General features: G+C 65.1%; 59 protein-coding genes and 1 tRNA gene (1 of these 60 running past the window's edge). 32 read left to right on the forward strand and 28 right to left on the reverse strand.

All coding sequences use genetic code 11. The features are described from left to right. Positions 1-1,184, forward strand: a 1,184-nt coding sequence (locus AC0QDI_RS00005; RefSeq protein WP_474664003.1) for a BGTF surface domain-containing protein, incomplete at its 5' end; no start/stop codon positions are given. Positions 1,185-1,646: 462 nt separating this feature from the next. Here AC0QDI_RS00005 and AC0QDI_RS00010 read toward each other — a convergent pair. Both AC0QDI_RS00010 and AC0QDI_RS00015 read right to left on the reverse strand, forming a co-directional pair. Next, on the reverse strand, positions 1,647-2,972 hold the full coding sequence (locus tag AC0QDI_RS00010) for an FAD-dependent oxidoreductase (RefSeq protein WP_474664005.1): 1,326 nt from the start codon (positions 2,970-2,972) through the stop codon (positions 1,647-1,649). Positions 2,973-3,029: 57 nt separating this feature from the next. Then, positions 3,030-4,346 (reverse strand): DUF389 domain-containing protein, encoded by a 1,317-nt coding sequence (locus tag AC0QDI_RS00015; protein ID WP_474664007.1) that lies wholly within the window; start codon positions 4,344-4,346, stop codon positions 3,030-3,032. Positions 4,347-4,570: 224 nt separating this feature from the next. On the opposite strand from AC0QDI_RS00015, the gene AC0QDI_RS00020 reads away from it, so the two are divergent. The 7 genes from AC0QDI_RS00020 (at position 4,571) to AC0QDI_RS00050 (ending at position 10,012) form a co-directional block, all read left to right on the forward strand. After that, complete coding sequence (locus AC0QDI_RS00020) at positions 4,571-4,846, forward strand: ArsR/SmtB family transcription factor (RefSeq protein ID WP_474664009.1); 276 nt, start codon at positions 4,571-4,573, stop codon at positions 4,844-4,846. Positions 4,847-4,901: 55 nt separating this feature from the next. Beyond that, on the forward strand, positions 4,902-5,213 hold the full coding sequence (locus AC0QDI_RS00025; protein WP_474664011.1) for a DUF8036 family membrane protein: 312 nt from the start codon (positions 4,902-4,904) through the stop codon (positions 5,211-5,213). 434 nt (positions 5,214-5,647) lie between these two features. After that, positions 5,648-7,621 (forward strand): DUF7282 domain-containing protein, encoded by a 1,974-nt coding sequence (locus AC0QDI_RS00030; RefSeq protein WP_474665630.1) that lies wholly within the window; start codon positions 5,648-5,650, stop codon positions 7,619-7,621. Between the two features lie 95 nt (positions 7,622-7,716). Next, positions 7,717-8,004, forward strand: a complete 288-nt coding sequence (locus AC0QDI_RS00035) for a DUF357 domain-containing protein (RefSeq protein ID WP_474664013.1) — start codon at positions 7,717-7,719, stop codon at positions 8,002-8,004. 216 nt (positions 8,005-8,220) lie between these two features. Next, the gene (locus AC0QDI_RS00040; protein WP_474664015.1) at positions 8,221-9,204 is read left to right on the forward strand and encodes a transcription initiation factor IIB; all 984 of its coding nucleotides are present in this window, start codon (positions 8,221-8,223) and stop codon (positions 9,202-9,204) included. A gap of 127 nt (positions 9,205-9,331) precedes the next feature. After that, a complete protein-coding gene (locus tag AC0QDI_RS00045; RefSeq protein WP_098726156.1) occupies positions 9,332-9,511 on the forward strand; it encodes a DUF7836 family putative zinc-binding protein in 180 nt (59 codons plus the stop codon). Between the two features lie 261 nt (positions 9,512-9,772). Next, positions 9,773-10,012, forward strand: coding sequence for a UPF0058 family protein (locus AC0QDI_RS00050; RefSeq protein ID WP_474664017.1), 240 nt, complete (start codon positions 9,773-9,775; stop codon positions 10,010-10,012). Between the two features lie 149 nt (positions 10,013-10,161). Here AC0QDI_RS00050 and AC0QDI_RS00055 read toward each other — a convergent pair whose 3' ends face one another. Next, complete coding sequence (locus AC0QDI_RS00055; protein WP_474664019.1) at positions 10,162-10,632, reverse strand: DUF555 domain-containing protein; 471 nt, start codon at positions 10,630-10,632, stop codon at positions 10,162-10,164. Between the two features lie 145 nt (positions 10,633-10,777). On the opposite strand from AC0QDI_RS00055, the gene AC0QDI_RS00060 reads away from it, so the two are divergent. Next, the gene (locus AC0QDI_RS00060) at positions 10,778-11,707 is read left to right on the forward strand and encodes a DNA-3-methyladenine glycosylase family protein (RefSeq protein ID WP_474664021.1); all 930 of its coding nucleotides are present in this window, start codon (positions 10,778-10,780) and stop codon (positions 11,705-11,707) included. A 72-nt stretch (positions 11,708-11,779) separates the two neighbouring features. Here the strand turns inward: AC0QDI_RS00060 and AC0QDI_RS00065 are convergent, their stop codons facing one another. The 4 genes from AC0QDI_RS00065 to AC0QDI_RS00080 form a co-directional block, all read right to left on the reverse strand. Further along, positions 11,780-12,028, reverse strand: coding sequence for a hypothetical protein (locus AC0QDI_RS00065; protein WP_474664023.1), 249 nt, complete (start codon positions 12,026-12,028; stop codon positions 11,780-11,782). Further along, positions 12,028-13,143, reverse strand: a complete 1,116-nt coding sequence (locus AC0QDI_RS00070) for an MBL fold metallo-hydrolase (protein ID WP_474664025.1) — start codon at positions 13,141-13,143, stop codon at positions 12,028-12,030. Before AC0QDI_RS00070 ends, AC0QDI_RS00065 begins: the two co-directional genes overlap by 1 nt. A gap of 12 nt (positions 13,144-13,155) precedes the next feature. Continuing rightward, a complete protein-coding gene (locus tag AC0QDI_RS00075; RefSeq protein WP_474664027.1) occupies positions 13,156-13,434 on the reverse strand; it encodes an acylphosphatase in 279 nt (92 codons plus the stop codon). Positions 13,435-13,525: 91 nt separating this feature from the next. Beyond that, positions 13,526-14,215 carry a cob(I)yrinic acid a,c-diamide adenosyltransferase gene (locus AC0QDI_RS00080; RefSeq protein WP_474664029.1) on the reverse strand — a complete coding sequence of 230 codons (690 nt, stop codon included), beginning with the start codon at positions 14,213-14,215 and terminating at the stop codon, positions 13,526-13,528. A 114-nt stretch (positions 14,216-14,329) separates the two neighbouring features. Here AC0QDI_RS00080 and AC0QDI_RS00085 point away from each other — a divergent pair, with 114 nt between their 5' ends. Further along, positions 14,330-14,689 (forward strand): helix-turn-helix domain-containing protein, encoded by a 360-nt coding sequence (locus AC0QDI_RS00085; RefSeq protein ID WP_474664031.1) that lies wholly within the window; start codon positions 14,330-14,332, stop codon positions 14,687-14,689. A 78-nt stretch (positions 14,690-14,767) separates the two neighbouring features. On the opposite strand, the gene AC0QDI_RS00090 is transcribed toward AC0QDI_RS00085, so the two are convergent. The 4 genes from AC0QDI_RS00090 to msrA all read right to left on the reverse strand — a co-directional run bounded on the left by AC0QDI_RS00090 (position 14,768) and on the right by msrA (position 18,376). Continuing rightward, the gene (locus AC0QDI_RS00090) at positions 14,768-15,988 is read right to left on the reverse strand and encodes an FAD-dependent oxidoreductase (RefSeq protein WP_474664033.1); all 1,221 of its coding nucleotides are present in this window, start codon (positions 15,986-15,988) and stop codon (positions 14,768-14,770) included. 150 nt (positions 15,989-16,138) lie between these two features. Then, positions 16,139-16,564 carry a CBS domain-containing protein gene (locus AC0QDI_RS00095; protein ID WP_474664035.1) on the reverse strand — a complete coding sequence of 142 codons (426 nt, stop codon included), beginning with the start codon at positions 16,562-16,564 and terminating at the stop codon, positions 16,139-16,141. Positions 16,565-16,704: 140 nt separating this feature from the next. Next, positions 16,705-17,724 carry a hypothetical protein gene (locus tag AC0QDI_RS00100; protein ID WP_474664037.1) on the reverse strand — a complete coding sequence of 340 codons (1,020 nt, stop codon included), beginning with the start codon at positions 17,722-17,724 and terminating at the stop codon, positions 16,705-16,707. A 112-nt stretch (positions 17,725-17,836) separates the two neighbouring features. Further along, a complete protein-coding gene (gene msrA / locus AC0QDI_RS00105) occupies positions 17,837-18,376 on the reverse strand; it encodes a peptide-methionine (S)-S-oxide reductase MsrA (protein WP_474664039.1) in 540 nt (179 codons plus the stop codon). A 114-nt stretch (positions 18,377-18,490) separates the two neighbouring features. Here msrA and AC0QDI_RS00110 point away from each other — a divergent pair, with 114 nt between their 5' ends. Beyond that, positions 18,491-19,261 (forward strand): enoyl-CoA hydratase/isomerase family protein, encoded by a 771-nt coding sequence (locus AC0QDI_RS00110; protein WP_474664041.1) that lies wholly within the window; start codon positions 18,491-18,493, stop codon positions 19,259-19,261. An 83-nt stretch (positions 19,262-19,344) separates the two neighbouring features. Here AC0QDI_RS00110 and AC0QDI_RS00115 read toward each other — a convergent pair whose 3' ends face one another. After that, the gene (locus AC0QDI_RS00115) at positions 19,345-20,022 is read right to left on the reverse strand and encodes a 2,5-diamino-6-(ribosylamino)-4(3H)-pyrimidinone 5'-phosphate reductase (RefSeq protein WP_474664043.1); all 678 of its coding nucleotides are present in this window, start codon (positions 20,020-20,022) and stop codon (positions 19,345-19,347) included. A gap of 174 nt (positions 20,023-20,196) precedes the next feature. Between AC0QDI_RS00115 and AC0QDI_RS00120 the strand changes: the two genes are divergently transcribed. The 4 genes from AC0QDI_RS00120 to AC0QDI_RS00135 all read left to right on the forward strand — a co-directional run bounded on the left by AC0QDI_RS00120 (position 20,197) and on the right by AC0QDI_RS00135 (position 25,206). Then, a complete protein-coding gene (locus AC0QDI_RS00120) occupies positions 20,197-20,886 on the forward strand; it encodes a metallophosphoesterase (protein ID WP_474664045.1) in 690 nt (229 codons plus the stop codon). 21 nt (positions 20,887-20,907) lie between these two features. Next, a complete protein-coding gene (gene ppk1, locus AC0QDI_RS00125) occupies positions 20,908-23,457 on the forward strand; it encodes a polyphosphate kinase 1 (protein WP_474664047.1) in 2,550 nt (849 codons plus the stop codon). A 265-nt stretch (positions 23,458-23,722) separates the two neighbouring features. Continuing rightward, positions 23,723-23,950, forward strand: coding sequence for a DUF7511 domain-containing protein (locus tag AC0QDI_RS00130; protein ID WP_474664049.1), 228 nt, complete (start codon positions 23,723-23,725; stop codon positions 23,948-23,950). 260 nt (positions 23,951-24,210) lie between these two features. After that, positions 24,211-25,206, forward strand: a complete 996-nt coding sequence (locus AC0QDI_RS00135) for a PhoU domain-containing protein (RefSeq protein ID WP_474664051.1) — start codon at positions 24,211-24,213, stop codon at positions 25,204-25,206. A gap of 58 nt (positions 25,207-25,264) precedes the next feature. On the opposite strand, the gene AC0QDI_RS00140 is transcribed toward AC0QDI_RS00135, so the two are convergent. After that, positions 25,265-25,639 carry a 30S ribosomal protein S8e gene (locus AC0QDI_RS00140; RefSeq protein WP_474664053.1) on the reverse strand — a complete coding sequence of 125 codons (375 nt, stop codon included), beginning with the start codon at positions 25,637-25,639 and terminating at the stop codon, positions 25,265-25,267. A gap of 244 nt (positions 25,640-25,883) precedes the next feature. Here AC0QDI_RS00140 and AC0QDI_RS00145 point away from each other — a divergent pair, with 244 nt between their 5' ends. After that, positions 25,884-26,168 carry an AbrB/MazE/SpoVT family DNA-binding domain-containing protein gene (locus AC0QDI_RS00145; RefSeq protein ID WP_474664055.1) on the forward strand — a complete coding sequence of 95 codons (285 nt, stop codon included), beginning with the start codon at positions 25,884-25,886 and terminating at the stop codon, positions 26,166-26,168. Then, entirely contained in the window at positions 26,161-26,628 is a 468-nt protein-coding gene (locus tag AC0QDI_RS00150) for a hypothetical protein (RefSeq protein ID WP_474664057.1), read from the forward strand. The genes AC0QDI_RS00145 and AC0QDI_RS00150 overlap by 8 nt, the downstream gene beginning before the upstream one ends. Positions 26,629-26,723: 95 nt before the next feature. On the opposite strand, the gene AC0QDI_RS00155 is transcribed toward AC0QDI_RS00150, so the two are convergent. Both AC0QDI_RS00155 and AC0QDI_RS00160 read right to left on the reverse strand, forming a co-directional pair. After that, a complete protein-coding gene (locus AC0QDI_RS00155) occupies positions 26,724-28,259 on the reverse strand; it encodes an outer membrane protein assembly factor BamB family protein (RefSeq protein ID WP_474664059.1) in 1,536 nt (511 codons plus the stop codon). A 4-nt stretch (positions 28,260-28,263) separates the two neighbouring features. Then, positions 28,264-30,519, reverse strand: a complete 2,256-nt coding sequence (locus AC0QDI_RS00160) for an NADP-dependent malic enzyme (protein ID WP_474664061.1) — start codon at positions 30,517-30,519, stop codon at positions 28,264-28,266. A 150-nt stretch (positions 30,520-30,669) separates the two neighbouring features. Here AC0QDI_RS00160 and AC0QDI_RS00165 point away from each other — a divergent pair, with 150 nt between their 5' ends. Further along, the gene (locus AC0QDI_RS00165; protein WP_474664063.1) at positions 30,670-31,134 is read left to right on the forward strand and encodes a phosphopantetheine adenylyltransferase; all 465 of its coding nucleotides are present in this window, start codon (positions 30,670-30,672) and stop codon (positions 31,132-31,134) included. A gap of 240 nt (positions 31,135-31,374) precedes the next feature. On the opposite strand, the gene AC0QDI_RS00170 is transcribed toward AC0QDI_RS00165, so the two are convergent. Next, the gene (locus AC0QDI_RS00170) at positions 31,375-31,683 is read right to left on the reverse strand and encodes a transcription initiation factor IIB family protein (protein WP_474664065.1); all 309 of its coding nucleotides are present in this window, start codon (positions 31,681-31,683) and stop codon (positions 31,375-31,377) included. Between the two features lie 246 nt (positions 31,684-31,929). Between AC0QDI_RS00170 and AC0QDI_RS00175 the strand changes: the two genes are divergently transcribed. The 5 genes from AC0QDI_RS00175 (at position 31,930) to AC0QDI_RS00195 (ending at position 35,804) form a co-directional block, all read left to right on the forward strand. Further along, complete coding sequence (locus tag AC0QDI_RS00175) at positions 31,930-32,103, forward strand: hypothetical protein (RefSeq protein WP_176548193.1); 174 nt, start codon at positions 31,930-31,932, stop codon at positions 32,101-32,103. 46 nt (positions 32,104-32,149) lie between these two features. After that, positions 32,150-32,234, forward strand: a tRNA-Leu gene (locus tag AC0QDI_RS00180). A 202-nt stretch (positions 32,235-32,436) separates the two neighbouring features. Next, positions 32,437-33,744 carry an MFS transporter gene (locus tag AC0QDI_RS00185; RefSeq protein ID WP_474664067.1) on the forward strand — a complete coding sequence of 436 codons (1,308 nt, stop codon included), beginning with the start codon at positions 32,437-32,439 and terminating at the stop codon, positions 33,742-33,744. Positions 33,745-34,222: 478 nt separating this feature from the next. After that, on the forward strand, positions 34,223-35,035 hold the full coding sequence (gene dacZ, locus AC0QDI_RS00190) for a diadenylate cyclase DacZ (protein WP_098726178.1): 813 nt from the start codon (positions 34,223-34,225) through the stop codon (positions 35,033-35,035). 1 nt (position 35,036) lies between these two features. After that, complete coding sequence (locus AC0QDI_RS00195; protein ID WP_474664069.1) at positions 35,037-35,804, forward strand: mechanosensitive ion channel family protein; 768 nt, start codon at positions 35,037-35,039, stop codon at positions 35,802-35,804. 43 nt (positions 35,805-35,847) lie between these two features. Here AC0QDI_RS00195 and AC0QDI_RS00200 read toward each other — a convergent pair whose 3' ends face one another. Beyond that, entirely contained in the window at positions 35,848-36,669 is an 822-nt protein-coding gene (locus AC0QDI_RS00200) for a nucleoside phosphorylase (protein WP_474664071.1), read from the reverse strand. A gap of 62 nt (positions 36,670-36,731) precedes the next feature. On the opposite strand from AC0QDI_RS00200, the gene AC0QDI_RS00205 reads away from it, so the two are divergent. Both AC0QDI_RS00205 and AC0QDI_RS00210 read left to right on the forward strand, forming a co-directional pair. After that, on the forward strand, positions 36,732-37,163 hold the full coding sequence (locus AC0QDI_RS00205) for a DUF488 family protein, N3 subclade (RefSeq protein WP_474664073.1): 432 nt from the start codon (positions 36,732-36,734) through the stop codon (positions 37,161-37,163). A 27-nt stretch (positions 37,164-37,190) separates the two neighbouring features. After that, on the forward strand, positions 37,191-37,784 hold the full coding sequence (locus AC0QDI_RS00210) for a flavin reductase family protein (RefSeq protein ID WP_474664075.1): 594 nt from the start codon (positions 37,191-37,193) through the stop codon (positions 37,782-37,784). Positions 37,785-37,801: 17 nt separating this feature from the next. Here AC0QDI_RS00210 and cdd read toward each other — a convergent pair whose 3' ends face one another. From cdd to AC0QDI_RS00245, 7 genes are all read right to left on the reverse strand, one after another. Beyond that, positions 37,802-38,200: a cytidine deaminase gene (gene cdd / locus AC0QDI_RS00215; protein WP_474664077.1), complete on the reverse strand. Its 399-nt coding sequence runs from the start codon at positions 38,198-38,200 to the stop codon at positions 37,802-37,804. Between the two features lie 71 nt (positions 38,201-38,271). After that, complete coding sequence (locus AC0QDI_RS00220) at positions 38,272-39,336, reverse strand: ABC transporter permease (RefSeq protein WP_474664079.1); 1,065 nt, start codon at positions 39,334-39,336, stop codon at positions 38,272-38,274. Next, entirely contained in the window at positions 39,329-40,564 is a 1,236-nt protein-coding gene (locus AC0QDI_RS00225; protein WP_474664081.1) for an ABC transporter permease, read from the reverse strand. The genes AC0QDI_RS00220 and AC0QDI_RS00225 overlap by 8 nt, the downstream gene beginning before the upstream one ends. Further along, positions 40,561-42,204, reverse strand: coding sequence for an ABC transporter ATP-binding protein (locus AC0QDI_RS00230; RefSeq protein ID WP_474664083.1), 1,644 nt, complete (start codon positions 42,202-42,204; stop codon positions 40,561-40,563). Before AC0QDI_RS00230 ends, AC0QDI_RS00225 begins: the two co-directional genes overlap by 4 nt. Before the next feature lie 4 nt (positions 42,205-42,208). After that, positions 42,209-43,261 carry a BMP family lipoprotein gene (locus tag AC0QDI_RS00235; RefSeq protein ID WP_474664085.1) on the reverse strand — a complete coding sequence of 351 codons (1,053 nt, stop codon included), beginning with the start codon at positions 43,259-43,261 and terminating at the stop codon, positions 42,209-42,211. A gap of 129 nt (positions 43,262-43,390) precedes the next feature. Continuing rightward, positions 43,391-44,800: a phosphohexomutase domain-containing protein gene (locus AC0QDI_RS00240; RefSeq protein WP_474664087.1), complete on the reverse strand. Its 1,410-nt coding sequence runs from the start codon at positions 44,798-44,800 to the stop codon at positions 43,391-43,393. Between the two features lie 265 nt (positions 44,801-45,065). Next, the gene (locus AC0QDI_RS00245; RefSeq protein WP_474664089.1) at positions 45,066-45,704 is read right to left on the reverse strand and encodes a MaoC family dehydratase; all 639 of its coding nucleotides are present in this window, start codon (positions 45,702-45,704) and stop codon (positions 45,066-45,068) included. 265 nt (positions 45,705-45,969) lie between these two features. Between AC0QDI_RS00245 and AC0QDI_RS00250 the strand changes: the two genes are divergently transcribed. From AC0QDI_RS00250 to AC0QDI_RS00270, 5 genes are all read left to right on the forward strand, one after another. Continuing rightward, positions 45,970-46,299 carry an AbrB/MazE/SpoVT family DNA-binding domain-containing protein gene (locus AC0QDI_RS00250; RefSeq protein ID WP_474664091.1) on the forward strand — a complete coding sequence of 110 codons (330 nt, stop codon included), beginning with the start codon at positions 45,970-45,972 and terminating at the stop codon, positions 46,297-46,299. After that, on the forward strand, positions 46,296-46,781 hold the full coding sequence (locus AC0QDI_RS00255) for a hypothetical protein (RefSeq protein ID WP_474664093.1): 486 nt from the start codon (positions 46,296-46,298) through the stop codon (positions 46,779-46,781). The genes AC0QDI_RS00250 and AC0QDI_RS00255 overlap by 4 nt, the downstream gene beginning before the upstream one ends. Positions 46,782-46,824: 43 nt before the next feature. Continuing rightward, on the forward strand, positions 46,825-47,373 hold the full coding sequence (locus tag AC0QDI_RS00260) for a poly(R)-hydroxyalkanoic acid synthase subunit (protein ID WP_474664095.1): 549 nt from the start codon (positions 46,825-46,827) through the stop codon (positions 47,371-47,373). Next, positions 47,370-48,974, forward strand: a complete 1,605-nt coding sequence (gene phaC / locus AC0QDI_RS00265; protein ID WP_474664097.1) for a class III poly(R)-hydroxyalkanoic acid synthase subunit PhaC — start codon at positions 47,370-47,372, stop codon at positions 48,972-48,974. The genes AC0QDI_RS00260 and phaC overlap by 4 nt, the downstream gene beginning before the upstream one ends. A 266-nt stretch (positions 48,975-49,240) precedes the next feature. Further along, entirely contained in the window at positions 49,241-49,984 is a 744-nt protein-coding gene (locus tag AC0QDI_RS00270; RefSeq protein ID WP_474664098.1) for a beta-ketoacyl-ACP reductase, read from the forward strand. Positions 49,985-50,042: 58 nt separating this feature from the next. On the opposite strand, the gene AC0QDI_RS00275 is transcribed toward AC0QDI_RS00270, so the two are convergent. The 4 genes from AC0QDI_RS00275 to AC0QDI_RS00290 form a co-directional block, all read right to left on the reverse strand. Next, complete coding sequence (locus AC0QDI_RS00275) at positions 50,043-51,269, reverse strand: ABC transporter permease (RefSeq protein ID WP_474664104.1); 1,227 nt, start codon at positions 51,267-51,269, stop codon at positions 50,043-50,045. A 2-nt stretch (positions 51,270-51,271) separates the two neighbouring features. Next, positions 51,272-52,588, reverse strand: a complete 1,317-nt coding sequence (locus AC0QDI_RS00280) for an ABC transporter permease (protein WP_474664106.1) — start codon at positions 52,586-52,588, stop codon at positions 51,272-51,274. A gap of 14 nt (positions 52,589-52,602) precedes the next feature. Next, entirely contained in the window at positions 52,603-53,388 is a 786-nt protein-coding gene (locus AC0QDI_RS00285; RefSeq protein ID WP_474664108.1) for an ABC transporter ATP-binding protein, read from the reverse strand. Positions 53,389-53,608: 220 nt separating this feature from the next. Beyond that, positions 53,609-54,166 (reverse strand): metal-dependent hydrolase, encoded by a 558-nt coding sequence (locus tag AC0QDI_RS00290; RefSeq protein WP_474664110.1) that lies wholly within the window; start codon positions 54,164-54,166, stop codon positions 53,609-53,611. 180 nt (positions 54,167-54,346) lie between these two features. Here AC0QDI_RS00290 and AC0QDI_RS00295 point away from each other — a divergent pair, with 180 nt between their 5' ends. Both AC0QDI_RS00295 and AC0QDI_RS00300 read left to right on the forward strand, forming a co-directional pair. Continuing rightward, entirely contained in the window at positions 54,347-54,628 is a 282-nt protein-coding gene (locus AC0QDI_RS00295; RefSeq protein WP_474664112.1) for a DUF8044 family membrane protein, read from the forward strand. Between the two features lie 58 nt (positions 54,629-54,686). Beyond that, a protein-coding gene (locus AC0QDI_RS00300; protein WP_474664114.1) for a DUF4350 domain-containing protein crosses the window boundary here: on the forward strand, positions 54,687-54,947 show its 5' end (the start). It continues 861 nt past the right edge of the window; the window shows 261 of its 1,122 coding nt (coding positions 1-261); its start codon is at positions 54,687-54,689; its stop codon lies off the right edge, out of view.

Consider the following 54,947-nt stretch of genomic DNA (forward strand, 5'->3'; position numbering starts at 1 on the left):
CCCAGCGTGACTACGTCGCAAACGGCGACTACCTGATCACGCAGGTCGACGCAACTGGTGTTTACGGCTACCTGCAGGACAGTAACGGTGAACTGGACACCAGCGAAGGCCTCTCGCTCAACTACACGCGGCAGAACACTGGTCCGTTCGACAATCCGGAAGGATTCAACCTCTCCGATGTTGGTGCCAGTAACTACACGATCTACGAAGACGCTGATTCCGGATCGTTCTACGTGATCTTCGACACCTCAGACGTCAGCCAGTTTGACGGTGGCGAAGCGTGGAACGCCGAATTCAAGATCGACAGCGGGAACGACTTCATCGACAACGACGAAGACCCAGAGACCATCGACACTGACTTCGACGTTGAAGCCCCCGCACTCGAACTGGTCGGCAACTACAACGACGACGACCGACTGCAGGTCTCGAACAGCGCAGAATCCGAGATCACTGCAGAAACGAACGTCGCGCCCGGCACGACCGGCAGCTACTACATCCGCTTCCAGACGGAAGTCTACGAGGCAGAGGGCACCGTTGGAGACGACGGCATGATCTCCGAATCGTTCGACTTCAGCGACCGTAGCGAAGGTGACGAACTCAAAACAGTTCGTGTTCGAACCACTCTCGCCGAGGACGCACCCAGTGGTATCATCGTCCCTGCTGAAGCCGAACCACAGCCTGACATCTCCGTCGAGGGAGAACTCTCTTCCTCTGAGGTTATGGTTGGCGACGACGCCACGCTCGACGTGACCGTCTCCAACGACGGCGACGCCGCAGGTACTGTCGACTTCCACATCGACGTCGACGGCGAGACCGTCCAGCAGGAATCGATCACTGTCGAAGCTGGTGACACGTTCGAAGCCAGCTACGACGAATTCGACACCAGCTCCGCAGGCAACATCAGCTGGGAAGCCCACGCTGGTAACGCCACGGACTCCGGTACGCTGACCGTCAGCGATTCCGACGGCTCCGACGGTTCCGACGGTAGTGACGGATCTGACGGCTCCGACGGTTCCGACGGTAGTGACGGATCCGACGGTTCCGACGGTGACGACGGCTCCGACGGTAGTGACGGATCCGACGGTTCCGACGGTGACGACGATGGCACGCCCGGCTTCGGTGTCGGCGTCGCTCTCGTCGCACTCCTCGGCGCTGCCATGCTGGCACTCCGCCGCCAGAACTAAACTGTCGAACTACCGGCCTCCGCCGGCCCTAATTTCCGCGGTTTCTTTTATCGGACGCTACACCGACCAGCGACAGCCACTGGTGCGGACCTCCTCGAGCCAACTCTGACACCGCTCGGACACGCACTCGTATCAATGCGAAGCGTAGCTCTGCGGGGGGACGAGACACTGGACTCGAGTCACGAACCGGTGCCGACGATGCGTTCGATGAGGCGCAGTTCCGACTCCTCTCGACGCGAGTCCGTCTGAGGTAGCGCTGATCGCTGCTCGAACTGACGCGATCGAGCGCTCGAGCGGACGAACCCGAAGACGAGCGATCGCTCCGTCTCGGCGTGCAATGGTATCGGGTGAGAGGACTCGAGAACGCAGTTCGTCTGGAGCGAATCGAATGCCCCGTTCGGCCGAACGAGAGCCAAAATCAGGTGTGACAGAACCGAGAGCCGTTCTCCCGCTCGAGAAACCTCAGTCGTCCGCGGCCGCCGGCTCCACTTCCTCGACGCTCGAGTCGGCTCGCTCGAGGTCTTCCAGATACTCGTCGGCGTCCAGCGCGGCCTTCGACCCCATCCCGGCCGCGGTCACGGCCTGCTGGTAGTGGTAGTCGACGACGTCGCCGGCGCCGAAAATGCCCTCGACGTGGGTCGCGGTCTGCCCGCCGCCCTCGCCGCCTTTGGTCTTGAGGTAGCCCTCGTCGTCCATCTCGACGCCGGTGTCTGCGAGGTAGTCGGTGTTGGGGGTGTGGCCGATGGCGAAGAAGACCGCGCCGACGTCGAACTCGAACTCGTCGGTCTCAGGATCCTCGAGGCGGTCGGTGGGATGGCCCTTGTCGTTTTCGACGAGCGTGACGTGGTCGACGCCGCCTTCCCGCGAGCCGTGGATCTCGGTCAGTTCGGTGTTTTTCATGATCTCGATCTCGCCGTCGTCGACCTTCTCGTGGACCCGGTCGATCCAGTAGTCCTCCGCGCGGAACTCCTCGCGGCGGTGGGCGATGTAGACGGTGTCGGCGAACTTCGTGAGGAAGGTGGCCTCCTCCATGGCGGCGTCGCCGCCGCCGACGACGAGCATGTCCTCCCCGCGGAAGAACGCGCCGTCACAGGTCGCACACGTCGAGAGCCCGTAGCCCATCAGTTCGTCCTCGCCGGGGACGCCGAGGGTGCGGGCGCTGGCACCCGACGCGGCGATAACGGCGTCGGCGGTGTAGACGTCGCCGTCCGCGAGTTCGACTCGGAAGGGGCGACTCGAGTCGTCGATCGACTCGATGATGCCGTTTTTCAGTTCGGCACCGAACTGCGTGGCCTGCTCTTTCATGTTGTTGACCAGCTCCGGGCCGCCGATGCCGTCGGGGAAGCCGGGGTAGTTGGCGACGTCGGTGGTCAGGGTGAGCTGGCCGCCGGGCTCGTCGCCCTCGATGACTAGCGGCTCGTTGTTCGAGCGGCCGGCGTAGATCGCGGCGGTCAGCCCGGCGATTCCGGTCCCGGCGATGATCATCGTGCGGTGCTCGACGATTTCGCCGTTGCTCTCGTCGGCTATCCCGAGCTTCTCATCGAGTTCGCCGGTCTCGTTGAGCGCGCTGGTGTCGTCCCAGCCGCCGATGAGTTCGTCGTCGATGAACACTTCGGGGGCGGTCTTGCGGCCGTCAGCGCGCTCGACCATCTCCTCGAACAGATCGTCGTCGTTGGAAACGTTGTACGTCTCGTACTCGACGCCCTTGCTGTCGAAGAGGTCTTTAGCCTTCTCGCAGTACGGGCAGTCCGTTTTGGTATAGATCTCGACGCGTGGCTGGTCGCTCATGTCTCATGGTTCGAATAGAGTGCCTAAACCGCTTGCGCTCTCAGCAATCGCTCCCGCTTACTGTGACGGGTCCGCGGCGTCGTCCGCCGTCGTTGCACCCTCGACGAACTCGACGGAGACCGTCATCTCGCGGTCGGTTCTGTCCTCGAGCGCCGCCTGAAGCGATTCCGCGAGGGTGGGATAGGGTTGGTCCGCGGGCCGCTGGACGACGACCGTGACGCGCGTCTCGTCGCTAACGAGGCCGCCGTCGTTGAACTCGGTCCGTACCTCGACCAGTTCGAGTCCGTCGTACTCGTCGTCGCTCAAGACGGTTCTGACCTCGTCGTTCACCTCGTTGTCGAAGGCGACGTGGTGGCCGAGGACGATCCCGGCACCCGCGATAACGACCAGGAGGAGGACCACCACGACTGCGAGGGTACCGACGCGGTCCCGGGAGACGTTTCCGCGGAGCGTTCCCGCCGTCCAGTTCAGCGGTCGGTAGCCGAGGTAGACGAACACGGCGAACCCCGACAGCAGGATCGACGCGGCGTTGACAGTGACCAGAACGAAGGCCCCGAGGGAGACGGTCGCATGGCCCCACGCTAGCCCGATGCCGACCGCGGCGGCGGCCGGGATCAGCGCCACGGCGATCATCACGCCGACCAGCGAGACGGGGATCGCCGTCGCGAGGCCGAACGCGCCCGCTGCCCCCGCACAGAACCCGACGATGAGGGCGAGTAGGCCCGGCGAGATCCGGTTTTGAACCTGCGTGATGGCGGTGATGTCGATCGTCGAGGGAACGGCTCCGCTGAAGCGCACGAGCCAGGCGAACGCGAATGCGCTGACGATCGCGAGGACGAGTCCGATCGCCAGCGACGACAGTCCGCCGCGGACCATCTCACGGTCGTCGAGGACGAGCCCGACGGTGCCGGTGAGGGCCGCACTGACCTGCGGGGCGATGACCATCGACCCGACGACGATCGCGGGCGAGTCGAGCAACAGGCCCGCCGTCGCGACGATCGCGCTCAGGATCGTCATCGCGTAGTAGGTGAGACGGCTGGGGGTCATGTTCAACGCTCGCGTTCGAATCTCTTCGCGAGCGATGCTGTCGTCCGCCTCTTCCCCGTTAACGTACCGGTCCTCGAGTTGCTCTATTTTGGGGGTCCGAGCCGTCTCGATCGAGGAGACGACGATGAAGTCGTCGTCGATGCCGACCTCGCGCAACGACGTGAGCACGTGGTCGACGGCCTGGGTCGGGAGCGGAAACGTGACCAGATCGCCGTCCGACCGGCCACTGCTCTCGGCGGTCAACACGTAATCGATGTCTTCGCTTTCGAGTACCCGGAGCGCTTCGTCCCGCGTACCGTCCGGGACGAACACCTGGAGTAGTCGCACTCTCGAGGGAGACGTGCTATCGCGTGATACCTATGCGGCCGTTAATAAGCCGTGAAGTCCACGCTTCGCAGAGTATCGATTGCCGATCGGGGTCGAACCGACCGTCGCGTCGACGCGAGCTATCGGTACGCGTCGCATGAATTTCCGGTAGCGTGGTAGTCCGGTCGCGGCTATGCGTCCCCGGACGTGATAGTTTAAGAGAGTGCGGTGAGAGAGGCCGCATAATGGAGGCGGCTCTGTGGTACGTGCTGACCGGAACTCGCGGCGGCACGAACCGCGTACGCATCCTCAACGCGCTCGACGAACAACCGCGAAACGCGAATCAACTCGCAGAGTCGCTCGAGCTGGATTACAAGACGATCCGCCATCATCTCGACGTGCTCCTCGAGAACGACATCCTGACCAAAAGCGGGGAGGAGTACGGCGCGATTTACCTCCCGACGGACCGCACGCGCCGTCACTGGGAGACCGTCGAACAGATAATCGAGAAGGTGGAGTAACTATGGACGAATTTGGGAAAGAGTATATCGCACGCCGTTTCGAACGGAGGCATAGATGAGCACCTGGATCGTCGTTGCGAAGGCCGCAACTGCCCTCAACGTCGTGTTGTTGCTCGGACTCGGCTACATCTGGGGCCGCAACTACCTCACGTTCAAATCGAAGCATACGCTCGGCCTGCTCGTCTTCGCCGTCTTCTTGCTCCTCGAGAACGGGCTCGTGCTCTACTACTACCTGATCGATCCAACCCTCTCGGCGTGGTGGCACGACGAATCGCTGGTTCCGATGATCGTCTGGCAGACCCAGATGGCTATCAACGTCGCTCAGACGGCCGGCCTGTCCTTCCTGCTGTGGATCACGCTCGACTGAGGGCGCCGGTCCCGGACGGTCTGCTGTCAGTCAGTTCCGGCGCGACCGCAGGCCGGTTGCGGTCGCGACGGTAGATCGGGACAGCAAACCGTATTCACGCATCCGTTCTCGGCTCCCGTCCCTGTGATCGTTCGGCGACGAATCCCCGCGTCTCGATTTCGGTCAATTTCCCCTTCCGCGACTGGGAACGCTGGGAGTCACTGCTCGTCGTGACACGCTGAGAGACCGCTGTTCTGACGGCGGCGATCGATCGTCGACCCGTTACACCGATCGTCGAACGAACGGTTTCGGGTCGAATTTGGGCCCGAGTTCGGTCGAACTCCCACGGGAGTGCGGTCCGAGTTCGGAAAATCCTTTTTTAAGTATCTCGGGCAGTGTGGGCCATGCGCCAATACAGCGCAGTACTGATGGGAACCATCGTTTTGGTCAGCGCGATGCTGGCCGGGACGGCGGGTGCAGCCGGCGCGGCGAACGCGTCGGCAGCGACGGCACAGGAACACGACCACGCGGCAGTGAGTTTCGATACGCAGACGTCGGGCGGGTCGACCGTCGTCGTCGACGAAGTGACGCTCCCCGAGGGCGGCTTCGTGACGATCCACGATAGCTCGCTCGGCGACGGCGAGACGCTCGGTAGCGTCGTCGGCTCGAGCGCGTATCTCGAGGCCGGCACGCACGAAGACGTTACCGTCGAACTCGAGAAGCCGCTCTCCGAGGACGACACGCTGTTCGCGATGCCACACGTGGACAGCGACGACGATCGAGTGTACTCGTTCGTCTCGAGCAACGCCGAGGCTGACGGGCCCTACACTGCCGACGGAGACGTCGTGATGGAAAGCGCCGAAGTCACCGTCTCGGCCGACCTCGAAATGAGCGAGCAGCCGACGACCGGCGACAGCGTCGTCGTCGACCGCGTCGAACTCGCCGAGGGTGGTTTCGTGACGGTCCACGACAGCACCATCGCGGACGGTGCGGTCTTCGAGAGCATCCGCGGCACGAGCGCGTACCTCGAGGCCGGCGTTCACGAGAACGTCCGCGTTACCCTCGATGACCCGCTTGCGGACAACGAGACGGTGTACCCGATGGCACACCGTGACACGAACGACAACGAGACGTACGACTTCCCCGCGAGCGAGGGAGCCGATGACGGTCCGTACGCCAACGCCGACGGTGACCCGGTGATGGCCCCCACTGACGTGACGGTGAGCGAGGAGGCAACGGTTTCCTTCGACGCGCAGTCGTCCGGTGGCAGCTCCGTCGTCGTGGACGAGGTCTTCGTCCCCGAGGGCGGCTTCGTCACGATGCACGACAGCACGCTCGCGGACGGCGCGGTCTTCGAGAGCATCCGCGGTACGAGCGAGTCCCTCGAGGCGGGGCTCCACCGCGACGTCGTCGTCCACCTCGACGACGAACTCGCAGCGGACGACACGCTGTTCGGAATGGCACACCAGGATACGAACGACAACGACAAGTACGACTTCCCCGCGACTGAGGGCGAAGAAGACGGCCCGTACACCGCTGCTGGCGACATCGTGATGGACGGCGGCGAGGTGACGGTATCGGCCGCCGTCTCCGCCTCGGCGCAGGTGTCCGACGGCTACACCGTGACGATCGACCGCGTCGACCTCGCGGAGGGCGGCTTCGTGACCGTTCACGACGCGAGCCTCTTCGCAGGAGACGTCTTCGGTAGCGTCGTCGGCACGAGCGCGTATCTCGAAGCCGGCACGCACGAGAACGTCGAGATCACGCTCGACGAGTGCTTGACGGCCAGCCAGACGGTCGTTCCGATGGCGCATCAGGATACGAACGACAACAGCAAGTACGATTTCCCCGCCAGCGAAGGGGAAGAAGACGGCCCGTACACCGCGAACGGTGACGCCGTTGTGGACGCGGCCAAGCTGACCGTTCCGGCGACCGTCGACGCGAGCGACCAGCAAAGCGACGGTGAGACGATCACCGTCGACTCCGTGACGCTCCACGACGGCGGGTTCGTGACGATTCACGACAGCACCATCGCGGACGGTGCGGTCTTCGAGAGCATCCGCGGCACGAGCGCCTACCTCGGCCCCGGCACGCACGAGAACGTCGAAATTACCCTCGACGAGCCGATGACGGCTGACGACGACGTTTTTGCCATGGCGCATCTGGACACGAACGACGACGAGACGTACGACTTCCTCGAGAGCGAGGGTGCAGCCGACGGCCCCTACGCGGCTGCTACCGGGCCAGTCATGTCCGCAGCGAGCGTGACGGTCGACGGTGAGGACGCGGGCGGAGCGGACGACGAGCAGTCGATGGACGGGGAAACGGATGGCAACGAGACGGACGACGACAGCGTTCCCGGCTTCGGTATCGCCGCGGCGCTCGTCGCCCTGCTCGCCGCAGCGGGAATCGCTCGACGCACCGACTGAAACGGACCCGAGCGATTCGATCGGCGACCGGCCACCGTTTTGATCGCGATCGATCGAGACGACGCACTTACGGGCTCGAGCGACGAGGATCGACCATGGCTGCCGATCTCGAGGAGAAAACGGACCGCTACGGCGAGTTGCTCGCGGAGGCGCTCGAGGCCGCGTCGATCGCGCCGCCCGAGGGAACCCCGATGGCGGAAGCGGCCGCCGACTGCGAGGAGATGGCGTCCTCGTATCTCGAGGACGGGAACCACTTCCGGGAGCAGGGGGATCTCGTCAACGCGCTGGCGTCGTTTTCCTACGGGCACGCGTGGCTCGATGCGGGGGCCCGCGTCGGCCTGTTCGACGTGCCGACGGAGGGCCACCTCTTCACCGTCGAGTAGCGGAATCCGCCCGACGCCCGGGACCTGAATCGTGGCCCTGCTATTTCAAACGATTAATCACTATGTAACCGGAACATATATAACAGTAATTACGATCAGTTTATAAAGTAGGCGAAACCTTTATATGCTTTACGGCCTTACCCTATGTTAGCTGAGGCGACCGGGTTTCTTCTGGTTACCCCACCCGGGAGCCTTGAGTAACCCACCCGATACACCATGACAGATACGAACATTCGAACCTATACGAACGAACGGGAGCCCGAAACCGACGAGGAGGAAACCACGGCGGTATCGGACGAGCAGGAACACTGCCCGGAGTGTGGCGGCAGACTCGTCTCGGACGACGAGCACGCCGAGACCGTCTGTACGGACTGCGGCCTCGTCGTCGAGGAAGACGAGATCGACCGCGGCCCCGAATGGCGCGCGTTCGATGCCAGCGAGAAAGACGAGAAGTCCCGCGTCGGCGCGCCGACGACGAACATGATGCACGATCAGGGACTCTCGACGAACATCGGCTGGCAGGACAAGGACGCCTACGGCCGCGCGCTCTCGAGCCGCCAGCGCCAGAAGATGCAGCGCCTGCGCACCTGGAACGAGCGATTCCGCACCCGAGACTCCAAGGAGCGAAACCTGAAGCAGGCCCTGGGCGAGATCGACCGGATGGCGAGCGCGCTCGGCCTGCCGGAGAACGTCCGCGAAACCGCCAGCGTCATCTACCGCCGCGCGCTCGAGGAGGACCTGCTTCCGGGGCGCTCGATCGAGGGCGTCGCGACGGCGTCGCTGTACGCGTCCGCCCGCCAGGCCGGCACGCCGCGGAGCCTCGACGAGATCTCGGCCGTCTCCCGCGTCGAGAAGATGGAACTGACCCGCACCTACCGCTACATCATTCGGGAACTCGGCCTCGAGGTCAAGCCGGCCGATCCCGAACACTACGTCCCCCGGTTCGTCAGCGATCTCGATCTCTCCGACGAGACCGAGCGGATGGCCCGGGAGCTGCTCGAGTCGGCTCGGCAGGAGGGCGTCCACAGCGGCAAGTCGCCGGTCGGTCTCGCGGCCGCCTCGGTGTACGCCGCCGCCCTGTTGACCAACGAGAAGGTCACCCAGAACGAGGTCAGCGAGGTCGCCAGCATCTCCGAAGTCACCATCCGGAACCGCTACAAGGAACTGCTCGAGGCGTCGGACACGGCCGCACCCGCGTAAACCCGAAACCGACGACCGAACCGCCGGTTAACGGCTGTCATCTGTCGCGTCGTACCGACGCGGGTGGTGCGTTCGATCGATCGAGACTGCGACAACGTTTTTGATCCCTCGTGTGAACATGTGTAGCATGGATAAAACGACCGTCCAGCTGTTGTGTCCCGAATGTACGAAAGACTGGCAGGTTTCTCCGGACGAACTCCCGACGCCAGCCGAAATGTTTCACTGTCCGAACTGTCACGCCTCTCATCGTACTGCCGAATTCATGCGGACGGATCGCGATCTCCAGACGTTGAAACAGCTCGGATAGCGCGGTCGAACTGCATTTTCGCTTCTGGGGGCCGGATGTAGGCACCCGCTACCGTTCGTCTGTAGCCTCTCAGAAACTATATCGAAAGACGCTGTTACGACCGTAAACAACCGCATACCCTGCGCCAGTCATCCGGTCCTCTCACGTAGGCTCCGCATTCGAATCGTCTCCGTCGATGACACACCAGTCGGCCGACACGGGTCGCGTGTTAACGCAACTCAAGATAATAATATAACCCTGCAGTGGGTAGGAGAGGATGGTATGAAGAAGCAGGAGCTCATTCACCTTCACGGCCTTCTCGCGGAGGTATCCAATCAGTGTGCAGAGTGGGATAACTGTGAAATCGATCTCGGCGAGTACGAAGCCAAGGGGATTCGACCGACATCGATCCACAAATCGAAAACAGATCATAAAGCCGCCGTTTTTGCGCTCGCTGGGGGAATCACGATGAACATGCAGGAAGGTGAGCAGGAAGAAGCCGTCGCCGCAACTGCGGACTGAGATTCTCGTCGTATCCTTCGACCATCGATACCGTCGACTGGCAAGACTCGACGCAGCGATCGCTGCTCGAGGCGTTCCTCACCGGTGACGTGGGAAGCTGTCGATGACCGATTCGGTACTAAACGGGGACCGAGCGGCGGGTGTACTCGTTACTCGACCAGGTCCTCGAACTCGGGGAGGATCTCGTCGTCCGCGTCGTCCTCGGTGGTGTCGTCCTCGTCGGCGTCGCCGGCCGAATCCGCGGCCGTCGACTCGTCGTCGGCCGGTTCGTCCGCGTCCTCGTCGTCTTCCAGAACCTCGATGTGCAAGACCTCGAGCGGGATGTTCTCGAGGAGCTGGCCGATTTCCTTTCGTGCGATCCGAGAGGCGTGCTCCTCGCGCTCGACGTTGAAGACGGTCATCTCCAACTCGAGCGCGACGAGCGCTTCGTCGGCCGCGATAAACGCGGGGGGGAGCTCCTCTCCCGACGGCGAGGTGCGCTCGCCCATGTTGATCTCGACGTAGTTCAGGTCAGGGTTCAACATCTCACCCGTCTTCGAGATGGCGATACGAATCGCCTCGTCCGCCGTTTCGACGTCGAAGACCGGCACGGCAGCTTCGACCACAACCCTGCAATCCATACGCACACATTGCATCGCCTCCAGTAAGAAGGTTCGCCCCACGACGGGACTATCGCCGCGCGGCTGGCGGGCGCGGATCTCCGACCGGGACGGCCCGAGCGTCGTTCGAAAGGCAAAGGGCCCGCGGGACCCAAGTCGCGATCGAATGGAAACGGGGACGATCCCACTCGACGAACTCGCCGGCGGACTCGATCTGTACCGGACCCTCGAGAGCGGCCAGAGCTACCTCTGGCGGCGCGACGACGGTGAGATGTACACCGACGCGCCGGCACCCGGCGCGTGGTACTCGACGGTCGTCGGCAGTTCCGATTCCGCACCCGGCAACGCGGACGCCGCCACCGGCTCCGCCGGTGACGTGATCCGCGTCCGGGTCCGCGACGGCGCCCTCGAGTGGCAGTCGACGACCGACGCCGAACCGGCCGTGCGCCGGTTATTGCGCCTGGACGACGACCTCGAGGCGATCGTCGCGGCCGGACCGGACGATCCGCTGCTCCGCGAGGCGTACGAGGCCCACCGCGGAATGCGACTCGTCGCGGATCCGCCCTTCGGCTGTCTGATCTCGTTTATCTGCTCGGCCCAGATGCGCGTCGGACGGATTCACACGATGGTCTCGACGCTGGCCCGCGAGTACGGCGACGAGATCGATTTCGACGGCGAGACGTATCACGCGTTTCCGACGCCGGAACAGCTCGCGACCGCGACCGAAGCCGAACTTCGAGAGCTCGGGCTGGGATACCGCGCTCCCTACGTCGTCCGGACCGCCGAGATGGTCGCGACCGGCGATGGGCACCCGGCCGAGGCGCGGGACCTTCCGTACGAGGACGCGCGGGAGTACCTGACGCGGTTCGTCGGCGTCGGCGACAAGGTGGCCGACTGCGTGCTCCTCTTCTCGCTGGACTTCGACGAGGCGGTCCCGCTCGACACCTGGCTCAAGTCGGCGGTCGAGGAGTACTATCCCGACTGCGACCGCGGGACCTACGTCGAGACCTCGCGGGCCCTTCGCGAACGGCTCGGGGGCGAGTACGCGGGGTACGCCCAGACCTACGTCTTTCATCATCTCCGAACCGGCGCGTGAGCGGGTCCTCATCGCCGAACGAGGTACTCGGCGCAATCGTTTGAGAGTGAGCGCCGAGCACGGGGTCGCCGACTACTCCTCGTAGTCCTCGCGGCCGGTCACGGCCCAGTAGGCCTGCGAAACGAGCGTGATCGCGAAGATGACGACGAGCCCTCCGGCGACCCAGACCGCGACCCGTTCGTCGAGCAGGTAGTACGTCAGCGCGCTCGCACCGACGACGAACAGCACCGCACCGACGAGCAACTCGAGCAACTCCCGAACCGACGCACGGCTACTCGAGACGGCGAGATACTCCTCCTCGAAGCGGTCGATGATACCCATTAGCAGAACTCCTCGAGCGTGGTCTGGTCTCGTTTCAGCGGCCGCGCCCGATACCCGTGTTCGGTCGCGAGGTGATCGGCGAACGCCTCGTCGAAGCCGTGATTGGTGTAGACGACCTCGGGGTCGATCGCTCGAACCGTCGCGACGAGTTCGTCGAAGTCGCAATGGTCGGTCAGCGGGAAGGTGACGTCGTAGTTCCCCCGGTACAGGAAGGAGTCGTCGACGGCCCACCCGGAGAAGCCGGCTTTCACTCCGCCTTCGCGGTCGACGGCCGTCTCGACCCAGTCGGATCGAGCGTGGTTCGAGGGGAGGATCACGATCTCGTCGGTCAGCCCGCGCAGCGAGTCGTAGCGCTCGCCCGGGAACTCGAGGTCACCGTCTGTCGCCGTTTCGATGGCCCGATTCACGTCGCGAATCGACTCGGAAACCAGAATCTCGCGGCCGTCGTCGCCGGTCGCCTCGCGGGCGATCCACTGCAGTTTCTGGGAGCGACCGAGCGAGTAGCCGAACAGGAAGCACGGCCGGTCGTCGGTATCGCGGAGCCAATCTGCAATCTCGGCCTCGAGACGTTCCTGCGGCGGGAACCGGTACGTCGGCAGCCCGTAGGTGGTCTCCATGACGAGCGCGTCCGCGTCGACCGCGTACGGGTCGAACCCCTCGAGGTAGCACCGGTCTCGCGTCGAGAAGTCGCCGGTGTAGCAGTAGCGCTGCGGGGCGTCGGCCGCGTTCCGGTGGCTGCCTCCGTCCGCTCCGGCGGCGGCCTCGAGGTCGATAATCGCTGCGCGGGAGCCGACGACGTGGCCGGCCGGGACGAGTTCGATACCGGGCGCGCGCTCGGCGAACGCAAAGCGGGAGCCGGTTCTGGCCTCGGCGATCGCCGCCGTTTCGACCGAACAGACGATCGTCTCCGGCGCCGTCCGGAACGTGTGATCGGCGTGGGCGTGGCTCACCACGTTGACTCCCCCGACGGCGCTGCGGGCGTCGGCGACGACGCGCGCCTCGCCGTCCTCGCTCTCGAAGTGAATGCCGTCTCGATGCCGTACGGTCACTGGATTGGCTTGGGGCTCGAGAACCGTCCCGTTGTCGCTTCGTCGCCCGGTTCCCTCGACGGTCATCTCTCGGACACCTCAGTAGCGAATCTCGAACCCGTCTTCCCCCTGAGGGTCCTCGTAGTCGGCCTCGACGCGCTCGACATCGGCCGCGGGACTACCCTCGTGACACCACTCGATCATCGATTCGACCGCGGCTTCGGAGCCCTCGAAGACCGCCTCGACGCGACCGTCCTCGAGGTTTCGAACCCAGCCGTCGACGCCCTCGTCGCGGGCCGTATCGCGGGTGTTCGCCCGGTAGTAAACGCCCTGTACCTTCCCCGAGACGAAGACGTGTGCGCGGGTTCGGTCCGTCATATGCGAGGCATCGACCGCAACCGCCAAAAATCCGAGTCCGCTCGAGTCGCGGGCGACCGTCACGGCAGCACTCGACGACTGCCGATTCCGTTCAGAACTCTGTGCCGCGTCGCGCCCGCTGCCCGTCGTCGATCGGGTGTTTCTCCTTTCGGACGTTCGTGATCAGGTCGGCGCGATCCGCCAGATACGACGGCTCGGAGTGGCTGCCCGACAGCACGAGTTCGAGGCCGTCCGGCTTCGCGTCGATGAGCTCGTGTACGTCCGATTCGGAGAGCAGCCCGCGATCCGCGGCGTAGAGGATTTCGTCGAGGATCAGCATGTGGACGCCCGCTTCCGGCTCCGCGTCGAGATCGATCGGTTCGTCGCGGTCGGCCGCTCCCGCCGCCTCGAGTAGCTCGCGGGCGCGCTCGAGGCCGGCCTGCGCTTCGGCAGCGTGGTCCGCCTCGTCGCTGCCGTCAGCCATCCCGTGCCAGCCGTAGTGGCCGAGGTTCTCGTAGCTCAGCCCGGGAAGTGCGGCGATCGCGTTGTACTCGCCGCGCACCGCGTCGACGCTCGAGGCCCCGCCCTTCATGAACTGGAGCATGTGAACGCGGTAGCCGTGGCCCGCGGCGCGCACTCCCATGCCGAGCGTCGCGGTCGTCTTCCCCTTCCCGTCGCCCCACCAGACCTGGACGAGGCCGAACTCCTCGGGTGCGGCCGGCTCGATCCGCTCGGCTTCCGGCGTCCGTCCCTGTCCCGGCGTGTTGTCGATCGGTGAGTCCGATCTTCGGTCGTCGCTCATACGCGATCGGTCGAACCGAGCGTACATGTAGTTGGTCCACTCGGCGCGTGTCGATAGCGTGACACCCCTAATCAAACGTGTCTTGAGGGCTCGCTCCTAACCTGCGGTCAGCCAATGTCTCTCGAGTTCTCGTCGTCCGACGATGCCCCCGCCTTCGAGCGCGTGATCGCCGCGCTCGACGACGGGTCCTGTCGGGAGATCATCGCGGTGCTCGAGGAGCCGATGACCGTCCCCGACATCGCCGAGGCGACGGACCGTCCGCTCTCGACGACGTATCGCAAACTCGACGCCCTGACCGAGGCCGGACTGGTCACGGAGACCGTCGGCGTCCGTCACGGCGGCCATCAGCGGTCACGGTACGTCGCCAACCTGGACCGGATCTCGATCGGACTCGACGACGACAACGAGTTGCGCGCCGATATCGATCGGGCGGCCGAGCTGGATATCTGGTCCGACGCGAAACGAGAGTTCTGAACGCGCCGCTTCGTGCGCTCCGCTCTCCGGGATCCTCGGGACCGGCGTCTCGGCTTCCCGACCGTGAACGCGATCCCCCTATCGGTCGACGAGGTCCTCGTCCGTCGGTCCCTGCCCGTCGAACCGGCGGACGAACTCGTCGAGCCGTGCGGGATCCGATGCGCCCGGTAGCCGACACTCCGCGGTCTCACAGTCGGCGTCGACCCCGAGCCGGTCGCAGACGAGATCGGCGGTCGCCTCGGCCATCCGGCGGTAGGTCGTCAGCTTCCCGCCGACGACGCTACAGCAGTTTTCGACGCCCTCGTCGGCGTGCTCGAGCAGGTGGAACCCTCTCGAGATGCCGCGACCGCCGCGAGCGGCCTCGTCGGGTTCGTACAGCGGGCGGACGCCCCACCACGTTCGAACACGCTCGCTCTCGGCGACCGACGGGAGCATCGCCGCGCACTCCTCGACCGTCCGTTCGATCTCCCAGTCGGCCCGCTCGTAGTCGTCCGGATCGTCGACCGGTACGCTCGTCGTCCCGAGGACGGCCTCGCCGTCGTGGGGGACGACGATGTCCCCGTCGTCGGGCTCGCGGCAGCGATTCACTACCGGCTCGAGGCCGTCGTATTCGACCGAGACCATGACGCCGCGGGTCGGTCGCATCGAGACGGAGACGCCGGCCATATCGGCGACGCGGCCCGCGTGGGGACCGGTCGCGTTCACGACGTATCGCGGCCGGAGCGTGTCGCCGGCGTCGCCGCCGAGCGTGACGGCCGTCACCCGGTCGTCCTCGACGGTCATCGACGTGACCGGTGCGTGCGTGCGGACTCGAGCGCCGTGCTCGCTGGCGTCGGCCGCGTTGGCGGCGACTAGCCGGGAGGGAGCGACGACCGCGTCCGGGACCCGCATGGCCCGTTCGACATCCGCGGCGAGGGTCGGAACCGCCTCGCGGGCGCTCTCGCCGTCGATCACGTCGGTCGAAATCCCGACGTCTTCGCAGGCGTCGCACTTCGCGTCGAAGTAGGTCGGATCGTCGTTGGACAGTTGCACGAACAGCCCTCCCGTGTCCCGGAGACAGTCGCCGGCGATGTCCCGGAGGATGCGGTTCTCCTCGAGGCACGCTCGCGCCTCCGGCCCGTCGGCCTCGGCGTAGCGAGCGCCGCTGTGGAGCAGGCCGTGCGACCGCCCCGAGGTGCCCGACGACAGGCCACCTCGCTCGGCGAGCGTGACGTCGACGCTTCGCAGCGCCAGGTCTCTGGCGATTCCCGTTCCGGTCGCACCGCCTCCGATGACGAGAACGTCCGTTCGATCGTCCATAGTCGAACGACGGGCCCCGAACGGACGTACCTTTCACTGTTCGAGGGACGGCGGGCTCGGTTGCGACGGACCGGACGCGTACGAAGAAGGGGAACGACGGGTCGACATCGGGTTCGACGGGTGGCGACTCGAGAATCGACGACGCCGGCGTTACGGGCTATAGTCGGGCGACTGCGCCTCGATCGTGTCCGCGACGTTCTCGAGTTCCTCGCCGATCGTCGCGACCAGGTCGTCCAGCGTCGCGATGCCCGCCAGTTCGCCGTCGTCGTCGACGACCGGGAAGCGGCGGACGTTGTTGTCCCGGATCGCCTCCGAGATCGTGACCGGATCATCGTTCTCGTGGACCGTGACCGGGTTTTCGGTCATCACCTCGTCGACCGATACCGACCCGACGTCGTCGTAGTCGGGGATCGCCAGCGCCGCGTCGCGGTCGGTGATCATCCCGACCGGTTCGTCGTTTTCGGTGACGACGATCGAACCGACGTTCTCCTCCTCGAGCGCCTCCGCGATCTCCTCGAGTTCGCTGTCTGGACTCGTCGTAACGACGTCTTGGGGACCGAGTTTGCCGACGGACATAATTCGGTTCGAACGACTTCCCGACCGCTATTCAAACGACTCCTTTCACACGAAACGGATGACGGAAGATTCGGAATCGGGCCTCAGATCCGCACTCGACGCCGTCGGACCGCCCTCGAAATCCGACGAAACGGCTCTCCTCACCGGTAGCCCAGCACTCGGAGTTTCTCCGTCACCTCTTCCTCGTCCATTCGCGCGGACTCGATCGGCGCCTCCGCGACGATCCGTCGGCGATCGTCCGCGTCGACGACGTGCCACGGCACTCGTCGTAACTGCTCCGCCGCCAGGTACTCGAAGTGGCCGTACTTTCGGCTCGTGAAGGGGAGCAGCCGTTCGCCGAGCAGTTCGCCGTGATCGGCCGAGACGACGGCCTTCCCGTCCAGTTCTCGAATCAATCGGTCGACGAACGGAAGGACGATCTCGAGGTTCTCCACGTACGCGCGACGCAGATCGGCGACGTCGATATCGAATTCCTCGTTCTCGATTATCTCGTACAGTTGGACGTTCAACGCGCCGAAGCGATCGCCCCGGCCGCCGCGCGAAAGCGACGCGAGGTCGCCCTCGGCGGCGATCCGCTGGTAGATCTCGAGGCCGGTCCGTCCGATGAGCGGGACGTGGGGCTGGAGGAAATGGACGATCAATCGCTTGTTCGGGTGTTTCTCGTGGGCCTCGAGCGCTCGCTCGACGACCGTTTCCGGATCGATCGCGTAACTGTCTTCCAACACCTCGGGATTCAGGACGTCGCTCGCGTCGACGGCCGACGACTCCGCGACCGGTTCCGGCGGTACCGGATAGATCGCGTGAAACACGTCGTCTCCGATATCGGCCGTGAAGGCGTTCCCGCTCACGTAGACGGTGTCGTGGTGCTGTTTCCCCGCGAAGTTCGCGTCGATCCACCCCGGGCTGCTCGAGCCGGCGGACAGCCGGGACTCGAGGGTCCCGTCGATTCGATTCCGCGCGGCGAAGGCGTCGTACCGGCAGGCGTCGAGGACGATGAGCGTGTCCCAGTCTTCGGCCATGATATCGATGCCGCTCCCGTGACGGAGTTCGAAGACGGTCCGGTGGGCCGACCAGAGGTACTTGCAGAGCTCCGTCCAGACGAGTTCCGGGTTTCGGACCCCCCTGCGGACGCTCCGTAGCGAGTATTTCGTGAACGGCATTCGTACGCTAGACGTTGCGAAAAAGTCTCAAATAACGCCGGGGTGGTCGGCTGCTCGTGAGAACTCGACAGCAGCGTGCTCGGATAACTCGACAGGGCCCGCGGCGCGCGCGTTATCGCGCTTCGCCCGCCGATTTCGTCTTCCGTTCGAACTTCTCGCGGACCTTTTCGACTTTCGGAGCCGCGTGCATCGTACAGTAGGCGTCGTTGGGATTTTTCTCGAAGTAGTCCTGATGCTTCTCCTCGGCGCGATAGAACGTCTCGAGGGACTCGAGTTCGGTCACCACGTCGTCGTCGTACTCCTCGTCGAGCGCCTCGATGTAGGCGTCGGCCTGTCTCCGCTGGTCCTCGTCGTGAGAGAGCACGATGGAGCGGTACTGTGTTCCGACGTCGGGCCCCTGTTTGTTCAGCTGCGTCGGATCGTGGGTGGCGAAGAACACCTCGAGCAGTTCGTCGTACCCGATTACGTCGGGATCGTACTCCACCTGCACGACCTCCGCGTGGCCGGTGTTTCCGGAGCAGACCTCGCGGTACGACGGATCCTCGGCGTGTCCGCCTGCGTAGCCGGACGTGACAGACTCGACGCCCTCGAGTTCCTTCATCGCCGCTTCCGTACACCAGAAGCACCCGCCGCCGAACGTGGCTCGTTCCATACCCTCCAGTAGGGTGCGAACGAGGAAAGGTGTGACGGGGACCGCGGTCGCGGGCAGCGGTCGATCGCTTCCGCCGTGCGAAACGATATGCCGGTGGCAGTCGAACGCCGCGGTATGTCCTGGGACACAGTCCGACTCGAGTGGGACGGAGACATCGCGACGCTCACGGTCGACCGCCCCGACGCGCTCAACGCGTTGAACGTCGAAACGCTCGAGGCGATGGGCGAGGCCCTCGAAACGGCCGCGGACGAGGACGCGCGCGTTCTCGTCCTGACGGGTGCCGGCGACGCGTTCATCGCCGGCGCGGACATCAAATACATGCGGGATCTCTCCGCCGAAGCCGCCCAGGAGTGGGGCGAACTCGGTCACGACGTGGCCGACGCGCTCGAGGCGTTTCCCGCGCCGACGGTCGCCGCGGTCAACGGCTACGCGTTCGGCGGCGGCTGCGAGATGGCCCTGGCCTGCGACCTGCGGGTCGCGGCCGAATCGGCGCTGATCGGCAACACCGAGATCGACCTCGGTATCATTCCGGGCTGGGGAGCTACCCAGCGGCTGCCGCGGCTGGTCGGCGACGAGACCGCGCGCCGAATGATCTTCCTCGGCGAACGGCTCGACGCCGAGTCCGCGGCGGAGGCGGGTCTGTTCGGCGAGGTCGTTCCCGACGACGACCTCGACAACGTCGTCGGAGAACTGGCCACCCGACTCGCCGCACAGCCGGCGTTCGCCATGCGAACCGCCAAAGGGGCCATCAATCGGGGACTCGAGGGCTCTCAGGAGAGCGGGCTCGCGTACGAGAAACGCGCCTTCGCGAGCCTCTTCGGCACGCACGATCAGCGCGAGGGAATGGCGGCGTTCGTCGAGGATCGCGAACCGGAGTTCGAGTGACTCGAGTCTCTCTCTATAGTAGCCACTGAAACGATTTACACACTGATCGCAACGCTGTCGTGCGGTCAGGCGTGCATTGACTTTCAGTGGCTACTATAGCGTTCGTCGACTCGCCAGGTCAGCACGACGCCCTCGTCGAGCCGGTCGACGTCCGCGAGCTCGAGCGTCGGAAAGTCGGCGACGAACCCCTCGCCGTCGGCCAGCGTCGGGGCGTCGCGGCCGCCGATGACCGTCGGGCCGACGAACACCCGTAGCTCGTCGACTAACCCGACCTCGAACAGCGAGAAGATGAGTTCGCCGCCGCCTTCGACCATGATCCGCTCGAGGCCCTGCTCCTGGAGCGTCGCGAACGCGCGGAGGAGGTCGACTCGCTCGTCGCCCGCCGTGAGCAACTCGGCGCGGTCGGCGAGGGCCGCGCGGCGATCGACGGGCGCGTCCTCGCTCAGACAGACGTAGGTCGTCGCCGCGTCGTCGAGGATCGCCGCGTCAGTCGGGGTTCGCCCGCTCGAGTCGACGACGACCCGCGCGGGGTTTGCCGGCCGGCCGTCCTCGCGGCGCTGCGCCCGCAGCTCGTCGTCTTTGACGGTCAGGTGCGGATCGTCCGCGAGGACGGTTCCGACGCCGACCGCGACGGCGTCGCTCTCGGCTCGCAGCCGGTCGACGCGCGCGAAGTCGTCCGCGCCGCTGATCGCGATCTGTTCGCGTCGGCGCGAGGAGAGCTTGCCGTCCGCGCTCGCGGCGGCGTTGACGATGACGTCCATACCCGTGCTGTGGCGGCAGGCGTAAAGAAATCCCCCGATCTCGGGACTCCGTTTCGACGCTCTCTGGGCCGAAAATTTACGGTCTCGTAACAGGTATACGGGACTATATAGTGTTCAATACGAAACATATAAACGACTTATCCGGTCTCGAGGGACTGTTCGAACGCATAACACGTGACGACCGCCAACTCCGCGTTCGACGACACGGTATCGTTCGACCACCGGCATATCGACCTCGAGAACCGAGACGACGTCTACGTCATCGGTGATGTCCACGGCTGTCTCGACGCCCTCGAGGAGTTGCTGGAAACGCTCGATCTCGGCGCGAACGATCTCGCCGTGTTCGTCGGTGACCTGGTCCGAAAGGGGCCGGAGAGCAAGGCCGTCCTCGATCGCGTCAGGCGGTCGCCGCGGCTGGTCTCCGTCCGCGGCAACAACGAGCGAAAGCTGCTCGAGGGCGACGCCTCGCTATCGACTCTCGACGCGGTCGATCACCAGTACTTGGAGTCGCTCCCGACGGCGATATCGTGGGGCGGCGGGCTGGTCGTCCACGGGGGGCTCGATCCGAGCCGACCGCCGTCGGCGCACTCGGGTGACGACGTGCTGACGATGCGGTCGCCGTCCGGCGACGGCTACGACGGCCCGTTCTGGTTCGAGGCGTACGAGGGACCGCCGCGCGTCTTTTTCGGACACACGGTTCTCGAGGAACCGATCGAGCGGGAGTGGGCGGTCGGACTCGACACGGGCTGTGTCTACGGCGGCGAGCTCACGGCCTACGACGTCCGCCGCGACGAGTTGCGCAGCGTCTCCGGAACGGGGCACGTGGAGCGATCGTCCGAGAAATTCGTCACGTCCGATGGGTGACGGCAACGGGGGGATTTCGGGATGAACGAACGAGATTCGGGAGAGAACGACGAGGCAGTATCAACTCCAGGGGAACAGGCAACTGACCGGACGGCGACTGACGAGACGGAGTTCGCGTTTCGGTCGCTACTCGACGGCGGAGACGACGCGGAGACCGGTTCTCGATCGCCCGCTCGAGCCGAGCAGAGCGGGGAATCCGAGTCGACGGAAGACACGGCGGAGAGTGAAGGGACGAGAGAGACGGAGGCCGAGGCGACGACGACCGCGGACGCCGAGTCGGCGGACGGTGCTGCCGGAGTCGAACTGGTCTCCGATACGGCGACTGGAGACGAGGCGACGACCGATACCGCCCCGGATTCGGACGATTCCGATGACTCCGACGATGACGCCGTCGAGATCGAACACGCCGATGCGCCCGGTGGGACCGATTCGGAAACGGATCCCGACCGGAACGAGTTACCGGTCGTCAGGTCAGACGGCGCGGAGACGGCCCGGCCGGCCGTCGATCTCTCGGACCCGTCGTACTACCTGAACCGCGAACTCAGCGAGCTCGCCTTTCAGCGTCGCGTTCTCCACGAGGTACTGGACGCGGATAACCCGCTGTTAGAGCGCGTGAAGTTCCTCGCGATCGTTACGACGAACCTGGACGAGTTCTTCCGCAAGCGTGTCGGCGGGCTGAAACAACAGATCGCGGCCGGCGTGACCGAGGAGACGCCGGACGGCCGCACGCCGCGCGAACAGTGGGAAGCGGCTCTCGAGGAGGCCCGGCCCTTATTCGAACGGCAGGCCGAGTGTTACCGCGAGGAGATCCGTCCGGCGCTGGCCGACGCGGGGATTCACATCCTCGACTACGACGACCTCACGGTGATCGAACGCCGCCAGCTTCGCGAGTACTTCGAGAGCTCCGTCCTGCCGACCCTGACACCGCTGACGTTCGATCCGGCCCACCCGTTCCCGTTCATCTCGAATCAGAGCCTCTCGCTCGCGGTGTTGACGCGGGAACGACCCGGCGCGGAACTGACCTTCTCCCGCGTGAAGATCCCGCGCAACCAGCTCCGGTTCGTCCAGTTCGGCGACGACACCCGGTACGTCCTCTTGGAGGACATCGTCCGGTCGAACCTCGATCTGCTCTTCCCGGACGTCGAAGTCGTCGACACCGCCCTCTTCCGGGTGACCCGCAACGCCGAGGTTAGGCGCGACGAGGAAGTCGCAGAGGACCTGATCGAGATGATCGAGGAAGTCATCGAGGAACGGCGTTTCGCTACCGCCGTCCGGCTCGAGATCGAGCCCGACGCGCCCGAGCGGATCCGCGATATCCTCACGCGCGAACTGGATCTCGACGACCGGGAGGTGGTCCACCTCCACGGACCGCTCGATTACCGCGACTTCGCCGACCTGACCGAACTCGACCGACCCGAGTTAAAACTTCCCGAGTGGTCGCCACAGCCCCATCCTCGACTGGGGCGGTGCGAGGACGCGACGAACGTGTTCGACGCGATCAGCGACGACGACGTGCTCGTCCAACACCCCTATCACTCCTTCGAGGGGACCGTCCAGCGGTTCCTCGAGGCGGCGGCCAACGACCCCGACGTGCTCGCGATCAAGGCCGCGATCTACCGGACCGCGAGCGATTCGCAGATCATCGAGAGCCTGCTCGAGGCCGCGCGCAACGACAAACAGGTCGCCGTCATGGTCGAACTGAAGGCCCGCTTCGACGAGGAGAACAACCTCGAGTGGGCGAAGAAACTGGAGGAGGAGGGGATCCACGTCGCCTACGGAACGATCGGCTACAAGACCCACACGAAGACTTCGCTGGTCGTTCGCGAGGAAGCCGACGGAGTGCGGCTCTACTCGCACATCGGGACCGGCAACTACCACTCCGAGACCGCCAAGAGCTACGAGGATCTCGGATTGCTGACGGCCGATCGGGACATCGGGCAGGACCTCGTCAAACTGTTCAACTACTTCACCGGCCACTCGATGCACCGAGACTACCGGGAGCTCCTCATCGCGCCCGGGAACATGCGCGATCGCTTCGTCGACCTCGTCCGCGCCGAAGCCGAGCGCGCACGCGACGGCGAAGAGGCCCGCATCGTCGCCAAGATGAACCGATTAGAAGACCCGGAGATGGTCCGGGAGCTCTACGAGGCGTCGATGGCCGGCGTCGATATCGACCTGATCGTCCGGGACATCTGTCGGCTCCGGCCCGGCCTCGAGGGCGTCAGCGAGACGATCGACGTCTACAGCGTCGTCGGTCGCTTCCTCGAGCACTCGCGGATCTTCTACTTCCGAGCGGGGGGCGACGGCCGGTACTACATCGGCTCGGCCGACTGGATGACCCGCAACCTCGACAATCGGGTCGAGGCGATCGCGCCGATCAACGATCCGCGACTCCAGCGCCGGCTCAACGGCATCCTCGAGACGCTGCTCTCGGACGACCAGAACCGGTGGGCGATGCGATCGGACGGGAGCTACGAGCGGTGTCGGCCCGCGGGAGACGGCTCGACGAACGCCCACGAGACGTTCATGCGGGCCGCACTCGACGATGTGCGGCCCGGCGTTCGCAAGTAGCGATCGGCGAGTCGCGGGATCACCCCCACCAGTTTTCGGGATGGTGTGGTTTCTCCCGTCTCGTTTCTCAGCGCGTAGCCGGCGGATACGTACTACCATTTGCCGTCGATCCGCACCGGTCGATTTCGCGGTGACCGCCGCTATCCCGGTAGCGAACGGCACCGATAGGGAGTCCCTATGATCCGTACGGACTCCTCAATATCACAATTAGCAGTGGCTTTGTACGTCCCGTCGGTCGGTTCGCATACGCGACTGCTCCCGACCCATGACCGGATCCACCAACGATTACGACGATCACTCATCCCGCCAGCGACTGGCCGCGGCCACGCAATACTCGGAAGAGCCGATCGACCTCGAGTCGATCGTCGTCCGATACGAGAACCGATCCGATCGGTGTACGATTACGCCGCGTGAGTGTCCCGAAGCGGAGCGGATGACGACCTGGCTGTCAGCGGACATCACGGCCGTCGTCGACCTCGCGGACGAACGGTAATACGCCGTTGTGCCGTCTCGGAGCGAGCACAAGAGACCAGTCGGCCGTCAGTCCTCGCGCGCTAGATCGATATCGACTGGCCCGATACCTCCTCTCACCCCGAACTATATATTGATATATATGATAACTGTTGTCGATTGAGGGGTACTGACTTATAGATATCTAAACCCTCCAAATCAGCGTTTTCGTGCCGTGTATCAGGAATCTGTACGGCTCTATAGACTGGTGGATTTATATTGTTTCAGTCTGAAGCGGTTCGTATGGAGACGCGAAAAGTCCAGGTGACTGGCGGGTCGACGTATACCGTATCGCTGCCGAAGACGTGGGCGACGGCCAACGACGTCAGCAGCGGGACGACGGTCGAGTTCTATCCCGAGGACGACGAACTGCTCCTCACTCCCGAACGCGAGACGCGCCGACAGGAGGGGACGCTCGACGTCTCCGGGCTCGCAGATGAACAGTTGATGCGAGCCGTGATGACGATGTACGTCAGCGGTTTCGACGTCATCTCGCTCGAGGCGGGCCGGATCACGACCGAGCAGCGCAGCGCGATCCGCGATGCGACCCAGCGACTCGTCGGGGTCGAGGTCCTCGAGGAAACCAGCGACAGCGTGGTCATCCAGGACTTGCTGGACTCCTCGGAGCTGTCGATCGTCAACGCCGTCACCCGGATGCGCCTGATCGCTAAATCGATGCTCGAGGACGCGGTGACCGCGTTGATCGAGAACGACGACGACATCGCTCGCGACGTGATCGAGCGCGACGACGACGTCGATCGGCTCTGGCTCGTCGTCTCGCGGATCTTCCGCGCGACGCTGCGATCGCCCCGCGCCGTCGAGGAACTCGGCGTCTCGCGCGAGGCCTGTTTCGACTTTCACTCGAGCGCCCGCCAGCTCGAGCGCATCGCCGACCACGCCGTCAAGATCAGCGACATCGCGCTCAAACTCGACGGCTTCCCCGCCGACGTGGCAGACGCCCTCTACGGACTCCACGCCGAAGCCACGAGCGTCTTCGACCAGTCGATGGACGCGCTGTTCGCCGACGATTCCGAAGAGGCCACCCGGCTGGGCCACGACGCGCTCGCGGCCGTCCTCGAGATCGACGAACACACCCGACAGATCGACGATACGCTTCGCGACCTCGAGCCAGCACAGGCCCAGTCGCTGGGGCTGATCGTCGACTCGCTGTCCAGAAGCGCCGACTACGGCGGTAACATCGCCGAGACGGCGTTACAGAAGGCGGCACCGCGGCCCTGAATCCGCGGCAGCGCGGCTCGAAGACGGTGCGCAAAAACCGACCGATCCCCGTCGATCGCTACTCCTCGAGAAGAACGGCGCTGACCTGACCGGTCTGGCCGGGTCGTGACGTGACGCGGGCCTGGCCCTCGCTCGTTTCGATGACGGCACCCTTCGTGATGATGTTCCGGCGGATGTAGTTCGGGTTGGCGTCGTTCTCGACGACGTCCTCGATATTCGCGGACACCGTCTCGTCGCCTTTGTTGACGCTCGCGACGTTCGTGGCGAGCGCTCGCGTCTTCGTGCCGTTACCGCGGACGTCGACGGTCCGGAATCGCGGCTCGCCGACCTCGGTCTCCGTCGGCAGTCGACCGAGTTCGTCCTTGCGGCGATTTCGAACGTTCTTCAGTCGGCCACCGGTTCGCTTGCGCGTAGAGCGTCCCTGATCTTGCATACCCAATCAAAATCTTGGCGTCTACTTGAATGCACTGCTACGAAATTCCCGCTGTGAGCGCACCACGAGGATGTCGACGCCCTTTGGTCTAGCTCTCATAGTAGTGATGCGGTTTCTCTACGTAAACGACCACGGGCCGGGTGACCCGTGGCTTTTCTTGTTCCCTCAGCCTATATCTTAGAGTCGTGAATGGAACCAGGGTCTCACCAGAACGATTATGCTCGATCCCACTCTACGTGGGAATATGGCGAAGGTAGATTCAAAGGGACGGATCGTCCTTCCACAGGAGGTGCGAGAACGCCTCGGTATCACTCCCGGTACCGAAGTCGAAATTCGCGAGGAAGACGGGAAAGCGGTCGTCAAGCCCGAAGACGATCCCGAACGGATTCTCGACCGTATGGAACAGCTCGTCGCGGAGACGGCTTCTCGAGACGGGGAGACGACTTCACTCGACGAAGGCGTCGATCCGATCGCCCAGAAACACAGAAACGCTGTCCGGCGAGGAGCTGAGAAAGATAGCGATGAGTGACGCGGGTGATCCGTATTTATTCGACGTCGGAGTGATCGCTCTCGCACATACGGAGACTCCGGTTCGTGATGCTGCGCTCTCGTATATTCGAGATGCCATCGCCGGTGAGATAGAAGCCGTTGTGCCGTATCCTGCGCTATTCGGAGCACACGCTGTCCTGACGACGTACTACGGACAATCGAACGCGGATGCGTCTCGGCTTCTACAGAATTTCATGGATGCGAAGCGAATTCACTGGTACGACCGAATGCCCGACGAGATCGTACGCGGTGGATTTGCTCGAGCGGACTGTGCGAATATCGGTGGTTGGGACGGATACTATGCCCAGGTGGCGATCGAAGAAGAAGTAAACACCGTACTAACAATTGACTACGACTTCGAACGGTTCGATGCGTTCGCCACCGAAGTCATTCTCTCATCCGACGAATTTAGTGAATTGAACGGATTTCTCGAAACCTGATTCCGTCCCTCGCTGTGACCAGTATCCTCCCCGCCCGGAAGGGTGGGCGGAGCTTTCTCCTCGATCTTCCGCAACGTACTGAGAAACGACAGTCGTCATTCGTCCGGGGCCAGACAGTACGCACGGCCGGGCTTCTCGAGGACCGTCTCCTCGTCGTCGTCGTAGTAGTTCGAGAAGACGCCGCGCTCGGCGTAGTAGATCCGGCCGTCGCGGGGGATCGCGCCGCTGGTGACGTGGCCGCGGTTTTCGACGCGCCAGCGCCGGTCGCCGGTCTCCCTGTCGAGTGCGTACAGGTGGGCGTCGTAGGAGCCGACTAGTATCGTTTCGGCCGTGGCGGTGACCGAGCCGATGACGTGGCCGCCGACGTCCGTCGACCACAGTTCGTCGCCGCTCGCGGCCTCGAGCGCGTAGACGCGGTGGCTATCGCTGCCGACGTAGACCACTCCTCGGTCGGGGTCGATCGCCGGATTCGACATGACGACGTCGCCGGTGTCGAACGACCACTCCTCGCTGCCGTCGGCGAGATCGAGGCGGTAGAACCGGCCGTCCCAGGAGCCGACGAACGCCGCGCCGTCGTAGGTCGGAATCGTCCCCTTGATCTGAGCCCCCAGATTGAACCGGCCGTCGGCCATCGATTCGCCGTCGGGGCCGCCCTCGCCGCCCGCCTGGAACGACCAGGCGAACTCGAGGGAGGGAAATTCCCAGCAGTAGACGACGCCGTCGTTGGAGCCGGTGACGAGGCGGCCGGCCTCGCAGTCGATCGCTGGCGAGGGATGGGGCATCCCCCAGATGCGGTCGTCGCTCCAGGTCGGATTCCCGGTCGCCGCGTCGACCTCCCACAGCGCGCCGCTGGCGGGGTTCTTGTGTTCGGTGAGGAGATAGAGCGAGCCGTCGACGTACGCGGGGCTCGAGCCGATCGCGATCGCCCCGTCGAACTCGTGCACTCGGGTCTGCCAGATCGTCCGTCCGGAGTCGATGTCGATGGCGTAGAGTTCGCCGTCGTAGCCGCCGATGTAGGCGGTGCCGTCGGCGATCGCCGGCGTCCCGTGGAAACCGAGGCTTCTGCCGGCTCCCGTCTCGCGTTCCCAACGGTGTTCGCCGCTCGGTTTGACGGCGTGAACTCTACCGTCGTCACCGGCGATCAACACCGTCTCGCCGTCGGGCGTCGGTCGAGGTGTCGATTTGGCCGCGGTGTGACCGATGCGGTTGACCGGGAACGACCAGTCGACGCGCACCGACGACGGGACGGTTTCCTCGGGGTAGTAGCCGTACCGTCGCAGTCCGCGACGGAACATCGACACGTCGTCGTCCGCCGGTAGCGGCACGTAGCCGTCCGCCGTCTCAGCGGTGCTGGCGACGGCGGAACAGTCGGGTGGCGACCGGTACTGTCGACCGACGCAACCGGCGAGACCGACGGCTCCGGCAGTCCCCGCGGTACTGAGAAGCCGTCGTCTGGTGACTCGAGCACCGCCGGCCTCGGAGGCGCTCCGATCGGACCCGGCCTCGTGGGCCGCATGCCCGGAGTCGGCTCCGGAGACCGCTCGATCAGCTTCGGCCTCGTGGACCGCCTGCTCGGAATCGCCGTTCCGACCGGAATCGCCGCCTCGTGGGTCGGCCGCGTGCTCGCTCACCGTCTCACTCCTGCTGGGCGTCGACGACCGCAACGCCGGCGAGGTTCACGATGTCCTTGACCTCGTCGCCCCGCTGGAGAACGTGAACCGGCTCGTCCATGCCGACCAGCATCGGCCCGATCGCGTCCGCGCCGCCGAGGCGCTGGAGCAGTTTGTAGCCGATGTTACCCGACTCGAGGTTCGGGAAGACGAGCACGTTCGCGGGCTGCTCGAGGTCCGAAAAGCCGTAGGTCCCCTCGAGGATGTCCTCGACGACGGCGGTGTCGGCCTGCATTTCGCCGTCGACCGGGAAGTCGACTTCGGGGTCGTCCTGGAGCATCGAGGCCGCCTTTCGCGGTTTGCGCGTCCCCTCGTTGTCGACGCTGCCGAAGTTCGAGTACGAGAGTAAGGCGGCGCGCGGTTCGACGTTGAACCGCCGGGCGAGTTTCCCGGTTTGTTTGGTAACCTCCGCGAGGACGTCCTCGTCGGGGGCCTGGTTGACCGTCGCGTCGGCGACGAAGATAACGCGGTTTTTGAACGCGAGCAGGTAGACGCCGGCGGCGTAGTCGACGTCGTCGGCGGTGCCGATCACCTGCAGCGGCGGTCGGAGCGCCGACGGATAGTGATGCGAAAGGCCGGTCAGGAGCGCGTCGGCGTCGCCCTGCTCGACCATCACGCTGCCGAAGTAGTTGGTGTCGCGTTCGATGAGTTCGCCGGCTTCGCTCCGCGTGATCCCCTTGCGCGAGCGGAGTTCGTGAAGCCGGTCGCCGTACTCCTCGTAGTCGCCGACGGTCGGATCGGCCACGGTCGGATCGAAGTCGAGGCCCAAGTTTGCGGACGTCTGTTTGATCTCGTCTTCGTCCCCGATGAGGACGGGGAGGGCGATCCCCTGCTCCTGGATCTGGTAGGCCGCTCGGATCATCTTCTCGTTTTCGCCCTCCGCGAGCGCGACCGTCTTGGGATCGCTCTTGGCCTTGTTGAGGACGACGCGCATCATCTCGCGCGATTTTCCGAGGCGGGCCTCGAGTTCCTCCTCGTACGCTTCGAGGTCGATCTCGGTGCGGGCGGCACCGGATTCCATCGCGGCCTCGGCGATCGCCGGTGCGACGCGGAAGAGCACCCGCGGATCGACGGGTTTGGGAATGATGTAGTTCGGGCCGTACTGAATCGGCTCGTCGCCGTAGGCCTTGACGACCGCGTCGGGAACGTCCTGCCGGGCGAGTTCGGCCAGCGCCTCGGCGCAGGCGACTTTCATGTCTTCGTTGATCTCGGTGGCGCGAACGTCGAGCGCACCGCGGAAGATGAAGGGGAAGCCGAGGACGTTGTTGACCTGATTCGGGTAGTCCGAGCGACCGGTCGCCATGATAACCGTATCGTCGCGGGCTGCTTTGGCGTCCTCGTAGCCGATCTCCGGGTCGGGGTTGGCCATCGCGAAGACGATCGGATTGTCGGCCATGGACTGGACCATCTCCTCGGAGACGATCCCGCCGATCGAGAGGCCGACGAAGACGTCCGACCCCTCCATCGCGTCCGCGAGCCCTCCTTCGGGAACGTCGCGGGCGAACTGCCGTTTGTACTCGTTGACGTCGCCCGCCGCCGCGCGCTCTTCGGTGATGATCCCCGAGGAATCACACATCGTGATGTTCTCCTTTTTACAGCCCAGCGAGACGTAGAACCGCGCCGTCGCGATCGCGCTCGCGCCCGCTCCCGAGAACGTGATCTCGAGTTCCTCGAGCGACTTCCCCGCGACGTCGGCGGCGTTGAGGAGCGCCGCGCCGGAGATGATCGCGGTGCCGTGTTGGTCGTCGTGGAAGACCGGGATGTCGATCTCCTCGCGCAATCGCTCCTCGACCGTGAAACACTCGGGCGCTTTGATGTCCTCGAGGTTGACGCCGCCGAAGGTGGGTTCCATCATCTTGACGGCCTCGACGAGTTTGTCGGGGTCGGCTTCGTCGAGTTCGATGTCGAAGACGTCGATATCGGCGAAGCGCTTGAACAGGACGCCCTTGCCCTCCATGACCGGTTTCGACGCTTGCGCGCCGATGTCGCCCAGTCCGAGCACGGCGGAACCGTTCGAAACGACGCCGACGAGGTTGCCCTTGGCCGTGTACTGGTACGCGTCGGTCTCGTCCGCGTCGATCTCGAGACACGGCGCGGCCACGCCCGGCGAGTACGCGAGCGAGAGATCACGCTGCGTATTCGTCGGTTTCGTGGTCGAAATCTCTATTTTCCCCGGCGGATCGGTGCGGTGATACTCCAGTGAATCCTCGTCTAATCCCATACCGGGGACACTGCGGGGGAGTACTAAAAACAATGCGAAGGGGAGTTTCGACAGCTGTCGAAGCCCCCGGTTGTGCGGGGGACCCAAATTGCCTGCAAGCAGATGCGCTGATTCGACCGTTTTATACGCACCGCGCAAGTGAGATGGGGTATGGACGTCGCGCTTGGTGGGACCTTCGACCCCGTTCATGACGGCCATCGACGGCTGTTCGAACGGGCGTTCGAACTCGGGGACGTGACGGTCGGGTTGACCAGCGACGAACTCGCACCGAAGTCTCGAGATGTCGATCGACACGTCCGATCGTACGACGAACGCGAGGACGCGCTCGCTGCCGAACTCGAGTCGATCGCGACCGACTACGACCGCGAGTTCGAGATTCGAATGCTCGAATCCCCGACGGGGATCGCGACCGAACCGCAGTTCGACTACCTCGTCGTCTCCCCCGAAACTCGCGAGGGCGGCAAACGGATCAACGAGATCCGCCGCGAGAACGGGTACGACCCGCTCGAGGTGGTCGTCGTCCCCCACCTCCTCGCGGACGACGGCGACATCATCTCGAGCACCCGGATCGTCACGGGCGAGATCGACGAGCACGGGGCCGTCATCGACGACTGAGACGGTTTGCTCTCCCGATCTACCGGGCTCGACCGCAGGCCGGTTGCGGTCGCGCCGGAACTGACTGACGGCAGCCCGTCTGAGTGGCGCAGCTATCGGTTCCCGTCGAGCGAACGGACGAATCCTCTCTTGTCACCTGTGCCGATTGGCCGAAAAATCGGCGCCGGATCGCGCTCGTAGCATCTGGTTATGCCGAATCAGTCCACCACTGCGCCGGGAAACGGAGATTGTACGAGAGCGCTACCAGCGGGGCGGTTCGAGACCGGCCGACTCGAGCAGTTCCTTCCAGCGGGACTGGATCGACAGTCGGGAGACGTCGGCAGCGTCGGCGACTGCGCCCTGAGTGCGACCGTCGCCGGCGACGAGCGAACCGGCGTAAAGGCTGGCAGCGAGCACCGCTCGCTTCGATCGATCGGCGTCCGGAACGTCTGCGAGGAAGAGATCGGCCGCGCACGATCGAGCCTCGCTCGTCAACTCCAGTCGGTCGGCGACGGTCTCGAGTTCCGCGAGCCACGGTTCGTATTCGATGCGATCCCGGGCGCTGTGCATACGTCGAGGTATCGGATCGGGCGGGATAAACGTGTGGTCCGACCGCGCGATTTCGCCGGTCGGCCGAGACGACCCCGACACGATCCCGTCGCCTCCCAATAGAGTACTACGGATGGCAACGGTCCGCTACGAATATTCCAGAAAACCGGCCGTTCTCCGTCGATTTCACTAGGTGATAACTACTAAACCAACCGTCTATCGAAGCGGTAGTCGACGCCAGCCGTCGGTGTCGGTTCACGACGCTTCATGAAAGAGCCAACTTGCAAACTCGTCTGTACCGGCTGTGGACTCGAGATGCCGTATCGGGAGCGGTCGCTGGCCGAGCAGGCCGCGGAGCTCCACCAGCTTCGGGATCCGGAGCACGTGACGTTTATCGTCCCGCCCGACTGGTCGCCAGAAGAGCCGGTGAAACGCCCTTGACGTGGACCGACAGCTACTTACTCGACTCGAGAAAAGTCGGGACCGGGCGCGGGTAGCCAAGCTAGGCCAACGGCGCAGCGCTTAGGACGCTGTCCCGTAGGGGTCCGCCGGTTCGAATCCGGTCCCGCGCACTGCGAGGCGCGATCGAAGTGAGCGCCTCGGTTTTGCGAACGGTGAGCGAAGCGAGCAGTTCGGAGTGAGAGCAAGAGCGGATTCACAGCCAGAGGACGAGCGAGGCGAAGTCCTCGCGATTCGAGTGCGGGTCCGCGCAGTTCCCGTTCAGCAAAAACAAATTCAGGGGAAGTTTTAGTTTAGCGGAACGACGTGTCAGACGTGTTTGATTCTTCGTCCGATCGGCCGCTGGTACGCCGGTACTACCTCTACCGGGCCACGCTGTCGGTCGGATTCGTCACGCCTATCTTTACGCTGTTTCTCCTGCGGTCGCTGACGTTCACGCAGGTCGGAGTGCTGTCGGCGCTGTACGCCGTGGTGGCGGTCGTGGGTGAAGTGCCGACAGGCTACGTCGGCGATCGATTCGGCCGCCGGACGAGTATGCTGCTCAGCGTGGCGTTCGTCGTCGGGTCGCTCGCGGGATTCGTTATCGCCGACGGTTTTCTCTCGTATGCGTTCCTATACGTCCTCTGGGCGCTGGCGCTGACGTTTCGCACCGGGAGCATGGACGCGTGGCTGTACGATACCCTCGACGAACGGCTCGAGGCCGGACAGTTCAGTCACGTCCGAGGTCGGGGCGATGCGGTGCAGAACTGGACGGCAGCGGTATCGATGATGGCGGGCGGCTTGCTGTACGGGCTGGAACCCGCTTCCCCGTTCGTCGCCGCGGCCGCGTTCAGTAGCCTCGGCTTCGTCACCCTGCTCTCACTGCCAAAGAACCGCCAGTACGCCGACCGCGGCGACGGGGAATCGGATCGGTTCGGTCCGCTGGAAGCCTTCGTCGTCGTTCGCGAGCATCTCTCCCGACCACCGTTGCTATCGCTGGTACTGTACGTCGGGTTGTTTTACGCCGTCGTCGGCGTCGCTCACACCTATCTCCAACCGATAACGATCGAGACGCTCGCTCCATCCGCCGGTAGTTTCGGCGTCCGGATCCCGGCTCGTGGCGCGACCGCGGCGGCGCGCTCGGGCGAGGCGGGAGCACCGCTTGCATTCGGATTGGGTGTGATGTACGCCGCCCTTACCGCAGTGTCGTCCGTGGGCGGCTACTACGCGGGCGCCGTCGAAGACCGCTTTGGCGTCCGGCGGTCCGTGTTGGTCGTGCCAGCGGTGACGGCCGTCGCACTCGTCGTACCGCTGTGGGTTGCGCTGCTGGCACTGCCGACGTTCGCGACGATGCGATCGGCGATACCGCTAGTACAGCCGATCGCCAACGGGTACATCAACGACCATGCCGATGAGGTCGGGCGAGCGACGCTGCTCTCCGCGGTGTCGATGTTTTCTATGACGCTCCGGGCACCGCTGGCGCTCGGGGCTGGAATGCTGGCTGATGCGACGACGGCGACCGCGGCAATCGCGGCAATCGGCGGTCTTTTTCTCGTGGTCGGTAGCTCGGTCTGGCTATTCGGTGACGTTGCACCCGAGACCGGGGCCGCTGTCGGGGAGCGGTCCGATCCGCCGGCGTCGTGAGTCTGTCGGCCGCTGCCTCAGAACCGCGAACGCACCCGCAACTGACGTCGTCGAAAACGGTGACGAGCAGCGGTTCCGAGTCCGCGAACCGATACCAGTGCCGAAGTCGCAGAAATCGCTCGTAGTTCTGTATGAGACGGCCGATGAGTGGCTGCCACGGTGGCATCGTGACAGCGGTTCGCGGTCCCGATACAGTCGCGTTTGAACGCACCCATCGTGACCGCGAAAGTTGTTAGCCGTCACTCGAGTCCCTGATCCGCGGGACCCACAAATAATACGGATCGGAACAGGTCTCACTGACTGAGAAACGGGGCGCTGGCGTCGTTTTTCACCCCACAACTGACGACTACGCCGTCATCCCGAAACCGAATACGGAGAGATCACAGCTGTTTGAATGGGACCGAATTCGGATAGGATCGACAGACGTGCGTCAGACGCCCCATAACGCTTATTCGCGCTGGACCGAGTTGTAGTATCAATGGCCGGGATAGACGACGTGTTCGGGGATCTCTTCGCGAGTGTCGATGCCGTCGTACTCTTTTCACCGAGCGGTTCGTACTACGAGCGGTTCGTAGCCGTCGAGGACCTCGACGTGGTCGTCGTCGGCACGGAAAACGCCGTGGGTGCGGAGACGTTCGTCGAACTCCCCCTCGAGTTCGAGGACATCTCCGAGCGGATCCGGTTCGGGCTCGAGGGCGCGCTCGAACAGGGCGTGATCGAGGACGGTGACGAACTCGCCTGTGCGACGAGCGTCTTCGGGGACGGAATCGATACGGTTTCTCGCGTCCGCGCTGACGCGGAAAACCACACCGGAATATACGACATCTTCGCCAAATCCCGCGCGGACCCCGAAGTGGTCAAGGCGGTCCTCGAGCTGGCGATCGAACTGGGACAGAAGGGGCAGAAGGGCAAACCCGTCGGCGCGCTGTTCGTCGTCGGCGACGCGGGGAAGGTGATGAACAAGTCCCGCCCGCTTTCGTACAACCCCTTCGAGAAGTCCCACGTCCACGTCGGCGACCCGATCGTGAACGTCATGCTAAAGGAGTTCTCGCGGCTCGACGGCGCGTTCATCATCTCGGACGCGGGGAAGATCGTCTCCGCGTACCGCTACCTCGAGCCCTCGGCGGAGGGGGTCGACATTCCGAAGGGGCTCGGCGCGCGCCACATGGCCGGCGGCGCGATCACGCGGGATACCAACGCGATCGCGATCGTGCTCTCGGAGAGCGACGGGCTCGTCCGGGCGTTCAAGGGCGGTGAACTCATTTTGGAGGTCGATCCGGAGGCGTACTGATATGGTGGACTGGCAGATGTTCGTCAACGAGCCGGCCGTCATCGCCGCGGCGGTGCTCGCGCTCGGGCTCGTCGTCGGCTATCTCGTCGGCAGGCTCAACGAGGAGTTGCTCTCGGCCTCGGGCGTCCCCGAAGCCGTCGAGGGAACGCCGTTCGAGCGGACGGCCCAGTCGATCGGGACCTCGACGGTCGAAATCGTCGCCCGGCTGAGTTCCTGGTTCATCTACGGGATCGCGGTGCTCACGGCGATCCACATCGCGCAGTTGCTGGACACCGACGCGTTCTGGCTCCGCATCACCGAGTTTATCCCGCAGTTGTTCATCGCCGTGCTCGTGCTCATTCTGGGATTCATCGTCGCGGACAAGTCGGAACTGATCGTCAGCGAGTATCTGCGGGGCGTCAAGCTCCCCGAGGTGTCGGTCATCCCGAAACTGGTCAAGTACTCCGTGCTGTACGTCACGTTCATCATCGCGCTCGGCCAGATCGGCGTTCACGTGCTGGCGCTGTTGATCCTGCTGACGGTGTACGCCATCGGGATCGTCATCGTCGGCACCGTCGCCTTCAAGGACTTTCTCGTCTCGAGCGCCGCCGGTATCTATCTCCTTCTCAACCAGCCCTACGGGATCGGCGACGAGGTCCGAATCGGCGACCAGACGGGCATCGTCCAGGAGGTCGACCTGTTCGTCACCAAGATCGAGGACGACTCGGAGGAGTACATCGTCCCGAACCGCAAGGTCTTCGAGAACGGCGTCATTCGGATGCGAGACTAACGCGGGGAACTCGTCGGTTCCGGGGCAATTCGGTTCCGGAGCGCTACTCGAGCGAGAGGCCGGCGTGCCAGCGGTCGACGCCCGCCTCTCGTTTGACGGCGTCCATTTTCGCCAGCAAGTGGGTCGCGAGCGTCGCGGTTTCGGCGGCGCGGGACTCTCCTTCGGTCCGGAACTCGCCGGTTTCACGGTTGGCGTAGACGGTACAGACGGCGCCGCCCCGGAGCCCGTAGAGGTTCGCGAGCGTGAGGATAGCGCTGGCCTCCATCTCGATGTTGGTGACGTTCGCCGCTTTGAGATCGTCGACTAACTCGTCGGCTCCGGCGGCTTCGAAGCCGCCGAACCCGGGCCGGCCCTGGCCGGCGTAGAACGAGTCCGCGCTCATCGTCACGCCGGTGTGATAGTCGTAGCCGAGCCGTTCGGCGGCGGCGACGAGCGCGGAGACGACCTCGTAATCGGCGGCGGCCGGATAGTCCTCTCGCACGTACTCGTCGCTGGTCCCCTCCTGGCGGACCGCGCCGGTCGTGATTACCAGATCGCCGACGGCCATCTCGGGTTGGATCGCGCCGCAGGAGCCGACTCGAATGAACGTCTCGACGCCGACTCGAGCGAGTTCCTCGACGGCGATCGCGGCGGAGGGGCTGCCGATGCCGGTCGAGGTGACCGAGATCGGCGTTCCGTCGGTCTCACCGGTCGCCGTTCGGTACTCGCGGTGGTGGGCCCGCATCTCGTAGTCGTCCCAGAACGCGACGATCTTCTCGAGGCGTTCGGGGTTTCCGGGGAGGAGCACGGTCTCGGCGACGTCGTCGGGAGCGACCTCGAGGTGGTACTGCACGTCGGCGTTCGGATCTTCGCTGTCGTGAGACATTGAATAGCGTCGATTCGATCCGACGCTGTATATAAATGCGGGGCGCGCGTATCGGTCCGGATATGGCTCGAGGAACGCTCACGGACACCTACGTCGCTGCGATCCAGCACGAACTGGTCGACCTCCCGGCGGATGCGACACGTGTGGGTGTCGTTCGACAACCGACGTCGTGGTTCCACGCGGCGGTCGACGAGAACATCCCGGAACTCGGGCCGCCCACGGACTTGCTCGAGTCCATGCGCGACGCCGAGGAGGACATGAAGATGCAGGGGCTCTGTGAGGAGGGAGCCCACAACGCCGCGTGGGACCAGGTCGGGTTCGGCGAGGCGTATCGCGAGCATCTCGAGAACGCTGCCGAGGCGCAGGCGGCGGTCGCTTCGCTGGACGAGCGACTGTCAGCCGGCGAGTCGCTGGCGCTGGTCTGCTACGAGAACACCGAGAAGAAGCGCTGTCACCGGACGATTCTCAAGGAGTTCCTCGAGGCGCAGGCTTGAGTGGGAGGGTTGCTTACGGACGACGTGATGCTCGAATTCGCGACGGACGACCGAACGGACGGCGAGATCGCACGGCTCGTCAAAACCGTCGTCACCCCGCGACCGATCGCCTGGATCAGTACGGTAAGCGACGCGGGCGTCGACAACCTCGCGCCGTTCAGTTCGTACAACTACGTCTCACTGAAAGAACCGACCGTGCTGTTCAACACGCCGAACGGAGAGCGAAGCGAGCTGAAGGACACGGCCCGCAACGCGCTCGAGAGCGGCGAGTTCGTCGTCAATATCGTCACGGAAGCCGATATCGAGCGGATGGATCACACCGCCGCGGCGCTCCCGGCGGACGAAAGCGAGTTCGATCTCGTCGACATCGAACGCGGCGAGTCGCGAACGGTTTCGCCGCCGCGAGTGGCGGACGCGACCGTTTCGATGGAGTGTACGCTCCACGATTCGATCGAGGTCCACGACAAGCTGATGGTCCTCGGCGACGTTCAGTACGTCCACGTCGACGACGAGTTCCTGACCGACGGAAAACTCGATTCTCGCGACCTCGATACCGTCGGTCGACTCGGCGGACCCTACTACACCGTTTCCGATCCGCTGCCGTTCGAACGACAGTTCTGAAAACTGCGCGTTGCGAGTTACTCGAGCGTTTCCTGGCTGATCGTGTTCGGGAGCAGTTCGCCGAGCGTGTACTCGGTGGGCTTCGCTTCCTCACCCTCGTCGCAGTAGACGACGAGGTCGTCGTCGCAGAACTCCGTCAGCGTCTGCCGGCACATCCCGCAGGGGGTGACGCCGTCGCGGCGGCCCGAACTCACGGCCAGCCGAGCGAACTCCCGGTGGCCGTTCTTGACCGCCTCCGCGATCGCGACCACCTCCGCGTGGAGGCTGTTGCTGAAGTTCGCGTTCTCGAGGTTGCAGCCGACGAAGACCTCGCCATCCGCGGTCTCGAGGGCGGCACCGACCCGGTACTCGGAGTAGGGAACGTGCGCTCGGTCCTGGACGTCGCGAGCGGCGTCGATGAGATCGCTGGCCGTCATGACGGATGATAGCTCGAGCGCGTCCAAGAAGGCATCGACCGGAGCGGAATCGCCACAGATCACGAAGCGGCTTAGTCCTCGCCGGATTCGTAATCTTCACCGGCGGCCTCGGGCAGTCGGGTACGGCCGACGAACACGAGGACGACGATCACCGTCACGTACGGGATCGTCCGGATGAGCTCGGTCGGGATGGCGTAGCCGGCCGCCTGGAGGCTGTTTTGCATCGAGGTAAGTCCCGCGAAGAGGAACGACCCGAGTAGGGCACCGAGCGGGTGGTAGTTCGCGAGCAGGTAGGTTGCGATCGCGATGAACCCGCGGCCGGCGATGTCGGTTTGCCCGCCGCCGGCGAAGGTTCCGAGCTGGCCGAGCGCGAAGCCCGCGCCGCCGAGGCCGGCGAAGACGCCCGAGAGGAGGACCGCGGCGTAGCGGATCTTTCGGACGTCGACGCCGGCCGTGTCGAGGGCCTTCGGGTTCTCACCGCTGGCGACGACCCAGCGGCCGAAGCTCGTCCGGGAGAGCAGGTACCAGCCTGCCACCGCCCCGAAAAGCATGAGATACACCTGCGGTGGCGTATCGAACAGCAGGTAGCCAAATATCGGAATCTCCGACAGCAGCGGGATCGTGACGGGTTTGAACGTCCCCATGGTGGTGGCGTTCGGACTTCCGAAGACGATTCGGGAGACGAACGGTGCGAGTCCAAGGGCGATGAGCCAGACCGCGAGTCCGGCGATAATCTGATCGGCCTTGAACTCGATGCAAACGATCGCGAAGATCAGCGCGAACAGGACGCTGACGACGACGCCGACGACTAGTCCCCACCAGTGGTTCGATAGCCCCAGCGTCGTGCTCCCGGAACCGAGCCAGTAGGTGGCGACGATCGAACTGAACCCCGAGACGATGAGCAGTCCTTCGATCCCGATGTTGATGACACCGCTCTTTTCGGCGAAGATGCCGCCGATCGCGGCGAGCGCGATGGGGACGGCGAGCCGGAGCGTCGCCGTGTGCGTGTTCGGACTCGCAACGATCGAGAGCAAGACGCCGGGCCACGAGTCGGGGGCGAGCAGTCCGACGACGATCCAGACGACAGTGAGAGCCGCGGCTGCCCCAGCGGTTCGCTTCGAGACCAGGTCACTCATCGACTTCACCTCCCTCACCGCCGTCCGCGCGAGCCGGCTGGGAGGTCCCCGTGGGACGGAACCGGCGTCCGACCATCCGGAAGAATTCCGGCATCGCGACGAAGAGGATAATCAGTCCCGTCAGAATGCCGACAAGCTCCGGCGGCACGTCGGTTCCCGTCCCGATCGAGCGCGATCCGCTCTGGAGCACGCCGAACAGGAACGCCGCCGCACCGACGCCGACCGGACTGTTGCCGGCCAGCACCGAGACGGCGATCCCGTCGAAGCCGAGCGAGGGTACGTTCTCCAGCCAGCGTCCGTGAACCATGAGCACCCAGAACGCGCCGCCGATGCCGCCGAGTGCGCCCGAGAGGGTCATGCTCGCGACGGTCATGCGTCGGTCGTCGACCCCGCCGTAGGCGGCGGCTTCGGGCTGGAGGCCGCTCGTCCGCAGTTCGTACCCGAACGAGGTTCGAGCGAACAGCCAGGCGATCCCGATCATGAGCGCGACGGCGAAGACCAGCGCGAGCAGCGAGAAGTCCATCCGACCGCTGAACCCGATCAGGGGGAGGTTCGGAATCTCCGCGTACTCGGGCACGGGTCTCGTCTGGGGGTTGTTACTGTTTGGGTCCTGGAACTGCCAGGACAGCACCGTCGCCGTGACGCCGGTCGCAACGAAATTGAGCATGATCGTCGTGATGACCTCGTTGGCGTCGCCGTACGCCTTCAGTACGCCCGGAATCGCACCGTAGAACCCGCCGACCACTGCACCTGCGAATACGCCCAGCGGGATGAGGACGACCGTTCCGACGAACCCGCCTGGGACGATCGCCGCCGCGTAGACGACGGTGATGGCCGTCGCCAGCCCGCCGACGACCAGCTGTCCCTGCGTTCCGATGTTGAGCAGGCCGGCGCGGAACGCCACCGCGACGGACAGCCCCGCGAAGATCAGCAGCGTCGTTCGCTGGAGCGTCGTCGCGAAGCCGAAATTGGTGAGCTCCCAGCCGCTCTCGAGCGGGTGGCCGAGCGCGCCGAGGAACAGCTCGTAGTAGACCTGCATCGGGTTGTAACAGAACGTCCAGCCGCCCAGATCGAGGCCGGTCCGGCAGGTGGCAAAGCCGCCGGACACGAACACGAGCACCCCGCCGACGAGGACGGCTGCGAACAGCGCTGCGGCGCTGATGAGGACCCGTTCGAGGGCTGACGCTTCGATGAGGCGATCAAGGAGCTCCTCGAGTCGATCCCTCATCGGCCGTCACCTCCGAAGGATCCGGCCTCGTCGCGCTGGTCCGGCCGTTGGCCGGCCATGAGCAAGCCGAGTTCTTCTTCGGTCACGTCGTCGGGGGTCGTGACGTCGATGAATTCACCCTCGTAGATCACTGCCAGCCGGTCGGAGAGGGCCTGTACTTCCTCGAGGTTCGAGGAGACGAGCAGTATCGCGACGCCCTCCCGCCGAAGGTCGAGCAGGCGCTCGTGGATGAACTCGGTCGACCCGATGTCGACCCCGCGAGTGGGGTGGGTTGCGACGACGAGCGACGGGTCGCGTTCGAACTCACGGCCGACGATGAACTTCTGCTGATTCCCGCCCGAGAGGGATTGCGCGTCGGCGTCGGCGTCCGGCGGTCGGACGTCGTAGGTCTCGATAATCCCCTCGGCGTGATCGCGGACTCCGGGCCAATCGATCCGGCCACCGGTGGCGAATCTGGGCGAGCGCTGGCTGCCGAGGACGCCGTTCTCGACGAGGTCGAACGGCATGACGAGTCCGCGCTCGTGGCGGTCCTCCGGAATGTAGGCCATCCCGTTTTCGATCCGCTGGCGGCGAGACCACTCCGTGATGTCCGTTCCGTCGTAGGCGATCGTGCCCTCGTCGGGCGCCGTCAGACCGGTGATCGCCTCGACCAGTTCGGCCTGTCCGTTGCCGTCGACGCCCGCGATACCGAGAATTTCGCCAGCGTGCACGCTGAGGTCGATCCCCGAAACGACCTCGATATCGCGGGCGTCCCTGACGATGACATCGTCCGCCGAGAGGACGATGTCACCGGTCTCGACTGGCTCGGATTCGGCCTCGAGGAGGACCTCCCGACCGACCATACGCTCGGCCAACTCTTCTCGGCTCGTGCCGTCCGGATCGACAGTCCCGACGGACTTCCCGTCCCGGAGGACGGTGATCGCGTCGGCGGCGTGCGTCGCTTCCTCGAGTTTGTGCGTGATGAAAATAATCGTCTTCCCCTGATCGGTGAGTTCCTCGAGGACCTCGTAGAGTCCCTCGACCTCCTGAGGCGTAAGGACGGCGGTTGGTTCGTCGAGGATGAGGACCTCGGCACCGCGGAACAGCGCCTTGAGGATCTCGACGCGCTGCTGGACGCCAACGCTCACGTTTTCGATCGTCGCGTCCGGATCGACGTCGAAGCCGTACCGGTCGCAGAGATCGCGAATCTCGCGGTCGATGCGGTCGTGGTCGACCGCCATTCCGAACCACTTCGTGGGTTCGTTTCCCAGCGCGATGTTCTCGGCGACCGTCATCGGATCGACCAGCATGAAGTGCTGGTGGATCATCCCGATGCCGGCGTCGATCGCGTCTCGAGGCGAGCCGAACGATCGGTCCTCGCCGTCGACGACGACGCGGCCCTCCTCGGGCTCGTAGAGCCCGTAGAGGACGTTCATCAGCGTCGTCTTTCCGGCCCCGTTCTCACCGAGTAGGGCGTGGACGGTCCCCCGTTCGACGCGAAGGTCGACGTCGTCGTTCGCGACGACTCCGGGGAATCGCTTGGTGATGCCGTCGAGGTGGACGGCGAGGTCGCTACCCGTACTTTTCTGTTCGGCTGTTCCCGAAACCACCCTCGTACTCGGTCCCGTCTCGTCAATCGTTCCCGCTCCGGAATCGCTCATGCGATTACAGTTCGCTTGGGACGTCGATCTCGCCGTCGATGATCGCCTGCCGGGACTCCGCCACCTGATCCTTCACGTCCTGCGGAATCTCGTCGCCGAGCTCGTCGCCGTATACGTTGGCGACGCCCTCCTGCTCGAGGCCGAGAGTCTCGGTCTCACCGCCGGCAAAGTTGTCGTTGACGACGGACTCGATCGCGGAGTAGACCGCGGTGTCGACGCGCTTGACCATGCTCGAGAGGATAACGTCGGCGAAGTCCGGGTTCGAGACCGACTGGTCGTCGTCGACGCCGATCGCGAACCGGCCTTCGTCCTGTGCCGCCTGGAAGACGCCGATCCCGGTTCGACCGGCCGCGTGGAAGACGATATCGGCTCCCTGGTCCTGGTACATCGAACGAGCGGCCGACTGACCGCCTGCAGTGTCGTTGAAGCCGCCGACGTACGACGAGACGACCTCTGCATCCTCGTTGGCGTACTCGACGCCGGCCTCGAAACCAGCTTGGAACGATTCGATCAGCGGCGATTCGACGCCACCGACGAAGCCGACCACGCTCTCGTCGGGATTCGTCTCGCCGGCACCGGCCGCGAACTCCTGGTCCGTCAACAGGCCTGCGAGGTGGCCGACCTGGAACGAGCCTTCGGGTTCCCCGAACACGTAGCTCCGGACGTTGTCTTCCTCGACGACCGAGTCAATGATCATGAAGTTCTGATCGGGATACTCGGGAGCGTTCCCCGAGAGGGCATCGGCTTGTGCGAACCCGACACAGCTGATCAGATTGTAGTCGCCGGACTCCGCGAAGTCCCGCTGTGCCCCGTCGAACTCGCTTGCGGCCTCCGGTTCGGTCTCGTCGAACGAGAGATCGAATTCGTCGCGCGCGTCCACGACTCCCTGCTTGGCCATGTCGTTGAACGAGTCGTCACCGAGCCCGCCAGTCGCGTACACCATCCCGACCTGATACTCCGCGTCGCCGTCGCCGCCGAACCCGCCGATGCAGCCGGCGATGCCGGTGAGCCCCGCTGCAGTTGCACCCGTGAGAAATCGTCGTCTGTTACGCGTCATGAGACTGATTAGCGTAGCCCTCCAGTATATACCCGTCGAAAATTGATAACCGATTTCGATAGAATGGCGCCCCGCTCCACTCACTCCGATATCCGGGACCCGAAACCGATCGGAGAGTTCCCCGCTCGCTTAGCGTTCGGCGACCGCCGTTTCGATGACCGAACGCGCGTCGGCGACGAGGTCGTCGACGGAGTCGCTCTCCGCGTAGAGGCGGACGTACGGCTCCGTTCCGCTCGGTCGAACGAGCAGCCACGACGCGTCCGCGAACTCGAGGCGGACGCCGTAGTCGGTGTCGACCGTCGCCTCCGGAAACGCCGCAGGAAGCCCGGTCTCGAGGGCCGTCATCACGTCGGCCTTGGCCGCGTCCGGACAGTCGATGCTGACCTTTCGGTAGGGGCGTTCGGTGACGGGATCCCGGAGTCGATCCGTGTCGCCGGCGTCGGCCACGAGCGCGGCGACGACCGCGGCGCTGACCACGCCGTCGATCCAGCCGCCGAAGGCGGTGTGGATGTGTTTCCAGGGTTCGGCGGCGAAGACGATCTCGGTGTCTTCGGATCCTCGGGACCGCTCGCGCGCGATTCCCTCGTGGAGCGAACCCAGCCGGACGCGTTCGACCCGACCGCCGGCAGCCCGGACCCGCTCGTCGATGCGCGCGGAGGCGTTGGGCGTGGTGACGACGACGGGATCATCGGCGGCGCTGTCGGCCGTGTAGCGGGCCGCAACGACGGCGAGGACGGTGTCCTCGTGAATCACCGACCCGTCGGAGCCGAGGACGACGAGGCGGTCGGCGTCGCCGTCGTGAGCGAGCCCGAGATCGAAGTTCCCGTCGTCGAGAAACGCGGTGAACTCCGAGAGCGTCTCCGGCGTGGGTTTGCTCTCGCGGCCGGGGAAGTGGCCGTCGACGGACGCGTTGATCGCGACGATATCCGCGCCGAGTCGCTCGAGGAGCTGGGGCGTCGCGAGCGCGCCCACGCCGTTGCCGCAGTCGACGGCGATCCGAAGGTCCGCGAGCGGTCGGTCCGTAAGCGGTTCGTCCGGCGTCGCGTCCTCGGCGTTCGGCGTCTGATCGCCGAAGCGCTCGCGGACGTATCTCCCGACGGCGGCGAGATACCGATCGAGCACCGCGAGGCGTTCGGACTCACCCCACTCGTCCCAGCGAGCGAGTCGGCTCCCCTCGCTCGCGACGCGGTCGTCGATCGTCCGTTCCGCGTTCCCGTCGTACTCGACGCCGTCGGCGAAGAGTTTGATGCCGTTGTCCGCGGGCGGGTTGTGACTCGCCGTGAGCATCACGCCGCGTCGGCCGCGCGAGGCGAAGGCGAGCGCGGGCGTCGGTACCTGTCCGAGCCGGCGAACGTCGGCACCGGCGCTCTCGAGGCCGGCCTCCATCGCCGCCGCGAGCGCCGGGCCCGTCTCTCGGCCGTCGCGGCCGACGACGAACGTTTCGCCGGATTCGCCGGCGGCCTGACCGACGGCGAGCGCGAGCGAGGGCGAAACGTCCTCGACCGGGCCGCGAATTCCCGCAGTTCCAAAGAGCGTCATGTGCGGCCGTTCCGCGAGGAGCTACTTAGGTTGTTTTGGTCTTCGTCTCGACGCGACGCGCGACCGCTTTCGCGTCGTCTTCGGAGGGCCCCGCCTCGACCGCACCGACGATCACGCCGATCGTTTCGGGTACGGTCGCTCCGAGTCCGCCGAGAACGTCTCGCTTCGTATCGCTCAGTCACGGGAGGTTTCGAGTTCCGAACGATTCCAATCGTTCACCCCGCTCAGCCTGTAGAAAACGCTGGCTTCGAACCGGCGGAAACCGCTACTCCGCGGGCAGGTCGTCGATCAGCACGACGGCCTCGCCGTCGATCACGGTCGCGTCGTCGTCCTCGTCGCGGACGACCGTCTCGAGGCGGTACTGCTCGTTCCCCAGGTTTTCGACGATCTCGACGCGGGCCGACACCCGATCGCCGACGCCGACGGGGCCGCTGAACTCGAGGTCCTGCGAGAGGTAGATGGTGAGTCCGGGGAGTCGAGCGAGGGCGGCGCTGATGAGCCCGGAGACGAGCGTGCCGTGGACGATGCGCTCGCCGAAGCGGGTGTCCGCGGCGAACTCGTCGTCGAGATGGAGGCGGTTCGTGTCGCCGCTGACCGCGGCGAACGCGCGGACGTCCGCGTCGGTCAGCGCCTTCTCGAACGTGACGGTGTCGCCGACGCTGATGTGGTCGGGATCGTCGACGGTGCGATCGAACTGCCAGTCGAGGTCGGAGTAGTCGACCGACGGGATCGACGGGGCGATCCTGTTCGTTTCCGAGCCGTTCTCGCCGTCGATGGAGGGAAGCATCGCGGAGACGGCGGCACGATTCGCCGCAGTCGCGGTTCGAAGAAACCCTCGCGTCATCGCCGACCAGGCGTTCGTCATGGCAGCGAGGTTGTCTTCGCCAGCGTTCTGCTGTGACATTACGGCGGGCTAGGTGTGGCGCGTATATGACTTCTTTGGCTCTCCCAACTCCGTTTTACCCTTCCAATTACGGAGTAAAATCCTATTAGTGACGTTCTACCGTGTGGTTTCGACCAATAAACTGGATTCTTACCTTCAGCTTCCGATCGCGACTGCCGGCGACCCGAGTCGTTGACCGGCGACTAGGCCCAGCTGATACCAGCCTCTACCATCAGATGGTATCTAGTGGAAAGGCTTATACTGTCTGCGACCCAACGTACTGTCGATGACGGACGACTCCGACCGATCGCTCTGGTTCCCTCCCGCGATGTTCACGGAGGGAATGCAGGAGATGCAAGACGCCGGCGAGCAGGTCGCCGAATCCCAGCAGGAGATGATGAAACAGTTGCTGCAGGCCACCTCGGCGAACCCGCTCGAGAACGCTTCGGCGTTCGGTCCCATGAACATGGGCACGGCGACGTTCAAGGCCCGCGTCCAGAGCGGCGGTCGGATCAGCATTCCCGGCCCCGAACGGGAAGCCCTCGACATCGAAGAGGGCGATATCGTCCAGACGATCGTCGTTCCCGTCAAACGCGACCGAGAGGACCAATCATGACACAGAACCCATTCACCGCAGTCTTCGACGCACAGCGCGCCGCAATCGAACAGAGCCAGTCCATCACCCACGACGCCCTCGAGGCCCAGAAGACCTCGATCAGCGCCTTCGCCGACGCCGTCGAGACCTCGAGTTCGCTCGCCGAGTCCAACGCCGAGCTGACCAAGGGCGCGATCCACGCCTACTTCGACGCCCTCGAAGCGTCGCTGCCCGAGGAGGCCGCCGACTTCGGCGAGCTCCGCGAGGTCGTCGACGACGGCTTCGACTCGGCCACCGAGGCCCAGTCGCAGTCGATCGACGCCTACCTCGAAGCGCTCGAGGAGTCCGAGGTCGCTTACGAGGAGTTCGCCGCGAGCTACGCCGAAGTCGTCGACACGTCGTTCGACGCCTACCTCGAAGCCCACGAGCAGGTCGAGGAGAACGTCGGTGCGGTCGCCGAAAACGTCGAAGAGGCCGCCGACGAGTTCGACGTCTCGGCGTAGATCCGGGCGCAGTTTTTTATCGTACAACCGTCAATTTTCACCCATGTCAGACTCACAACCCCCGATGCAAGACTGGAACGCGTTCGCGGAACAGTGGAACGAGCAATTCCTCGAGGCGCTCGAGGACAATATGGAAGCGCAGGCGCAGTTCGTCGAGAGCTGGTCGGAGACCGTCGGCGAGGTCAGCGACGACACCGAGATCTCCGACGGCGTCGAGGGCTACGCCCGCGCCTACGAGACGTGGATGAACGCCTCCCAGCAGATGGTCGAGCGGGCGAACGACCAACTCGAGGGCGAGGACGTCGACGTCGAGGAGTTCCGCGACATCTGGCTCAACACGGCGAACGAGGCGTTCAAGGAGGTCATGTCGACGACAGCGTTCGCCAAGATGACCGGCGAGACCGTCGGCGACGTCCTCGAGCTGCAGGAGCAGGCCGACGAGGCCGCCCAGGAGACGCTCACCTCGCTCGGCTTCGCGACCGAGGGCGACGTCGTCGAAATCGGTGACCGCCTCGTCGAACTCGAGCGCCGCCAGCACGCCGTCGAGCAGAAACTCGACCGCGTGCTCGAACACGTGGAAAACGAGCAATGAACAACCCCTTCGCAACCGTACTGAACGTGCAACGGCAGGCCTGGGAGGCGACCGCCGACCTGGCCGAGAAGACGCGGGTCGCGCCCGAGCGCACCGAAACCGTCGAGAATATCGACGTCGGGCAGACGCCCAGCGAGGTCGTCTACGAGGAGAACAAACTCGAGCTCCTCCACTACGAGCCGATGACGGAGGAGCAACACGATATCCCCATCCTCATCGTCTACGCGCTGATCAACAAGCCGTACATCCTCGATCTCCAGCCCGACCGCTCCGTGGTCCAGACGCTGCTCGAGGCCGGCTTCGACGTCTACCTGATCGACTGGGGCGAGCCCTCCAAGCTGGATCGGTCGCTGTCGCTCGACGATTACGTCAACCGCTACATCGACAACTGCGTCGACGTCGTCCGCGAGCGCTCCGGGCGGGATTCGATCAACATCCTCGGCTACTGTATGGGCGGCACGAAGTCGGCCATGTACGCCTCGCTCTACCCCGAGAAAGTCGAGAACCTCGCGCTGATGGCCGCGGGCCTCTGTTTCGCCGGCGACGGCGGCGTCCTCGAACTCTGGGGCGGGGAGAACTACTACGACCCCGAACGGGTCACCGACACCTTCGGCAACGTTCCCGCGGAGTTCCTCGATATCGGGTTCGCGCTGATGGACCCCGTCGCGAACAACGTGACGAAGTACGTCCGGTTCTACGACAACATGGGCGACGAGGACTTCGTCGAGAACTTCGCTCGCATGGAGCGCTGGCTCGACGAGGGCATCGACATGGCCGGCGTCGCCTACGAGGAGTTCATCCGGGACATCTACCAGGAGAACAAGCTCTACGAGAACGAGCTCGAGCTGGGCGGCGAACGCGTCGATATCACGAACATCGACATGCCGGTCCTCCAGATCGTCGCCGAGTACGACCACCTCATTCCGCCGGAGGCCTCGAAACCGTTCAACGACGCGATCGCCTCGACCGACACCGAGATCCTCGAGTTCGCGACGGGCCACATCGGCATGTCCGTCTCCTCGCGGAGTCACGAGGAGCTCTGGCCGGAGGTCTGTGACTGGTTCGAAGCGCGGTCGACCGACAGCGAGGTGGAGTCCGAACCCGAGACGCCGGACTCGGAGGACGCCGACGCCGCCCTGGCCGAGGACGTCGCCGGCGACGAGTCGGGCGCTGAAGACCTCGCGGACGGCGGCACGAGCGTCGAGACGGGGTCTGACGCGGACGCCGACAGCGGTGCGGGTTCCGATGCCGACGCGGATGCTTCGCTCGAGTCCGAGACGAGCGACCGCTCGGACGACGAGATCGTCGAGCGCGCCGAAGACGACGTTCAGGCGGAGCCCGCGGAGCCGGGCGAGATGACCGTCGACGAGGACGTCGTCGAGGAAGTCGCCGGCGAGGAGGCCGCCTCCAAGATCGAGTCCGAAACCGACGATCTCACCGATCTGACGGGCGTCGGTCGGGCGTACGCGGACGACCTCGCCGCTGCCGGGATCGAGACGTTCGAGCAGCTCGCGGCCGCCGACGTCGCCGAACTCGCCGCCGAAACGGGCATCTCGCCCAGCCGGATCGAAGACTGGATCGACCAGGCTCGAGAGCAGTAGTTTCTCCGTTCCCTCTCCACGGATTCCCGTCTCAACTCTCCGTGCCTGTCGGGTCCCCGGAGCTCGAACTCCGTCGCGGTCAGTCGCTCGAGTGAGAACCTCGCTCGACGGCGCACCTGGATCGGCGGTGAACGGCGCCCGATTCAGCAGTGCTCGACGGGGCCCGTACAGCGCCGCCCGTCGGCTTCGAGTCGGGTTTGTCTCAGGCTCGGTCTCCTGATAACTAACGGGTCGTTATTTACCATCGGACGTTGAATGTGTGACTCATGTCCATGGACGGTCGTACCTGTGTGATCACGGGCTCGGCGAAGGGAATCGGTCGGGGTATCGCGGAGTATCTCGGACAGGAAGGCGCGAACGTCGTCATCAATTACCGCTCGTCGGAAGGGGCGGCACACGAGGCCGTCGACGCGATCGAATCGGCGGGCGGTGCCGCCGTCGCGGCCAGGGCCGACGTCTCCGACCGCGCCGAGGTCGAACACATGGTCGAGGTCTGTCACGAGGCGTTCGGTCCGGCCGACGTGCTCGTGAACAACGCCGGGATCACGGCCGACAAGCAGTTCACGGAGATGTCCCGCGAGGAATGGGACCGCGTCATGGACGTCAACCTCGGCGGCGTGTTCAACTGCACGCAGCTGTTCTACGACGATATCTGGAACGCCGACGAGGGCCGGCTGATCAACATCTCGAGCGTCGTCGGCAAACAGGGTAACTTCGGGCAGGCCAACTACGCCACCGCCAAAAGCGGCATGTTCGGCTTCACGCGAACGATCGCGCTCGAACTCGCCAAGGGCGGCTCGACGGCCAACTGCGTCGCGCCCGGTTTCACCGCCACCGACATGCTCGAGAGCGTTCCCGATGCGGTGCTCGAACGGATCATTTCGGGCATCCCGCTCGAGCGGTTAGCCGAGGTCGAGGACATCGCGGCCGTCGTTCGGTTTCTCGCCAGCCGGGACTCCTCGTACGTGACGGGGGAAGTGATCGACGTCAACGGCGGGATGGACCTGTAGAAGCGGGCAGCACGCCGACACGCGGTCCCCGTTCGAGCGCGGATGCCTTCGACCGCTGTCAGCCGTAGAGCGCGTCGACCCGGGCGTACCGCGCCGCCCGCCAGCCGGCGACCAGGGCACCGAGGGTTCCGATGCCGATCGCGATCAGGAGCCCTGCCGCGTAGATACTCGGCGGCGTTCGCAACAAATTCTCGAACCCGATGACCGAGTCGGCCAGCCATTCGAGCGCGAGCGCGGCCACCGGCGTTAGGAGGAGTCCGAGTATCCCGCCGAGCGCGCCGAGTGCGAACCCCTGGCCGCCGACCACGCCCGCGATCAGTCCGCGCGAGAGGCCGAGCGCCCGCAACGCTGCGAGTTCCTCGCGCTGCTGGACGGCGACGAGAACGAGGGTGTTCGTCGTCAGAGCGATCCCGGCGACCAGTGCCAGCACGACGAGCGTGGCTCCGCTGGCGAGCACCAGCAGGTACTCGCTCAGCATCGACTCGAACTGCTCGTCGCTCGTCCGGACGTCGTACTCCGGATACGACCGCTGGATGTCGTCGCTAACGGCGCCTCGGTCGGCGTCGTCCGTCGTGGTGACGGTCACGAACGTCGCCCGATCCGATCCCGCGGTCCCGGTGAGCTCCTGTAATTCGCTGAGCGGCATCGTCACCGTCGACGTGCCGAGAAACGACGAGTACGTCGAGGAGATCCCGACGACCTCGAACTCCCGTTCGGCGGCGGTCTCCCGGCTCGTCCCGACGTGGATCTCGTCGCCGACGCCGATATCGAGCGCCTCGGCCGTCTGCGGGTCGATGACGATTTCTTGACTCATCGGTCCGTCGTAGCTCCCGTCGGCGTAGTGGGCGTCCCCTGCCGAGAAGCCGTCGCCGGTGTCGGTACGGGCGTCCTGCGTTCCAGGGACGCCGACCCCCGTCACGAGTTCGAGGTCGTCCGGCTCCGTCCCGACGTAGATCGCGTGGAACGCGAGCGGCGAGGCGCTCTCGACGTCGTCGCGCCGCTCGAGGTCGCCGGCGATCCGATGGGAGTCCGTGATCGGGTTCTCGAGACCGCCGGTCGCCGTCAGTTCGACGGCCTCGCCCGAGATCCAGATGTCCTGTCCGGCCCGGTCGAACCGTTCTTCGCCGGTCTGCAGGACCCCGAGCCCGAGACTCGCCAGCAGCGTGACGGCGAGGACGGCCAGCGCGATCGCGAGGACGACGAGGATAGTCCGGCCGCGCTCGTGGCGAACCTGACTGATCGCGAGCCGAGCGACCGCGCGCCCTTTGGTGAGTCGTCGACCCACGGTTATCGACCCAGTTCGGCGACGACGTTCGTTCGAGCGACGAGATACAGCGGGTACGGAAGCGCGAGGATGCCGGCGATCAGCGCGACCGCGACGGCGTAGGGAACGAACGCCGGCCGGGACGTCGCGATCGGGCCCGGTGCGACGGTTGCCGTCGCCACGTAGTTCGTGAGCGAGATACCGACGATCCCGAGGACGACGCCGGCGACCGCTCCGACCAGCGTCAGGCTCAGCGTCGTCAGCGCGACGATGGCCAGGCGCGAGCGAACCGAGAAGCCGACCGCCGCGAGCACGGCGATGGCCTGCCGGTCCCGATCGATCGTCAGCGCCGATGAGGTCGCGACGAACAACGCACAGATCACGACCGCGACGACGAGGGCGACGAGGCTCGTCGCGAGCGCGAACTCGTCGCCCTGGATCGACGCGAACCCACCGTCGTCCCCGGACTGGATCGTCGCGTTCGGATACGCGTCTTCGGCCGCTGACTCGGCGGCCGCCGTCGATGTCCCCTCTTCGGTCTCGACGAGTATCTGATCGGCGAGATCGGTGCCGTCGGCACCGGTCATCGACTGGAGCTCGCTCAGATGGAGCACGACGAGCGGAAGCTCGCCGCTCAAATCGGTGGTTGCCACGTCCTCGACGGCCGTCACGGTGTGCGTCGGAGTCCGATCGTCCTCCCCGGATCGGTTCGCCGCTTCGAGCATCGAACCCCGCACCGCGAGACCGTCTCCCGCCGACGCCTCGATCCCGTCTGCCGCGGCGTCCGTCAGCACGATTTCGCCCGTCCGCGGCCCGTCGTAGCTCCCGTTCGCGTAGTGGGGATCCCCCGGCTCGAGCGAGGCGGTCGAGACGCCCTCGATCTCGGTCGGTTCGGCCGGCGGAACGACGCCCATCGCGAGCACGGTTTCGGGTTCGTCGCTCCCCGCCGTTCGAACCCTGACGGCCTCCGTGAGGACCGGCGTCGCGTACGCGACGTCGTCGCGGCGCTCGATCGTCGCCGCGGTCTCGTGGACGTCGCCGAGGCGCGCGCTCTCGACGTCGACGACGGACGAGAGCGTGCCACCTCCCTCGGGAACGACGCGGATATCCGCCTCGTCGTCGGCCGTCGAATCGGCCGCGAGACCGGTCGCGATCCCGGTCACGACCACCAGCAGGGCGATCGTGAGCGCGACGAGGGAGACCGTCACGGCGGTCTGTCTCGGCAGTCGCCGCAGCTGTGACACCAGTCGGCCGAGCGAGAACCGGCCGAGCCCGAGCCACCGCCGAAGCCGGCGGCCTCGAGGGCCTCCTCCGTTTCGGCCCGAAGTCCGGTCAGCCATCGCGTCTCACCCGCTCATCGCGCATCGGTCGTCACCGCCCCGTCGAGCAGTCGGAGCACGCGGTCAGTCACTTCGATCGCCCGCTCGTCGTGGGTCGCCACGAGCACCGTCCGATCGTCCGCGACGTCGACGAGCAGTTCGAGGACGCGCGCGCCGGTTTCGGTGTCGAGTTCGCCGGTCGGCTCGTCGGCGAGGACGATCTCGGGATCGGTCACCAGCGCCCGCGCGATCGCGACGCGCTGTTGCTCCCCGCCGCTGAGTTGGCCCGGCCGATGGGAGCGGCGGTCATCGAGACCGACCCGCTCGAGTAACGCGGCCGCCCGGCGCTGTCGCTCGCGACGCGAGACGCCGCGTTCGATCAGCGGGAGCGCGACGTTGTCCCGCGCCGACAGCGACGGCAGCAGGTGGAACTGCTGGAAGACGAATCCGACGTGATCGCGTCGCAGACGCGTCCGCTCGGCCGGGGAGAGCGCCGTCAGATCCGTCTCGAGGACGGTGACGGCCCCCTCGCTCGGCTCGAGCAGCCCGCCGACGACGTGAAGCACCGTCGACTTGCCGCTGCCGCTCGGTCCGACGAGGCCGACGACCTCGCCGGCGCGGGCCTCGAAGGACGCGTCCCGGAGCGCGGTTACGGATCGCGACGACGCGCTCCGGAGTCCGGACGAGTCATCGCCGTACCGGTGGGTGACTCCCTCACAGCGGACGGTGACCGGCGGCTCGGCGGTCGCTCGAGCGAGTTCCTCGCCGATCGCCCGCGCTCGAGCGTCGTCGTCCGTACCGGCCGGTGAATCGTGCGCCATCTTCTGGCTCGTCGGAGTGATATCGTCGGGTGATCATTGTTTTGAGTCACCTACTGTACTCTACATGCGGTTTCATACCGACAACAGTGACCATCCGGCGATTTGTCGGACGGTCTCCAGCGGCCGCACGACCTGCTGTACCGCGACCACTGACTCGAAAGGGCGAGTTACTGACGATTTGTTTGTGGATTCGGATCGGGCCGGCTTTGGGTCACTCCGATCACGACGCGGTCTCGACCGCCCGCTCGAGGCCACGCTGGATGGAGCCGAGACCGGGTGTCCCGTCGCGATACCAGACGACGAGCGCGACGAGGACGAGGCCGAGTTGGCCCCATTCGAACCACCCCATCGAGTAGCGCAGGAAGCCGGCGAGAATCCCGTCGACCGGGTCGTACGCCGGCGGCTCGAGGACGGGCCAGAACAAGAAGGTCGTCGCCCCGAGGTCTCCAGAGAGGACCGCGGACGGCGGAACGTCGGCGAGTAAGTGCGAGACGTGTCCGATGGCGAACGCCGTCCCGATTGCGGGCCGATCGACGCGGCGGGCGAGGCCGTAGGCGGCCGGGAGGAGGAGGGCGGCGACGAACACCGAGTGGGCGAGCGTCCGGCCGCCGGGGAGGATCTCGAGGGACCACGCGAACGGTTTGTCGATCAGGTCGGGAAACTGGGAGCCGACGGCGAGCGCGATCACGGGAAGCGCTCGCGGTGGACGGTCGTCGCGTCGGTGACTGTAGCCGGTGTATACCAGATACGCGACGGCGAGGTGTCCCCAGGGCCACATCGCCTCGGCATTCAGGGGTCGGCACAAAAGGTGTGACGTTCGCGGGTGGTTCGCTCTGCGACAGTCGCAACCGGAACCGAGACCGGCTGACGGCTCGAGAACCCTCCGTTGCAATGATCGTCACCGCTGCCGTGCAAAGTGCGCTACGTTTAGGTGTCCCGACGTTGCCCCTTGGAGTAGATGCCGACCCAGCGCCGGATGCAGTTCGTCCGCGGGCACGTCGCGTGGATGGTCGCGACGGTCCTCGTCCTCGCGCTGCTGAACGCGCTCTCCTACGAGCTGTTTTTCGTCTGCTCGCTCATCGGCTTTCTGATCGTCACGGAGCTGACGGCCCCGTTCAACGTCACGCCGACGTGGCGACGCCGGCTTCGGTGGCTCATTCTACTCGGTCTCGTCGGATTCGCGGTCATCGTCGTCCGACGGATCCTCGAAATTCTCCCACCGGAGGTGATTCCCCTATGAACCGCAGCGTGGGGCGCTCCCCGGATCGACCGTCGGCTCGAGTCTCGGAGGTGACCAAATGAGCTGGTACGAGGGCGTCCTCGGCGACGGTGGAATCGACTGGCCGCGAGTGTTGTTACTCGTACTTGTCGTGACCGTGCTCGTCGCGCTGGGCACCGTGGCCGCGACGTCATCATCGTCCTTCGGGCTCTATAACCCGTCCTGGGACGGGACGTCCGAGCTCCGGCAGGACGCTGCAGACGATCCGGCCGTCGAGAGCGACCTCTTGCGAGACACCGCCGAGTACACGGAGCTCCCGGCCAACGAGACGGTCGCGTTC

This window comes from Natrinema sp. LJW11 (genome assembly GCF_056135975.1).

Coding starts and splice junctions, on each gene's coding strand:
- AC0QDI_RS00175 (WP_176548193.1), top strand. CDS start 31,930: ATGAAAGAGCCAACTTGCAAACTCGTCTGTACCGGCTGTGGACTCGAG.
- cdd (WP_474664077.1), bottom strand. CDS start 38,200: ATGACGGCCAGCGATCTCATCGACGCCGCTCGCGACGTCCAGGACCGA.
- AC0QDI_RS00035 (WP_474664013.1), top strand. CDS start 7,717: ATGGCTGCCGATCTCGAGGAGAAAACGGACCGCTACGGCGAGTTGCTC.
- AC0QDI_RS00200 (WP_474664071.1), bottom strand. CDS start 36,669: ATGTCTCACGACAGCGAAGATCCGAACGCCGACGTGCAGTACCACCTC.
- AC0QDI_RS00205 (WP_474664073.1), top strand. CDS start 36,732: ATGGCTCGAGGAACGCTCACGGACACCTACGTCGCTGCGATCCAGCAC.
- AC0QDI_RS00245 (WP_474664089.1), bottom strand. CDS start 45,704: ATGTCACAGCAGAACGCTGGCGAAGACAACCTCGCTGCCATGACGAAC.
- AC0QDI_RS00030 (WP_474665630.1), top strand. CDS start 5,648: ATGCTGGCCGGGACGGCGGGTGCAGCCGGCGCGGCGAACGCGTCGGCA.
- AC0QDI_RS00285 (WP_474664108.1), bottom strand. CDS start 53,388: ATGGCGCACGATTCACCGGCCGGTACGGACGACGACGCTCGAGCGCGG.
- AC0QDI_RS00065 (WP_474664023.1), bottom strand. CDS start 12,028: ATGGGTATCATCGACCGCTTCGAGGAGGAGTATCTCGCCGTCTCGAGT.
- AC0QDI_RS00055 (WP_474664019.1), bottom strand. CDS start 10,632: ATGGATTGCAGGGTTGTGGTCGAAGCTGCCGTGCCGGTCTTCGACGTC.
- AC0QDI_RS00025 (WP_474664011.1), top strand. CDS start 4,902: ATGAGCACCTGGATCGTCGTTGCGAAGGCCGCAACTGCCCTCAACGTC.
- AC0QDI_RS00270 (WP_474664098.1), top strand. CDS start 49,241: ATGTCCATGGACGGTCGTACCTGTGTGATCACGGGCTCGGCGAAGGGA.
- AC0QDI_RS00170 (WP_474664065.1), bottom strand. CDS start 31,683: ATGCACAGCGCCCGGGATCGCATCGAATACGAACCGTGGCTCGCGGAA.
- AC0QDI_RS00145 (WP_474664055.1), top strand. CDS start 25,884: ATGGCGAAGGTAGATTCAAAGGGACGGATCGTCCTTCCACAGGAGGTG.
- AC0QDI_RS00280 (WP_474664106.1), bottom strand. CDS start 52,588: ATGGCTGACCGGACTTCGGGCCGAAACGGAGGAGGCCCTCGAGGCCGC.
- AC0QDI_RS00225 (WP_474664081.1), bottom strand. CDS start 40,564: ATGAGGGATCGACTCGAGGAGCTCCTTGATCGCCTCATCGAAGCGTCA.
- AC0QDI_RS00100 (WP_474664037.1), bottom strand. CDS start 17,724: ATGCCGTTCACGAAATACTCGCTACGGAGCGTCCGCAGGGGGGTCCGA.
- AC0QDI_RS00220 (WP_474664079.1), bottom strand. CDS start 39,336: ATGAGTGACCTGGTCTCGAAGCGAACCGCTGGGGCAGCCGCGGCTCTC.
- AC0QDI_RS00295 (WP_474664112.1), top strand. CDS start 54,347: ATGCCGACCCAGCGCCGGATGCAGTTCGTCCGCGGGCACGTCGCGTGG.
- AC0QDI_RS00290 (WP_474664110.1), bottom strand. CDS start 54,166: ATGTGGCCCTGGGGACACCTCGCCGTCGCGTATCTGGTATACACCGGC.
- AC0QDI_RS00070 (WP_474664025.1), bottom strand. CDS start 13,143: ATGACCGTCGAGGGAACCGGGCGACGAAGCGACAACGGGACGGTTCTC.
- AC0QDI_RS00160 (WP_474664061.1), bottom strand. CDS start 30,519: ATGGGATTAGACGAGGATTCACTGGAGTATCACCGCACCGATCCGCCG.
- AC0QDI_RS00060 (WP_474664021.1), top strand. CDS start 10,778: ATGGAAACGGGGACGATCCCACTCGACGAACTCGCCGGCGGACTCGAT.
- AC0QDI_RS00050 (WP_474664017.1), top strand. CDS start 9,773: ATGAAGAAGCAGGAGCTCATTCACCTTCACGGCCTTCTCGCGGAGGTA.
- AC0QDI_RS00210 (WP_474664075.1), top strand. CDS start 37,191: ATGCTCGAATTCGCGACGGACGACCGAACGGACGGCGAGATCGCACGG.
- AC0QDI_RS00135 (WP_474664051.1), top strand. CDS start 24,211: ATGGAGACGCGAAAAGTCCAGGTGACTGGCGGGTCGACGTATACCGTA.
- AC0QDI_RS00095 (WP_474664035.1), bottom strand. CDS start 16,564: ATGTCCGTCGGCAAACTCGGTCCCCAAGACGTCGTTACGACGAGTCCA.
- AC0QDI_RS00010 (WP_474664005.1), bottom strand. CDS start 2,972: ATGAGCGACCAGCCACGCGTCGAGATCTATACCAAAACGGACTGCCCG.
- AC0QDI_RS00150 (WP_474664057.1), top strand. CDS start 26,161: ATGAGTGACGCGGGTGATCCGTATTTATTCGACGTCGGAGTGATCGCT.
- AC0QDI_RS00255 (WP_474664093.1), top strand. CDS start 46,296: ATGACACAGAACCCATTCACCGCAGTCTTCGACGCACAGCGCGCCGCA.
- dacZ (WP_098726178.1), top strand. CDS start 34,223: ATGGCCGGGATAGACGACGTGTTCGGGGATCTCTTCGCGAGTGTCGAT.
- msrA (WP_474664039.1), bottom strand. CDS start 18,376: ATGGAACGAGCCACGTTCGGCGGCGGGTGCTTCTGGTGTACGGAAGCG.
- AC0QDI_RS00115 (WP_474664043.1), bottom strand. CDS start 20,022: ATGGACGTCATCGTCAACGCCGCCGCGAGCGCGGACGGCAAGCTCTCC.
- AC0QDI_RS00040 (WP_474664015.1), top strand. CDS start 8,221: ATGACAGATACGAACATTCGAACCTATACGAACGAACGGGAGCCCGAA.
- phaC (WP_474664097.1), top strand. CDS start 47,370: ATGAACAACCCCTTCGCAACCGTACTGAACGTGCAACGGCAGGCCTGG.
- AC0QDI_RS00140 (WP_474664053.1), bottom strand. CDS start 25,639: ATGCAAGATCAGGGACGCTCTACGCGCAAGCGAACCGGTGGCCGACTG.
- AC0QDI_RS00195 (WP_474664069.1), top strand. CDS start 35,037: ATGGTGGACTGGCAGATGTTCGTCAACGAGCCGGCCGTCATCGCCGCG.
- AC0QDI_RS00075 (WP_474664027.1), bottom strand. CDS start 13,434: ATGACGGACCGAACCCGCGCACACGTCTTCGTCTCGGGGAAGGTACAG.
- AC0QDI_RS00110 (WP_474664041.1), top strand. CDS start 18,491: ATGTCCTGGGACACAGTCCGACTCGAGTGGGACGGAGACATCGCGACG.
- AC0QDI_RS00020 (WP_474664009.1), top strand. CDS start 4,571: ATGGAGGCGGCTCTGTGGTACGTGCTGACCGGAACTCGCGGCGGCACG.
- AC0QDI_RS00240 (WP_474664087.1), bottom strand. CDS start 44,800: ATGACGCTCTTTGGAACTGCGGGAATTCGCGGCCCGGTCGAGGACGTT.
- AC0QDI_RS00230 (WP_474664083.1), bottom strand. CDS start 42,204: ATGAGCGATTCCGGAGCGGGAACGATTGACGAGACGGGACCGAGTACG.
- AC0QDI_RS00080 (WP_474664029.1), bottom strand. CDS start 14,215: ATGAGCGACGACCGAAGATCGGACTCACCGATCGACAACACGCCGGGA.
- AC0QDI_RS00250 (WP_474664091.1), top strand. CDS start 45,970: ATGACGGACGACTCCGACCGATCGCTCTGGTTCCCTCCCGCGATGTTC.
- AC0QDI_RS00045 (WP_098726156.1), top strand. CDS start 9,332: ATGGATAAAACGACCGTCCAGCTGTTGTGTCCCGAATGTACGAAAGAC.
- AC0QDI_RS00085 (WP_474664031.1), top strand. CDS start 14,330: ATGTCTCTCGAGTTCTCGTCGTCCGACGATGCCCCCGCCTTCGAGCGC.
- AC0QDI_RS00165 (WP_474664063.1), top strand. CDS start 30,670: ATGGACGTCGCGCTTGGTGGGACCTTCGACCCCGTTCATGACGGCCAT.
- AC0QDI_RS00235 (WP_474664085.1), bottom strand. CDS start 43,261: ATGACGCGTAACAGACGACGATTTCTCACGGGTGCAACTGCAGCGGGG.
- AC0QDI_RS00130 (WP_474664049.1), top strand. CDS start 23,723: ATGACCGGATCCACCAACGATTACGACGATCACTCATCCCGCCAGCGA.
- ppk1 (WP_474664047.1), top strand. CDS start 20,908: ATGAACGAACGAGATTCGGGAGAGAACGACGAGGCAGTATCAACTCCA.
- AC0QDI_RS00090 (WP_474664033.1), bottom strand. CDS start 15,988: ATGGACGATCGAACGGACGTTCTCGTCATCGGAGGCGGTGCGACCGGA.
- AC0QDI_RS00260 (WP_474664095.1), top strand. CDS start 46,825: ATGTCAGACTCACAACCCCCGATGCAAGACTGGAACGCGTTCGCGGAA.